Origin of the sequence: Mucilaginibacter sp. UYCu711 (assembly GCF_050433825.1) — a bacterium.
Lineage (GTDB): Bacteria > Bacteroidota > Bacteroidia > Sphingobacteriales > Sphingobacteriaceae > Mucilaginibacter.
In genome coordinates, this window is record NZ_JBNPWM010000008.1 from 288,357 (window position 1) to 339,685 (window position 51,329).

General features: G+C 36.8%; 42 protein-coding genes (1 of these 42 only partly in view). 26 read left to right on the forward strand and 16 right to left on the reverse strand.

The window, feature by feature from the left end:
- From ABIB50_RS18335 to ABIB50_RS18365, 7 genes are all read left to right on the forward strand, one after another.
- On the forward strand, nucleotides 1-1,790 hold the 3' portion of the coding sequence (locus ABIB50_RS18335; protein WP_429382046.1) for a SusC/RagA family TonB-linked outer membrane protein. Its footprint begins 1,360 nt before the window's first position; only the last 1,790 of its 3,150 coding nucleotides appear in the window; its start codon lies off the left edge, out of view; it ends in the stop codon at nucleotides 1,788-1,790.
- An 11-nt stretch (nucleotides 1,791-1,801) separates the two neighbouring features.
- Nucleotides 1,802-3,334: a RagB/SusD family nutrient uptake outer membrane protein gene (locus ABIB50_RS18340; RefSeq protein WP_429382048.1), complete on the forward strand. Its 1,533-nt coding sequence runs from the start codon at nucleotides 1,802-1,804 to the stop codon at nucleotides 3,332-3,334.
- A 102-nt stretch (nucleotides 3,335-3,436) separates the two neighbouring features.
- Nucleotides 3,437-4,678, forward strand: coding sequence for a hypothetical protein (locus ABIB50_RS18345; RefSeq protein ID WP_429382050.1), 1,242 nt, complete (start codon nucleotides 3,437-3,439; stop codon nucleotides 4,676-4,678).
- 28 nt (nucleotides 4,679-4,706) lie between these two features.
- Nucleotides 4,707-6,170 (forward strand): glycoside hydrolase family 30 protein, encoded by a 1,464-nt coding sequence (locus ABIB50_RS18350; protein ID WP_429382052.1) that lies wholly within the window; start codon nucleotides 4,707-4,709, stop codon nucleotides 6,168-6,170.
- Nucleotides 6,171-6,193: 23 nt separating this feature from the next.
- A complete protein-coding gene (locus tag ABIB50_RS18355; protein ID WP_429382054.1) occupies nucleotides 6,194-8,440 on the forward strand; it encodes a glycoside hydrolase family 3 N-terminal domain-containing protein in 2,247 nt (748 codons plus the stop codon).
- 10 nt (nucleotides 8,441-8,450) lie between these two features.
- Nucleotides 8,451-9,536, forward strand: coding sequence for an alginate lyase family protein (locus tag ABIB50_RS18360; protein ID WP_429382056.1), 1,086 nt, complete (start codon nucleotides 8,451-8,453; stop codon nucleotides 9,534-9,536).
- Nucleotides 9,533-10,735, forward strand: a complete 1,203-nt coding sequence (locus ABIB50_RS18365; protein ID WP_429382058.1) for a glycoside hydrolase family 88 protein — start codon at nucleotides 9,533-9,535, stop codon at nucleotides 10,733-10,735. Before ABIB50_RS18360 ends, ABIB50_RS18365 begins: the two co-directional genes overlap by 4 nt.
- On the opposite strand, the gene ABIB50_RS18370 is transcribed toward ABIB50_RS18365, so the two are convergent.
- Both ABIB50_RS18370 and ABIB50_RS18375 read right to left on the reverse strand, forming a co-directional pair.
- The gene (locus ABIB50_RS18370; RefSeq protein WP_429382060.1) at nucleotides 10,736-12,646 is read right to left on the reverse strand and encodes a 7TM diverse intracellular signaling domain-containing protein; all 1,911 of its coding nucleotides are present in this window, start codon (nucleotides 12,644-12,646) and stop codon (nucleotides 10,736-10,738) included. It abuts the gene before it with no gap.
- 198 nt (nucleotides 12,647-12,844) lie between these two features.
- Nucleotides 12,845-12,967 carry a DUF4842 domain-containing protein gene (locus ABIB50_RS18375; RefSeq protein ID WP_429382131.1) on the reverse strand — a complete coding sequence of 41 codons (123 nt, stop codon included), beginning with the start codon at nucleotides 12,965-12,967 and terminating at the stop codon, nucleotides 12,845-12,847.
- Nucleotides 12,968-14,217: 1,250 nt separating this feature from the next.
- Between ABIB50_RS18375 and ABIB50_RS18380 the strand changes: the two genes are divergently transcribed.
- From ABIB50_RS18380 to ABIB50_RS18435, 12 genes are all read left to right on the forward strand, one after another.
- A complete protein-coding gene (locus ABIB50_RS18380) occupies nucleotides 14,218-15,729 on the forward strand; it encodes a hypothetical protein (protein WP_429382063.1) in 1,512 nt (503 codons plus the stop codon).
- A gap of 93 nt (nucleotides 15,730-15,822) precedes the next feature.
- Entirely contained in the window at nucleotides 15,823-16,869 is a 1,047-nt protein-coding gene (locus ABIB50_RS18385; RefSeq protein WP_429382065.1) for an acyltransferase family protein, read from the forward strand.
- A gap of 299 nt (nucleotides 16,870-17,168) precedes the next feature.
- Entirely contained in the window at nucleotides 17,169-18,425 is a 1,257-nt protein-coding gene (locus tag ABIB50_RS18390; RefSeq protein ID WP_429382066.1) for a 6-bladed beta-propeller, read from the forward strand.
- Between the two features lie 137 nt (nucleotides 18,426-18,562).
- Nucleotides 18,563-19,834, forward strand: a complete 1,272-nt coding sequence (locus tag ABIB50_RS18395; RefSeq protein ID WP_429382068.1) for a 6-bladed beta-propeller — start codon at nucleotides 18,563-18,565, stop codon at nucleotides 19,832-19,834.
- Nucleotides 19,835-20,035: 201 nt separating this feature from the next.
- Complete coding sequence (locus ABIB50_RS18400) at nucleotides 20,036-20,446, forward strand: hypothetical protein (protein WP_429382070.1); 411 nt, start codon at nucleotides 20,036-20,038, stop codon at nucleotides 20,444-20,446.
- 89 nt (nucleotides 20,447-20,535) lie between these two features.
- Nucleotides 20,536-20,958 carry a hypothetical protein gene (locus ABIB50_RS18405; RefSeq protein ID WP_429382072.1) on the forward strand — a complete coding sequence of 141 codons (423 nt, stop codon included), beginning with the start codon at nucleotides 20,536-20,538 and terminating at the stop codon, nucleotides 20,956-20,958.
- A 57-nt stretch (nucleotides 20,959-21,015) separates the two neighbouring features.
- Nucleotides 21,016-21,426 (forward strand): hypothetical protein, encoded by a 411-nt coding sequence (locus ABIB50_RS18410; RefSeq protein WP_429382074.1) that lies wholly within the window; start codon nucleotides 21,016-21,018, stop codon nucleotides 21,424-21,426.
- Between the two features lie 43 nt (nucleotides 21,427-21,469).
- Nucleotides 21,470-21,904, forward strand: coding sequence for a hypothetical protein (locus tag ABIB50_RS18415; protein ID WP_429382077.1), 435 nt, complete (start codon nucleotides 21,470-21,472; stop codon nucleotides 21,902-21,904).
- Between the two features lie 388 nt (nucleotides 21,905-22,292).
- Nucleotides 22,293-23,228 (forward strand): hypothetical protein, encoded by a 936-nt coding sequence (locus ABIB50_RS18420; RefSeq protein WP_429382079.1) that lies wholly within the window; start codon nucleotides 22,293-22,295, stop codon nucleotides 23,226-23,228.
- Nucleotides 23,229-23,233: 5 nt separating this feature from the next.
- Nucleotides 23,234-23,815: a TlpA family protein disulfide reductase gene (locus tag ABIB50_RS18425; protein WP_429382081.1), complete on the forward strand. Its 582-nt coding sequence runs from the start codon at nucleotides 23,234-23,236 to the stop codon at nucleotides 23,813-23,815.
- Nucleotides 23,816-24,361: 546 nt separating this feature from the next.
- Nucleotides 24,362-26,662 carry a hypothetical protein gene (locus ABIB50_RS18430; protein ID WP_429382084.1) on the forward strand — a complete coding sequence of 767 codons (2,301 nt, stop codon included), beginning with the start codon at nucleotides 24,362-24,364 and terminating at the stop codon, nucleotides 26,660-26,662.
- A complete protein-coding gene (locus ABIB50_RS18435; RefSeq protein WP_429382086.1) occupies nucleotides 26,659-27,924 on the forward strand; it encodes a hypothetical protein in 1,266 nt (421 codons plus the stop codon). Before ABIB50_RS18430 ends, ABIB50_RS18435 begins: the two co-directional genes overlap by 4 nt.
- A 39-nt stretch (nucleotides 27,925-27,963) precedes the next feature.
- On the opposite strand, the gene ABIB50_RS18440 is transcribed toward ABIB50_RS18435, so the two are convergent.
- The 8 genes from ABIB50_RS18440 to ABIB50_RS18475 all read right to left on the reverse strand — a co-directional run bounded on the left by ABIB50_RS18440 (nucleotide 27,964) and on the right by ABIB50_RS18475 (nucleotide 34,795).
- The gene (locus tag ABIB50_RS18440) at nucleotides 27,964-29,637 is read right to left on the reverse strand and encodes a hypothetical protein (protein WP_429382088.1); all 1,674 of its coding nucleotides are present in this window, start codon (nucleotides 29,635-29,637) and stop codon (nucleotides 27,964-27,966) included.
- 105 nt (nucleotides 29,638-29,742) lie between these two features.
- Nucleotides 29,743-30,549: a hypothetical protein gene (locus tag ABIB50_RS18445; protein ID WP_429382090.1), complete on the reverse strand. Its 807-nt coding sequence runs from the start codon at nucleotides 30,547-30,549 to the stop codon at nucleotides 29,743-29,745.
- A gap of 292 nt (nucleotides 30,550-30,841) precedes the next feature.
- On the reverse strand, nucleotides 30,842-31,006 hold the full coding sequence (locus ABIB50_RS18450; RefSeq protein ID WP_429382092.1) for an adenylyl-sulfate kinase: 165 nt from the start codon (nucleotides 31,004-31,006) through the stop codon (nucleotides 30,842-30,844).
- Between the two features lie 42 nt (nucleotides 31,007-31,048).
- The gene (locus ABIB50_RS18455) at nucleotides 31,049-32,173 is read right to left on the reverse strand and encodes a hypothetical protein (RefSeq protein WP_429382094.1); all 1,125 of its coding nucleotides are present in this window, start codon (nucleotides 32,171-32,173) and stop codon (nucleotides 31,049-31,051) included.
- 170 nt (nucleotides 32,174-32,343) lie between these two features.
- Nucleotides 32,344-33,336, reverse strand: coding sequence for a grasp-with-spasm system SPASM domain peptide maturase (gwsS, locus tag ABIB50_RS18460; protein ID WP_429382095.1), 993 nt, complete (start codon nucleotides 33,334-33,336; stop codon nucleotides 32,344-32,346).
- A gap of 1 nt (nucleotide 33,337) precedes the next feature.
- Nucleotides 33,338-33,544 carry a hypothetical protein gene (locus ABIB50_RS18465; protein WP_429382097.1) on the reverse strand — a complete coding sequence of 69 codons (207 nt, stop codon included), beginning with the start codon at nucleotides 33,542-33,544 and terminating at the stop codon, nucleotides 33,338-33,340.
- The gene (gwsG, locus tag ABIB50_RS18470; protein WP_429382099.1) at nucleotides 33,534-34,526 is read right to left on the reverse strand and encodes a grasp-with-spasm system ATP-grasp peptide maturase; all 993 of its coding nucleotides are present in this window, start codon (nucleotides 34,524-34,526) and stop codon (nucleotides 33,534-33,536) included. The genes ABIB50_RS18465 and gwsG overlap by 11 nt, the downstream gene beginning before the upstream one ends.
- Before the next feature lie 41 nt (nucleotides 34,527-34,567).
- On the reverse strand, nucleotides 34,568-34,795 hold the full coding sequence (locus tag ABIB50_RS18475) for a hypothetical protein (protein ID WP_429382101.1): 228 nt from the start codon (nucleotides 34,793-34,795) through the stop codon (nucleotides 34,568-34,570).
- A 486-nt stretch (nucleotides 34,796-35,281) separates the two neighbouring features.
- Here ABIB50_RS18475 and ABIB50_RS18480 point away from each other — a divergent pair, with 486 nt between their 5' ends.
- The gene (locus ABIB50_RS18480; RefSeq protein WP_429382103.1) at nucleotides 35,282-35,644 is read left to right on the forward strand and encodes a hypothetical protein; all 363 of its coding nucleotides are present in this window, start codon (nucleotides 35,282-35,284) and stop codon (nucleotides 35,642-35,644) included.
- A gap of 305 nt (nucleotides 35,645-35,949) precedes the next feature.
- Here ABIB50_RS18480 and ABIB50_RS18485 read toward each other — a convergent pair whose 3' ends face one another.
- The 6 genes from ABIB50_RS18485 to ABIB50_RS18510 all read right to left on the reverse strand — a co-directional run bounded on the left by ABIB50_RS18485 (nucleotide 35,950) and on the right by ABIB50_RS18510 (nucleotide 44,236).
- Nucleotides 35,950-37,269 (reverse strand): HlyD family secretion protein, encoded by a 1,320-nt coding sequence (locus ABIB50_RS18485; RefSeq protein WP_429382105.1) that lies wholly within the window; start codon nucleotides 37,267-37,269, stop codon nucleotides 35,950-35,952.
- A 12-nt stretch (nucleotides 37,270-37,281) separates the two neighbouring features.
- Nucleotides 37,282-39,507, reverse strand: a complete 2,226-nt coding sequence (locus tag ABIB50_RS18490; protein WP_429382107.1) for a peptidase domain-containing ABC transporter — start codon at nucleotides 39,505-39,507, stop codon at nucleotides 37,282-37,284.
- A gap of 175 nt (nucleotides 39,508-39,682) precedes the next feature.
- Nucleotides 39,683-41,254 (reverse strand): DUF6734 family protein, encoded by a 1,572-nt coding sequence (locus tag ABIB50_RS18495; protein WP_429382109.1) that lies wholly within the window; start codon nucleotides 41,252-41,254, stop codon nucleotides 39,683-39,685.
- A gap of 84 nt (nucleotides 41,255-41,338) precedes the next feature.
- Complete coding sequence (locus tag ABIB50_RS18500) at nucleotides 41,339-43,054, reverse strand: glycosyltransferase family 32 protein (protein WP_429382111.1); 1,716 nt, start codon at nucleotides 43,052-43,054, stop codon at nucleotides 41,339-41,341.
- 53 nt (nucleotides 43,055-43,107) lie between these two features.
- Nucleotides 43,108-43,788: a glycosyltransferase family 32 protein gene (locus tag ABIB50_RS18505; protein WP_429382113.1), complete on the reverse strand. Its 681-nt coding sequence runs from the start codon at nucleotides 43,786-43,788 to the stop codon at nucleotides 43,108-43,110.
- Nucleotides 43,789-44,116: 328 nt separating this feature from the next.
- Nucleotides 44,117-44,236 (reverse strand): helix-turn-helix domain-containing protein, encoded by a 120-nt coding sequence (locus ABIB50_RS18510; RefSeq protein ID WP_429382116.1) that lies wholly within the window; start codon nucleotides 44,234-44,236, stop codon nucleotides 44,117-44,119.
- A 935-nt stretch (nucleotides 44,237-45,171) separates the two neighbouring features.
- Here ABIB50_RS18510 and ABIB50_RS18515 point away from each other — a divergent pair.
- From ABIB50_RS18515 to ABIB50_RS18540, 6 genes are all read left to right on the forward strand, one after another.
- Nucleotides 45,172-45,396, forward strand: coding sequence for an Eco57I restriction-modification methylase domain-containing protein (locus ABIB50_RS18515; protein ID WP_429382133.1), 225 nt, complete (start codon nucleotides 45,172-45,174; stop codon nucleotides 45,394-45,396).
- Nucleotides 45,397-46,060: 664 nt separating this feature from the next.
- Nucleotides 46,061-46,867, forward strand: coding sequence for a type IV toxin-antitoxin system AbiEi family antitoxin domain-containing protein (locus ABIB50_RS18520; protein WP_429382118.1), 807 nt, complete (start codon nucleotides 46,061-46,063; stop codon nucleotides 46,865-46,867).
- Nucleotides 46,864-47,646, forward strand: a complete 783-nt coding sequence (locus ABIB50_RS18525; protein ID WP_429382120.1) for a nucleotidyl transferase AbiEii/AbiGii toxin family protein — start codon at nucleotides 46,864-46,866, stop codon at nucleotides 47,644-47,646. Before ABIB50_RS18520 ends, ABIB50_RS18525 begins: the two co-directional genes overlap by 4 nt.
- Before the next feature lie 8 nt (nucleotides 47,647-47,654).
- On the forward strand, nucleotides 47,655-49,259 hold the full coding sequence (locus ABIB50_RS18530; protein WP_429382122.1) for a type I restriction-modification system subunit M: 1,605 nt from the start codon (nucleotides 47,655-47,657) through the stop codon (nucleotides 49,257-49,259).
- Nucleotides 49,259-50,620, forward strand: coding sequence for a restriction endonuclease subunit S (locus ABIB50_RS18535; protein ID WP_429382124.1), 1,362 nt, complete (start codon nucleotides 49,259-49,261; stop codon nucleotides 50,618-50,620). The genes ABIB50_RS18530 and ABIB50_RS18535 overlap by 1 nt, the downstream gene beginning before the upstream one ends.
- Complete coding sequence (locus ABIB50_RS18540; RefSeq protein WP_429382127.1) at nucleotides 50,620-51,255, forward strand: hypothetical protein; 636 nt, start codon at nucleotides 50,620-50,622, stop codon at nucleotides 51,253-51,255. Before ABIB50_RS18535 ends, ABIB50_RS18540 begins: the two co-directional genes overlap by 1 nt.
- The last annotated feature ends 74 nt before the right edge of the window (nucleotides 51,256-51,329 follow it).

Consider the following 51,329-nt stretch of genomic DNA (forward strand, 5'->3'; position numbering starts at 1 on the left):
TTGTAGGTAATGCATTTGCCGACCTGGAACCAATTAAAGGTTTACGTATCCATTCATCACTGGGTACAAAACTGGCATTTTATGGCGGCGATACTTTTACACCAATCGCATTTTATAATACTGCAACAACCATTAACAAATCATCGTTATCCCGTAACGAAAACTATGTAATAAACTGGAATATCGAAAATACGATCTCATATAACAAGATCTTCGGCAGACATAACGTTACACTATTAGTTGGCGAGGGTGAGTATAAGGATAATAACGCCAGGGGTGTAACTGTGACCTACCAAAACATCCCCGCAACCACTTTTGATGAGGCATCATTCCGTTTTAACGCGCTTGCTGCCGACAGGACTTCAAGTGGTAATGACGGTACCGACCACCGTATCAATTCATTATTCTCGCGTTTACAATATAACTTCGACGAGAAGTATTTGTTAACCGCATTGATAAGACGTGATGGTTCATCAAGATTTGGTGCTAACAACAAGTATGGCACGTTCCCATCAGCATCAGTTGGCTGGGTACCAACACTGGAGTCTTTCTTCCCTAAAAACAACGTAATTAATTACCTGAAACTTCGTGCCAGCTACGGTATAACAGGTAATGATGTTATCGGCGATTTCTCTTACGTGCCACTTATCGGCGCAGGCGGTCAGCGTAACTATATATTTGGCACAACCGAGGTTGTTAATATTGGTTACAGCCCCGGCGCACCGGCCAATCCCGATCTCAAATGGGAGCAAACCAGTCAGCTTGACTTTGGTATAGATGCAACATTCTTACAAAACTTTACTTTCACCGCTGACGTTTACAACAAAAAAACTTCAGGTATTCTACAAAACCCACCTATCCCGGGTTATGCAGGTTACGGTAGCTTTGCACAAAACGTTGCCGATATTGAAAACAGGGGTTTAGAGTTAGAATTAGGCTACAAAAACAGGTTCGGCGATTTTACTTTTGGCATGAATGGTAATATTTCATTCTATCAAAATAAGGTTACCAAATTGCTTCCGGGAGTAGCTTTTATAGAAGATAACAGCGCTACTTTCCAAAACTTTGGCAACGTTACCCGTACAGGTTTAGGCCTCCCTTACCAACAATATTTTGGGTACAAATACGTGGGCATTTTCCAAAACCAGGCCGAAGTTGATGGTTACGTAGGTAAAGATGGTACTACTAAGTTGCAGCCTAACGCAAAACCTGGCGACCTGAAATTTGCTAACTTAAATGGCGATAATATCATTGACGGTAACGACCGCGACTACATAGGCAATCCAAACCCTACTGTTAGTTATGGTTTAACTCTTAACCTGGGTTATAAAAACTTCGACTTTACTGCGTTCGGAAGCGGATCTGGCGGTAACCAAGTGTTCCAGGGTTTAAGAAGGCTGGATATCTCTGCAGCCAATTATCAATCAAAATATCTTAACGCATGGACACCATCTAACACTTCAGCTACGTTACCAAGGATAGTTGATGGTGACCCTAACGGAAGCTATTCTAAATTCACTAATTTATATTTAGAAAGCGGAAACTTTTTCAAACTAAGAACTGTACAATTAGGCTATACATTCCCTAAAACTATGACCAGTAAATGGGGTATGAAAAACTTACGTGTGTATGTACTAAGCGAAAACTTATTTACACTGACCAAGTATACTGGCTATGACCCTGAGTTGGGTGTAAGCCCTGACAGTGGCGGTGGTGCTCAATATGGTATTGACCGTGGTGCTTACCCGCAGGCGCGTTCTTTCCTGATGGGTGTTAATGTTGGATTTTAATTAAAAATATCATGAAAAAGAAGCTTTTAATGTTAACAGCACTGGCCGTCGGCGTACAGTTGCTGGGCTCTTGCAAAAAGGAATTGGATGTAAATTCACAAGAGCGTGTTACCCTTGACAATTATTACAAAACACCAGCAGACGCATTTGCCGGCCTGGTAGCTGTTTATGACAGGTTTGGATTTCAAGCAGGTGGTTTATATGACAAGTCGGCCATAATGGATGTTGCAGGTGATGACCAGTTAGCTGGTGGTGGAGGCCCGACAGATATTAATGATTTACAGGTAACAGAAAAATTTACCTTAAATGCCGCAACCGGCCCGCAAAGTTATTTGTGGAACAAGGGGTATTCAGGCATTTACAGGGCAAATCAATTGCTGGATAAAATTGGCACCATACCAATGGACGCCAGTTTAAAAAACCGTTACATAGCCGAGTGTAAAGCACTACGTGCAAGCTTTTATTTTGACCTGGTTTGGTTCTTTAAAAACGTACCTATTATTTCGGGCACCGTAGCGCCAAGCGAATTGTATAACGTGACGCAGTCGCCTCCGGCAGATGTTTATGCATTGGTTGAAAAAGACCTTAACGAAGCAATTGCCGTATTGCCGGCCACAGTACCTGCAGCTACCGAAGGTGGCCGCTTTACAAAAGGTGCTGCACAGGCATTATTGGGTAAAGTTTTATTATACGAGAAAAAATGGCAGGCTGCGGCCGACCAGTTTGCTGCTGTAAACGGACCAACACCCGGCGCTGTTAACCCGACCTACGGTTATAAATTACTAACTAACTATAGTGACCTTTGGAAAGTATCTAACCGCTTTAATACCGAGTCGGTATTAGAGCTGGTACATGGTACTACGTCTAACGGTGGCTGGGGAGATGCAGGCGCCACCGAAGGTAACTTATTGTCTATTACCACGGGCCCGCGCGGTTATTCGCAATTGGCACCATCAGCACCCGATTATTTTTCGGGCTATAGCTTCCTGGTGTTCACTAAAGCGTATTTTGATTTTATTCACTACGATCCAAGAAACGCGGCAACAGTTGCTAACCTGGACAGTATGAAAGCTGCCGGTGTTGCCAACTATGCGCCGGGTTATAACAACACCGGTTTTTTCTTAGGAAAATTTATTGGCCGCGTATCTACAAAAGCTGCTGTAGGTCAAACAGAGTTGAACTTCGGCCAGGATCAGTATGAGATCCGCTTAGCAGATACTTACCTGATGGAAGCTGAAGCATTAATGAATGCCGGCGCGCCTTTAGGTGCAGGTTCAAGAGCATATAATTTGTTTAATGCGGTACGGGCTCGTGTAAATCTTGGCGCCGTAGCTGTTACACAGGATAACATTGAAAAAGAAAGAAGGCTTGAGCTTGGCGGCGAAGGCCAGCGTTTCCCGGATCTGGTACGTTGGGGTAAAGCTGCTTCAGTATTGGCATACAAAGGCTTTGTTGCCGGCAGGAATGAGATATTTCCTATCCCGCAAAGCGAGTTAAACAATACTAAGCTTAAGCAAAGCAAGGAATGGGGTGGTTCCCTTTAATTGGTAAACTAAATTGGTTTATTACTCATCAGAAGGCGGCCGCCCGGCCGCCTTCTATATTTTTAACCCGGGCATTTCGCCATTTGTATAGCTGTATTATTTATGAAGGGAAGAATCCGCTTACTGATCGTTTTATTTTCGGGCATATTGTTTACGGTAACTGTATTTCTTTGTCAATGCAGCGAGGACAATAGCAGGAAACCAGATATAAGAGGCGAAGCTTATGCCAAAGAAACAACCTGTGCAAACTGTCATAAAAACATCAATAATTCATACGTCCACACAGCGCATTTTAATACGTCAAGCCCTGCCATGGGCAATAAACTACCGGCAGAAGCAATTTCCGCTGCACATACCTTTATTTTTAACGATAACTTAAAGGTTAGTATTGATAAACGCACTGATGGTTTATATCAAGTGGCCTATGTTAATAATAAACAGGTAAGGGCCGAACGTTTTGACGTAGCCTTTGGCGCAAATGTAAAGGCACAAACCTACGGCTATTGGAAAGGCAATGCGCTAAACGAATTACCTCTATCCTATTTTAAAATAATAAACGACTGGGCCAACAGCCCTGGTTTTCCCGCCAATGGTGTTTATTATGACAGGCCGATAGTTACCCGTTGTTTTGAATGCCACGGCTCCTATGTCGAAAAGAAATTTGTACAAACCGGCCCTACCTCTGTAGGCGAAGAGTTTAATAAAAAGGCTATGATATATGGTATAGACTGCCAACGATGCCACGGGCCGGCAGCCCGGCACGTAAAGTTTCATTTAGATAATCCAACTACAAAAACCGCTAAATACATTGTTACTTATAGCTCATTAAACAAGCAGCTAAAAGTAAACATGTGCGCGGTTTGCCATAACGGCAACGATATAAAAACACAAAAATCAACCTTTGGGTATAAACCCGGAGATAACCTGGCAAGCTTTTATGACCCGTTTGGCAAAAGCAATACGCCGGATGTACACGGCAACCAGGCATCGTTATTAGCTATGAGCAAGTGTTATATCAACAGCGCAAATCTAACGTGTACAACTTGTCATGACGTGCATCAGCAAGAAAAACATGACCCGGTAATTAGCTCACAAAAATGTTTGGACTGCCATAAAACAGAAACCCACAACTTTTGTAAAATGGCCCCGCAATTAGGTAATGCAATAACCGGTAAGTGTATTGACTGCCACATGCCAGCAATGCCATCAAGGTTGATCTCATTTAAAATGTCGGCACAAAATCAAAATTCGTCCTACTTATTACATACACATCAAATTGCTGTTTACCCTGCGCAAACGCAGCAGATATTATCATTACTAAAAACGGTTAAAAAGAGCAATTAACATCGCCACTAACAATAGGCATCCTCTTATGAAAACAAAACAAACTTATTTTTTTACAGCGTTTTTTATGGTTGTTGTTTCAACAGGCAGCTGCCAAAAAAAACAACCTGCCATAGGTGGCACTAACACTCCGCCAAACCCGGTTATAACCACACCTATTAAAACTGATGTGGAGACGTGGCTAACGCAGCCCGACCAAAGCTCCTTATTTCAAAAACAAAATATTGGCCTGCTCTTTAGTACCGGTACAAATTCAAACCCCACAATTACGGTTGATACTACCAAAGCATATCAAACCATTGATGGCTTTGGCTATACACTTACCGGCGGCAGCGCGACGCTTATTAATAATTTACCTGCCGCGCAAAAAGACGCATTATTAAAAGAGCTGTTTGCAACTGATAGCAACAAAATAGGTGTGAGTTACCTGCGCCTAAGTTTAGGGGCGTCTGACCTGAGCGCCTCAACTTTTACCTATGATGAATTGCCTGCCGGGCAAACTGCTGACAATACGCTGCAATACTTCAGCATCGACCAGGAAAAAATAGACCTGATACCTATTCTTAAAAAAATTATAGCTATCAATCCATCCGTAAAAATATTATCATGCCCGTGGACCTCGCCTACCTGGATGAAAACTAATAATAGTTTTAGGGGTGGCAGCTTAAACCCAACTTATTACGATGCTTACGCACGATATTTTGTAAAATATATCCAGGCAATGAAGGCCGAGGGTATAACCATTGATGCTATTACACCGCAAAATGAACCATTGAATCCTAATAATACGCCAAGCCTGGTAATGCAGGCTACCGAACAGGCAACATTTATAAAAAACAATTTAGGCCCGCAATTTAAAGCAGCCGGGATAACAACTAAGATCATATCATACGATCATAACCTTGATCGCACAGATTACCCATTAACTATTTTAGCTGATGCTGCCGCTAATCAATATGTAGATGGCTCAGCATTCCATTTATATGCCGGTAGTATTACTTCAATGTCGGCAGTACATGATACTTACCCGGCCAAGAACGTTTACTTTACCGAGCAATGGGTTGGTGGCCCGGGTAATTTTCCCGGCGACCTTTCCTGGCATGTCAACAATTTAATTATTGGCGCTACCCGTAACTGGAGCCGTAATGTATTAGAATGGAACCTTGCCGCCGATGCAAGCTATGCGCCGCATACCGTTGGTGGCTGTACCACTTGTTTGGGTGCGTTAACTATCGGGCCTACTACTGTATCGCGCAATGTGGCTTATTATATAATCGCCCACGCATCAAAATTTGTAAGGCCCGGCTCGGTGCGTGTAGATTCCAACACGCCCGATAATTTAAGTAACGTAGCCTTTAAAACTGCCGATGGCAAAAAGGTTTTAATTGTGTTAAACACATCGGCCACGTTGCAAAACTTCAATATCAAATTCAATAATAAAATGGTAACTACGTCGCTTGGCGGCGGTTCGGTAGCAACATTTGTTTGGTAGCCCTTGACATCTAAACCATCATAATGAAAAGACGTACGTTATTTATATTAAGCCTGGTTCATTTAACCCTCATGTTATCGGTACAAAAAAAAACCACTCGAGTTAAAAGTGCCGATGCAATTGACCTTAAAGTTAAAACCCTGTTAGCTAAAATGACACTGGACGAGAAAATTGGCCAGCTTAACCAATACACCAGCGACCGTTTAGCGACCGGCCCGCTTACACCCAATAGCAGTAAATTTAATGAGATAAAAACAGGCAGAGTGGGCGCTATGCTAAACGTAAAAGGCGCAAAAGAAACCCGGATGGTGCAGGAGCTGGCCATGCGATCGCGACTTAAAATACCGTTGCTTTTTGGATTGGATGTGATCCATGGTTACAGGGTAACTTTCCCGGTACCACTGGCCGAGGCGGCAAGCTGGGACCTGGATCTGATAGAAAAATCGGCCAGGATAGCCGGTAAGGAAGCCGCAGCCGCAGGCGTGCACTGGACATTTGCACCAATGGTTGATATTGCCCGCGACCCACGCTGGGGCCGGGTAATGGAGGGTGCCGGCGAAGACCCGTACTTAGGTTCGTTAATTGCCGGCGCCCGGGTAAGAGGGTTCCAAGGCAAAGGCTTAGGTAATTTGGATGCGATAATGGCTTGTGTTAAACACTTTGCCGCTTACGGCGCTGCCATAGGTGGCCGCGATTATAATACAACCGACATGAGCGACCGCACCCTTTGGGAAGTGTACCTGCCACCTTTTAAAGCGGCGCTTGATGCCGGTGCCGCCACCTTCATGAATGGATTTAATGACCTGAATGGTGTGCCCGCAACAGGCAATAGTTATTTGCAGCGCGATATTTTAAAAGGCAAATGGGCTTTCAACGGTTTTGTGGTGAGTGATTGGGGATCAATCGGCGAAATGGTGAACCATGGCTTTGCAACTGACAATAAACAAGCGGGTATGCTGGCCATTAACGCCGGCAACGATATGGATATGGAGAGCCATAGCTATAATGCAAATCTTGCACAGTTGGTAAAAGAAAAAAAGGTATCCGTTGCTACAATAGACGAAGCGGTAAAACGCGTCCTGCGCAAAAAATTTGAAATGGGCCTGTTTGATGCCCCTTATCGCTTTAGCAATGAAGAGCGTGAGAAAAACACATTAAACTCGCCCGAAAACAGGGCTGCCGCCCGCGATATCGCGAAGCATAGCATCGTATTATTAAAAAACGATAACCAGTTATTACCCCTTTCCAAAACACTTAAAACTATTGCTGTAATTGGCCCGCTGGCAAAATCAAATATTGATATGATGGGGTTTTGGTCGGTTAAGTGGGAAAATGACCATCTAATTTCGTTGTATGAGGGGATAGAAAACAAAGTGGGTAAGACAACTAAGCTACTATATGCACAAGGCTGCGACGTAACCGACACCTCAAAAGTAAATTTTAGCGAAGCAATTGCTACCGCTATGCAGGCAGATGTTGTGGTGGTTGCAGTAGGCGAACATTTTGACATGACGGGCGAAGCCAAAAGCAAAGCAAACATACATTTACCCGGCGTGCAGGAGGACCTTATCAGGGCCATTAAAGCCACAGGCAAGCCTGTTGTTGTACTGACGATGTCTGGCCGCCCATTAATATTTAACTGGACTGCAGACCACGCTGATGCCATCCTGCAAACATGGTGGTTGGGCAGCGAAGCAGGTAACGCTATGGCCGATGTACTGTTTGGCGATTATAATCCATCAGGCAAACTTCCAATATCCTTCCCGCGGTCTGAAGGGCAGATCCCGGTTTATTACAATTACAAAAATACCGGCAGGCCGTCGGCCAACGATTATGGCACCGGCTATAAATCCGGATATACCGACCTGCAAAATAGCCCGCGTTATGCGTTTGGCTACGGCTTAAGCTACAGTGAATTTGAATTATCGGGCCTTACGCTGGATAAAACCAGTATTAAGCCTAATGAAACTATCAAAATAACTTGTACGTTAAAAAACACTGGCAAATATGCCGGCGAAGAGACGGTGCAACTATACCTACGCGATGAAACGGGCAGCGTTACCCGCCCGGTAAAAGAGTTAAAAGGATTTAAAAAGGTATATTTAAAGTCTGGCGAGACCAAGATGGTTAACTTTGTTATCAATAAGGAAATGCTATCTTTTTATGATCAGAAAATGAACTGGACCACAGAGCCGGGCACTTTTGATATAATGATAGGTAATTCATCGGATCATATCGTATTGAATAGTAAATTTGAGCTTCTGCAATAAACCCAATTACATGGTAAAGCTTTTTGTTTTTATTTTTTTAATAGTTGCCTGCATACCTGCAAAGGCCCAATTTGTCAGTTTATCTGGTAGTGAGATCAAGACGTTGGCGTCTGCCATAAAAACAGATGATAAGGTAAGAGCTGTATTTGAACCTATAAAAAACACGGCAAAAAAAGCTTTAAATGCGGCGCCAAACCCTATCGAAAAAATAACATCGCAGGGTTTGCTTGCGGGTAACCCGGCTAAGACCGCAAGCTTGAAAGCCGCCGACGATGCGCCTAAGATCTATGCGCTGGCACTGTATTTCAGGCTTTATAACAATGTTAGTTATTTAAATAAAGCTGTTGAGTATTTAACCGCCTGGGCAAAAATAAACAAACCAACCGGCGACCCTATAGATGGTACAAAACTGGAAGACCTTATATCGGGTTATGACTTGGTAAGAGATGGGGTAGATGAGCAGAAAAGGGCAGAAATAGATGCCTGGCTAAATAAATTTGCCGATGAACAGATTCGCAGCGAATCGATAAAAGCCGGCAAATCAACCGCAATTAATAACTGGAACTCGCATCGCTTAAAGGTTATTACGTTTATTGCTTATACGCTCCATAATAAAACCTATGAGCAGTATGTTCTTGATGAAATTGAAAAACAAATAGGTCAAAATTTATTTGCCGACGGGTCGGGTTTCGATTTTAAACAGCGCGACGCGCTGCACTACCACGTGTATACGCTGGAGCCGTTACTAAAAGCAATCATTGTTATAAACAGATCAACCGGTAAAAATTACTATACATTTCAGTCTAAAAGCCAGGCATCTATTCAGCGCTCTGTACAATTCCTGGTGCCATTTGTAACCGGCGAGAAAACCCATGTTGAATTTTTAAACAGCACCGTAAAGTTTGACCGCGACCGTGCCGCCAATCGCGAAAAAGGGTATGAACCGGCTAATTTTGTGCCCAAGTCGGGTGTAGTAGTATTGTGTTTAGCCAGTTATTTTGATCCCTCTTTACAGGACATCATCAAAAAAGTGAACGGTGACGATTATAACGATTGGCAGTTAGTATTAAATAACGTTAGAAAACCTATTAAATGAAAAAGATAGCCACTTTATTATTAACCCTATCCACCGCAATAGTTTACGCGCAACATGATGCGAAAAAGGGTTTTAAATTTGCCGAAAACCAAACGGATGTTTTGTTAAAAGCAACAGCCGAAGCTAAAAGTAAAGCCACAAAACCAAACCTGGTAACGCCGCGAACATTAGATTCGCAAGGCAACCTGGTGCTTATACCATCGAGAGATTGGGTAAGCGGCTTCTTTTCGGGCGAGTTATGGTACTTATACGAATACACCCACAACAAAAAATGGCAGGAAGCAGCAAAGGATTTTACCGCTAAAATAGAACCCGAGCAAAATAACGGCGATAGCCATGACGTAGGCTTTAAAATTTACACCAGCGTAGGTAATGCCTATCGCCTCACAAACGACGCGCATTATAAAGCTATAATTATAACTGCGGCCAAAACCTTGTCTACCCGTTTTAACCCCGCGGTAGGTTGTATAAAATCATGGGATGGCCGTAAGGAGTGGCCGTTCCCGGTTATTATAGATAATATGATGAACCTTGAACTAATGTTTGCCGCAACCCGCCTATCCGGCGATTCAAGTTTTTATAAGATAGCCGTTACCCATGCTAACACCACGCTTAAAAATCATTTCAGGCCCGATTACAGTTCTTATCACGTAATAGACTATGACCCTGCAATGGGCGAAGTGCGCCATCGCCAAACACACCAGGGTTATGCCGATGAATCGGCATGGGCCAGGGGCCAGGCATGGGGGTTGTATGGATTTACCATGTGCTACCGCGAAACACATGATAAGAAATATTTGGTCCAAGCCGAGCACATCGCCCAGTTTATACTAAACAACCCCACCCTACCTGCCGACAAAGTGCCCTACTGGGATTTTAATGCGCCGGGTATCCCTAACGAACCACGCGATGCTTCCGCAGCAGCTATTATGGCATCGGCACTTTACGAGTTATGCACCTACAGCGGCACCAATAGTAAATTATATCGGGCAACTGCTGATAAGATAGTTAACAGCCTAACCAATAACTATACGGCCAAAGCGGGCGAAAGCCAGGGATTTATTTTGCTGCACAGTACTGGCCACAAACCGGCTAAAAGCGAAATTGACGTGCCGATAAGTTATGCCGATTATTACTATTTAGAGGCATTAACCCGCCAGGAAAGATTGGCTAAGGGCGAGCATGTTATAAAACCATAATTACATTACAAGGGCTACCCAACCCTGTTGAGCCCCCTTTTTTCTGGCCCGCTTTTGCTCGCTCAATACTTTTTTTATCCGGATGGCGTAAGACCAGCAGGTACTTTGCCGGATGCCAATTTTTTGCGACAATTGGTAGGATGATATGGTGCCTTTACTGCTATAAACTAAATACACTATATAAAAAGCTTTATTAATAGGGATGCGGTTGTTTTCGAAAATAGTATTGTGCATAGCCGATTCCTCATAGCTGCATTTGGTGCAACGGCGGCTGTAAGGCACCCTGCCTGCCGAGTAGCTATCATGGTTACAACGGATGCACTTATAGCCATTTTGCCATTTTAAATCGGACAGGAATTTGTTGCAGCTTTCCTGATCGGGATATTTGGCGCTAAACTCTTCAAAATTCAGCTCGGTTGACAAGGCCCTGGCATCTGTAACTTTTTCTATATCGCTTTTAAGCTGAACATTGTCTTTTGCCAACAAAATGTTCATCCGGTTAATTTCAACAGCCTGTATCTCCAATTGGCGATTGGTGCTCTCTAATAATTGGTTTTGCTGCTCAATAGTTTGCGACTGCGTTAATATCTCCTCTGATTTTTTTATAACCTCTTTTGTTCTTGCATTTACCTGCAACTCAAGCTCCCGGTTAATGGTATCTTTAAGTTTGTTGTTGATATCCATCTGCTGAATGGTCTCATCAAGCGCCGCGTCTTTTTCACGCCGCATTATCCGCACCTGGTCGCCAATGGCGAATGATAAAAATAACATCTCAACCACAAAACAAAAACCGATGCTGTAGTATGATAAAAACTCAGGTAAAAAATAGGCGTATCCTAATGCTGTAATTGCTTTCACTATAAAACCGGTAAACAATACTGCATACGCCAATACAAAGAACCTTGCCGGTTTAAAGCCCCTGCGGTATATGTTTATACCGGTAATAAAGGCGATAGAAAGCGGGATCACCTCTATAAACTTATAAATAAACAACCCCTTATTAAACAGCAGGCAATACAGAAAATACACTGTCCTTAAAATAAGGATAACATTTATGGCATAGTAAAGCCTGTATGACTTTTGTTTTACTTGTAACAGCTCTTTGGTGAATATTAATGCAAACACGCTTACCAGGTACATGGCGATACCATACATATAATCATTTAAAGCCGGGGTATTTGGCCATAAATATTGGAATGCGATGCCGTCAACGCTCATTTCATATAATGCCACACATATAATATATATCACATAATACAGGTATTGCTTTTTCCGTATGGCTGTAAACATCAACAGGTTATGGAAACAAAAGATCAATACCATACCATAGAACAACCCAAAGCTGAAATACTCTAACAGTGCGTACTGTATAAAGTAATCAACCGTACGGTATACAATTATTACCTTAACAGGATTTTTTGAGCGGACTTTAAAATAATAGGTGTGTTCGCCTTTAGATGGGTCAGTAATTAAAAATTCGAAGTTCTTATGAAAGTAAAGCCGGTCGGTAAAGTTGGCATTAGCGCCTGAACGGGAAATCTTATAACCACCTTTACCGTCAGGAATGTATGCTGTAACGTCATCAATGGTTTGATCAAAAAATTCAAAGAGGCATCTTTTTTTAGTTATTGATTCATTAAAGCGCACCTTAATGCGGTACCAGTAAGCATATTTATCGGTGTTGTTACCCGGATAATAAACATTGTTAGGAAGGAAGTTTGTATGCAGGCGTTTAACCTCCTCAAACGTTAGCTTATCACTTTTATCTTTCAGATAATCAAGCTCGTTGAGTATAAATTTATGCTGCTTAACGGCGGTATCAATAAGCACTACTTTTTGAGCAAAAGCTGTTTTGCTCAAAAAAAATACGCATACAAGAAAAAGCAAGATCTTCAGATCAGCGATACGCATTTGCAGCACTATAAAATGGGCCTAATTGGTTTATAATTGTACTCAAATATAAACTATCTGATCTTAACTTTAACAGCAAAAACAAATAAGTGAGATTGCGTAAACCAACACCCAATATACTCTCAAAATATCTCCTTCTCCAGTAAAAAAACCGCCGCGCCCATTCGGATTCGGCGTTTGACTTTCATATCTTGTCTATTATTTTAGGTATAAATTACCGGTGTTTCTGTAGCCGGCTGCAGTGTTACTATACCAGTCGGTGTAAGTCGTTCCACCAGATAGCGCCCAGTCTGCAAAGTGCGGAACACTGGGGATGGGAATGTTAAGCCGAGCCGTTTTTTAGTGCTTACGATATTTAAGGATAAGGTGTTAAATAAAAAAGCTTCTTTAGAGTACTCTAAGAAGCTTTTAGTTTTTGTAGACCGTAGGGTTCTCCTCAGTTAGAATTCATTTATAAAAACCAGTACAAATTTGTATAAAAGGTATAGGCTTTCTTTATCAATTTTCAGTTGGAGGTGTTATAGGCATAAAAGTATAAAAAATAGATAAAGGAAGATTTGTATGAAAAACTGTATGCGATATTGTTGAATAATACTTTATCCTCGCTTATAACGATTAATTTGCATTCACTAAACTTATTATAATGCAATTACAAGATATCGTTTCGAGAACAGATAGATCTGTAGTAAGAATGGGAAAATAATTGTAATAAATTTGTACCTCTTTTCATAAAAGAGGCCAAAAAAAATTGGACGGACTGGGATAGGATTATTTAACACATTGAGTATTAATATTGTATGTGAAAACAAAAAATCCGCGAACTTTCGGTGAAGTTTCGCGGATTTCGCAGTTTTAATGTAGCCCGTAGGAGAACCTTTTCGAACCCCTTTTTAGTAGATTTAAGACTATTAGCTGCGTCCTAGCTATTTTTAATATCTTGGTATGAAGCCAAGTATGAAGAAATTGAAAAATGTCATCATTGAAATTTACTTAACATAATATTGTTTTAAATATTAGGGTGCCCGAACTTCTTTTCTTGCAAGAGGCAAAAGAACCGGGGAAGGTTTTGGGTTTTTGGAACCCTTGTTTCATAAGTTTCAGTCCTGCTCCCGCCCGATTTAAATCCGAGCCCCAACGGTACTAACCTCAAACCGTTTGATAGAAGATTTGAGATCATTTGCCCAATTCATTTAGTTCGATCCTACTACAGGCTTAATTTGTAACTCAGCCCACACTGGACATTTCTCGAATCTTTTCTTGGATGATTTGCGTAAAATGGCGCTTTAAGCGATTGGTTCGAGCCCAATCTGTGGAGCAGCTCTTAGAGCCTTTAAGTTCAAATTTGAAGACTCTTTTTGTTTTACTGGTTCATTAAAGCAGGTATTGATAGTTCAGGCGTTAGTACAACGGTTAGTCATAGCAAACACACGTTATGGTTATTAAGTTGGTTTCAACCTCTTTTGGTCGTTTGTTCTGCTTGAAAGCCCTTAAATAATGTGTTATTGTAAATTTATACGGAATGTTTTTGGAATAAAAATCTATATATTTGATTTAACCTAAAAATCACATTCATGGATAAGCACAGCCCAGAAAAGTTGTCTTACATCGTAATATCTCAAATAAAAAATTCAGGCTGGTTTCTTGGGTTGGTTATCTTGGTTTATCTGTTAATCGCTTATTTCAGCATAGGTTTTCATCATTATGATGAGCATTATCAGATTTTAGAATTTGCCCATTACAAGCTAGGCTTAACACCCCGTGATCATCTAGCATGGGAGTTTGAAGCCAGAATTAGGCCGACAATTCAGCCTACTATCGCTTTAGGAATATTTAAATTTTTAACATTTTGTGGTATTAGAGACAGATTTATATGGGCACTGGTATTAAGAGTGTTGTCTGCCCTTTTAGCTATAGTAACGTTAAAGAAATTCATCGACTCAATTTTATCCGAAATTTTACCAGAGACAGTTCCCTTGTTTATTTTCCTTTCCTATTTTTTATGGTTTCTGCCTTACATAAATGTGAGATATTCTTCAGAAAACTGGTCAGGATTGTTTTTCATTATGGCAATAACTCTTATCCGGTCGCCACCAAATAAGTCAGCGCTGTTCAAAAACCTTTTAATTGGTTCATTATTAGGCCTTTCTACATTATTTAGATACCAGGCTGCAATCCTTGTTGTAGCGAGCTTGTTTTGGCTTTATTTTATAGCGAAGATGCCAATCAAAAATATAGGTTTGATTCTTGTAGCCCTTTTTAGTGTTTTACTTTTAGGGGTTGGGCTTGATAGTTGGTTTTATGGCGAATGGGTTATTACAATGGTGAACTATTTTAAATCAAATATTGTTCAAAACGTAGCTTCTACATACGGCACTCTTCCCTGGTATCAGTACTCGTTATATATTGTAACAAAACCAATAACCTGCATTGGTTATTTAATTCTGCTGTCACTGGTATATTTAATTTATATTGACAGTAAGCACATTCTGGTATGGGCAATACTACCATTTTTGATAGTGCATTCGGCCATTCCGCACAAAGAACTAAGATTTTTGTTCGAGCTGGCTAATTTTACTCCAGCGATATTATTACTGGCCTGGAACAAAATACCTCATATCAATATTATTAAAAAAACTGCTTCGGTTTGGGCACTTGCTTTTTTACTGGTATTAAATACTACGGCATTATTCGCCGCTTCTTTTAAAGGTGCCGGCGATGCAAAACTCGTCATTGCCGATTATATACAACATAAATACGCAGGCCAGCGCGTTAGCCTTATGTTGTCGCCAAACGCAAACCCCTACGACGAAATCCCGCCGAAAAACGATTTTTATAGAAATCCTGATGTGTTAATTCATCCGATAGAAATTTATGATGATCATGTACATAATAAAGACACCACTTCGGTAAAGCTGCTGGCGATTTGCAATAGCGACACCACCAATGAGGCTATACGCTCATTTTTAGCACATTCAAAACTTGTAACACTAAAAAAAAGTATGCCTATTTTTAGTGAATGTGCTTTAAACTTGTATGATAAAAAATTAGCACGGAAGATCATCACACTTTATAAATTCAAATAACTTTTCAAACAATATGTCACCATCCAGACATGTAATTAAAAGGTTTTCATTAACTTAATTTATCACTATATGTTAAGCGAATCCAAAACAACCATGCAAGAAAAAAAAAGAAATTATGAATTCATTGATGCTATCCGATGCATTACCATGATGTTTATAGTTTGCGAACATTGTATAGCAGCCGGAGGCTACCGGTATCGTTATGACTCAAACCTATACTGGACTTTTTTGGCCAGTATGCAGGTAGCTAAATTTGCTACGATCACTTTTTTTTTGCTGGCTGGTTTCCTTTTGGGTGAAAACTTCTCTACTTATTCTCCTTTTGAATATCTGTGGAGGAGGTTACAAAATACTGTAGGACCTTGGGTGTTCTGGTCACTTTTATTTGTCGTTTTTGATATCATCCGTGTATTTCTTATTCCGCCAATTGGACATAGCGGCGCATTTACCCTGCATAATATCCTCATCAACATTAAAGGGCTATATACTTATAGCGCATACTGGTTCATTATCAACTTTATGATAAGTATCAGTTTATTACTACTATTCCGGAAATATTTGTATTCACTATATTTTGGTGCAATACTTGGCTTGTGCACTATATTTTATTCTGTTAATATTTATTACTTGTGGATATTCCCCAACCACACCACCGCTATTTTAGGATTTGTGTTCTTTTTGTGGTTGGGTGTGCAATTGCGCAAGCATTGGGGAAAAATTAAAAAAATAAGAGAGATGATACCTTTTTATGTGCTCCTCGGATTATTGATAGGTACTTACGCAATAGCTATTTATGAATCTACTATATTGGAGGATGTTGGTGGCGACCCAACCAATACTTTAAGATTCAGCAATATTTTGTATTCGTTAATAGTATTTGCTTTATTACTTAAAATTAACACATTTAATTTTACCCGAAGCTTAAAGCCCAAAGAAACTACCTATGGAATATACTTGATTCATTTTATACTAGTAGTTTTTTTATTACCTAACATTTTTACGAAAATCGAAGTTACGCACCTAAGTGTTTTACAGTTTTTGGGCTATAGACTAACCTGGTTCTTTATAACTTACACGCTTACATTTTTTATTGTTACTGGATTAAATAAAACTCGCGCAAAAGCACTGATAGGTAATTGAGTGTATGAAAATTATTTCCGAATTATTTGCAATAATTAAAACTATTTTTTTAAGTTTACATTAAAGTGTTGATAGATGCTACTCCCTTTAGCGCTTCGACATAATATCTAAATCTAAATTTATCACATTATGAAAAACTTACTAACCTTTTTCGGAGGAGCTTTGGGTATTTGTTTTCTGCTTGTTTCTTTTTTGATTTTTATGCCTGGGATAGTGTTTTATAACCTTAGGAAATCACGGAGTAACCATCCTGACCTGTAAATATTGCAACTTGTTTTGCCTTTTTTAACCGAATAACCATGAAACCTAAACTGTTTACAACTTTACTTTTTTTTGTTCTTTTACAGGGAATAGCAATAGCTCAAGCACCATCTTTACCTTTTAAAGATGTAAAACAAACAGAGATAGAAAAGGCTGGGGCCATTGAAATAAGATTAGATCCGGGCTCGGCAATAACAGACGAACCCATTTCCAGCATAGTTGAGACAGTGACTTATTTGCCATTGCAGACCACGCCTGCTTCTCTTTTTGGAGAAATTTCTCAGCTTGAGGCTACTGATAAATATTATATCATCTGGGACGAAATTTCAAACAGCATCGTGTTCTTTGATAAAAAAGGAGAATATGTAACCAAAATAACCAATACCGACAAAACTGTTGAAACCCCTTATAAAAAAATAGATCATTTTGCTGTTAATGAGTCCAAAAACGAACTCATATTTAATGATCGGTATTCCATGCTGATGTATTATTATACACTAGACGGAAAATTCATTAAATCTATTCAAAAACCCTCATACATAGGAAATTCCTACAGTAGTTTTAAAAATTATAACGCCTACTACCAAAGTTATAATCACGAAAATCTTGCAAACCTGAAAATCCCGGCAAATAATTTACTACTTGTGGATGATAGCGGCAAGGCAAAAACATACCTGCCATACGACACGATCGCTATAAAAAGTCAGTATGGGCTTTATGGAATTGATCGCAATTTCTTTAACAATCAAAATGGTGTAATCTATTTCCTCAACAACTATGATTACAACATTTATACCATAGACTCATTTGGCAGAGTAACCGTTAAGTACCGTTTTGTAATGCCGGCGGTTAATACATTCCCTGACGATTTTATGACGAATAAAAATTATGACGATAAAAGGAAAGCTTATACGGATGCAGATAACCGTGTAATTTACACATTGACTGATTTTTTTCAGCGCGAAAACGTATTGGTATTTAGGTTTTGGGGACACGGGCGAAACCAGTTATCTGTTTTCAACCTACAGACCCAATCCCTGGTATCATTAACAGAAATGTCTGCGGATAAAATGACCTTTGATTTACCATTTATATCTAAGCCTCTTGTTTCAGTTGATCGAAACAACCAGTTCATATTCGCTAACAGTGCCGCATCTTTATTTGCCGCTAAAACAAAATTACTCCAGAAAAATAAGAACTGGCTGGCGTCATTACCTGAAGCGCTATCCACTTTTTTTAAGTCAAATAGTCAACAAAACCCGGTACTCACTTTTATAAAATTTAAACAACAATAACTTATCCTATAAACCTAAACAAACAACAAAATGAAATCTTTAAATACAGACACCGAAAGTACTTAGTTGAATCCATCTTTTACCCAGCAGACTTATCTATTAAATCTAACAATCAACTATTTAACTAATAAATTATTATGCAATTTTCTTTGTTGTCACAAAAAAGGAAAACACCTTTTCTAGCGCTAGCTATATCCGCATTGTTTTTTACGCAATGCAAACAGCCGGCAAAATTAACCTTTGGGCCTGATACCTTTCATGTAGATGAAAGTAAGGTGATAGAAGTTAAAATTGACCCCGCACAAGCTAAAAGCAATGAATTTACTTCCTCTTTTTTGGATTCAGTACATTACGTACCGCTTCAAACCAATGACGAATCTTTATTTAGTGAAATTTCACAATTAGAGGTTACTGCTGATAAATATATTATCTGGGACGAAGCAAGCAATTCAATCTTATTCTTCAATAAAAACGGTGATTACATTACTAAAATTTCTAATAAAGATAAAAGTATAAAACAGCCATTTAAAAAGATTAATCATTTTGCTATCAACGAAAAAAAGAATGAAATAGTGTTTGACGACCGCTATACCGACCAAGCTTATTACTATGATCTTAGAGGTAAGTTTTTAAGGAACGTCAAAAAACCGGTATATATCGAACCAGCATATACCATTGCAGGTAAATACCAAATTTATTACCGCGCTTATAATTCTGAGTACTTGGCTCTTACTAAAATGCCTGCCTGCAACATTGTGATTACTGAGGATGAAAAAAAATTTAAATATTATTTACCCTTCGATACCACTGCAGTCGATTACCAGGATACCAGAGGAACAAATCAATGGTTCTTTAATAACCATCACGGGATCATGAACTTTAGCGCGCCGTATGATTTCAATATTTATACAATAGATACATTAACCCAGTTACGTAAGGCATTTCATATAGTGTTGCCAGACGTTAGTTCTTTGCCAGAAGACTTTATGACAAACGCAAGGTATAATGGTAAGAGGGGAAAATACACTGACGCGAATCGTGATGTTATTTACGGCGTAACGGATTGTTATTGGTTTGGCGATAATCTAACTTTTAGGTTGTACGGACATTCTTATAATCAAATGTTCCTATACAATGTAAAAAGTCAAACTTTACGTTCATTATCAAATTATATTTCTGATAAAAAAACCTATATGTTACCAGTGGCCAAATTTACAATTCATGCTTTGGGCAGTAATGGCGAATTGGTATCATCAATCTCCGCTGCGGATTTGTTTAAATACCGACTAAAACTTAATGGGAACAAAGAATGGGATAATTTATTATCAGCTCCATTGAAAAAATTTTTCGAAGGGGATAACAAGCAAAATCCTGTACTAACTGTGATGACCATGAAACCAAAGATGTAGTACCGCCAATAGTTTAACAGTTTAATTAAGATATCCGATTTAATATTTATAAAAACCCTAAACCTTTAAAGCCCCAGATTCTGGCCCTGCTTAATCTTATTTACAGTCCGGTTTCTGATTTAATACAATAATTTACCAATAACAATAACTCGTTAAATCTTATAGTAAGCCACACACTTAACAAACTTTAATTTAAAAATTATGAAAAAAATCTTAGAAAACAAAAAAAGGCTATTAGCACTCGTACTATTTTTTACATTAATATTGACAATAACGCTGCAAGTTTCATCACAAGCTCAAATTCTTGGGATTCCGTGCAGGGTAGATCCGGTTTCGTACCGAGTCCATTATGAGAAAGATCAGGAACGGGAAGTTACCTGCGCACAATGTACCGTTGATTCTGGTTCAGGCCAACCTATTTATGACGGTACCGGCAAGATTGTAGCCATGGTTTACTCTGTTTCTTTAACAACTGTATCGTTGACGACCCAAACCTGCCGGTTTAGCATTTTTGCTAATCAATCATGCACTGAAACACAAGTATTCGGAGGCGATTCATCATGCCCGGAATCTGTTATAGCTACAGGAACCGGCGGAATGGGAACAAATTAATTAATCTGATAACTGATTGGTAACAGCAACCAGAACTGGCGCTTTTTACTACTATTTAACATTAATCATAAATATTAAAATCAATCAAAATGAAAACAGTAACAAACAACAAAAAAAGATTTCTGGCTTTAATTATAGCCTTCACCCTGGTGTTAACCGTTGCTATGCAAATTATTGTAAAAGCTCAAGATTTGGGTGATCCTTGCGTAGAATATCCATTAGCGGCACAGAACCATTATGAGGCAGATCCTGCCGTAGATGTAACATGTAAAGATTGTTCAGTTAATACTTCAACGCCAATAAAAAACAATCAAGGCGATATAATCGGTTATCATTATACCGTAAAGACCAATAACAACACACTAAAAAAACATACGTGCCATAGTACAACCGCAAATAAAACGTGCGGTGAATCTTCTATAATTGGCGGAGTTCAATCATGCATTTCAGAATTCGACTTTTATATAGATGATACCGGCACAGGTGCCAGCACCGGCACGGGCAGTCACTAATAGCGGCAGTAAATTTCAATTAACGTTCATTCATTTTAACCATTTAACTTAAATCAAATGAAAACAGTAACAAACAACAAAAAACGATTCATGGCTTTAACAATAGCTTTTACAATGGTGCTAACTATTGCGATGCAAGTTATCGTAAGAGCTGAAGATTGCAAAGAAACATCAGCGCCAGCACAGAGCGGTTTTGAAGCAGACCCCAAAGTCGAGGTAACATGTCAAGACTGTAATGTAGAGTCTACGTCAGAAATAAAAAACAGTAATGGCACAGTAATAGGTTATCGTTACACCTTTCAGGCTGTTAGTAGAACCATGCACACACAGACGTGCCATAGTGCAGCAGCAAATAAAAGCTGCAGTATAATTACTGTAACAGGCGGTTATCCATATTGCCCTTCAGTTATTGAGGCATACATTGATGATACCGGCACAGGCGCCAGCACAGGTACTGGTGGGCATTAATAGCGGCACCGATTTTAATTGATGTAATTAACTTAAAATTAACATGAAAGAATTAAAAGACAACAAAAAAAAACTATTTGCTTTGACTTTATTTTTCGCGATGACGCTTACCGTTATAGTACAAGTAAAAACAAAAGCAGATCCCACTTCACCGTTTTTGCCTTGCAAAACAGCACAGTTCGCGATAGAAGTGCACCTGGAAAAGGATCCTGATGAAGAAGTTAGTTGTAAAACCTGTACTATGGGAAGCACGGGCACTGCAATTACTAATGCTAACGGTCAAACAATTGGTTATCGTTATTCTGTCAGTTCAAGTACTTCAACGCTTAAAAAGTACAGCTGTCATTACACAAATAATAACACCAAAAGTTGCGGCCCAACGGTCATAGCGGGTGGTAATGATACCTGCCCTGACCATGTGGACATCCCGAATTCTCCAGACACAGGCACCGCTGGTACTACCGGCACCGGCAGCTAAACCAGTAATAGGTCTCTATTAGTTAAATAAATCTGGCCGCAAGTTTTACAGCTTGCAGCCAGATTGTTAAGAATTTTGCATGAGAAAAAAACTCCCTTTTATACTGATCCTTATAATTGCTTTATTGTTTGTTTACCGCACTATAAATCAGCTTGGTTTTGCCAAGGTCGATGACAAATGGATGTTGTTGGATGAAAGTTTAATACAGGTTAAAACTTTTAATTTCAATTTCCTGGTTGCGGTGTTTTCACGAATAAATTCACTGCAATACTCGCCAGTAAATACGATATATTATTACTTGGTTTATCAGGTAAACGGATATGACCCTTATTATTATCACCTATTTTCCTTATTTATTCATATTTGCAACGTGGGATTAACTTACGTTATGGTCAAAAAAATACTTAAGGCTTTTGCAATTGTAAACTCCGATGTTATTGCCTACGCGTTGGCTTTAACTTGGGCTATCCTACCTTTTAACGTAGAGTCAGTAGTTTGGATATCAGCATCAAAAGTGTTACTGTACGCGTTCTTTGGTCATCTTTCATTTATTCTTTTTATTGATGCTTATTTAAAGCCATCAAAATCAAGGTACATCCTAAGTCTCATCTTTCTTTTGATATCTGGGTTGGCAAAAGAACAGGCAGTGCTTTATCCCTTAATGATGATATTATTTGTTTATCTTCATCAAACCAAGGAAGGACATCCCCGCGATTTCAAAAAATTAACGATAACAATTGCCCCTTTTGTTGGTCTGGTTTTTATAATCGGACTTGTTACAATCTATGTTGCTATCTTTGGAGGAGGCAGTCATCATATAGACCGTTACCCTTTTTACCAACGCTTTATATTATCTTTTTACTGCATATGCTTTTATGCAATAAACTGTTTGGTGCCCTATAATCTTCATTATCACTATCCGTTTCCGGTTAAATCTGGCCTTGGCCTTCCGTTTACTTACTATATTTATCCTATAGTGGTTATTTTTGCCGGCTGGCAAGCATACAGCATTTTAAAACATCAAAAAAACAGGAACGTGTATTATATCGGCCTGGGAATATTTGTCATCCATCTGCTGCTGTGCATCCAAATTACCCCATTGGCCAGAGCAGCAATGATGGCAGACAGGTATATGTATATCCCATCGGTTGGTATTTTATTAATAAGCCTGGTTTTTATTAATGAAAAATTAGACCTCAGTTTTAAAAAGCTTAGCAAGTTTCATATTATTGCTTTAGTCTGTTTTAGTTTATATATAATACTTTTAAGTATCTATAGTCATACTTTAGTGGATCACTGGAAAACGTTACAACTCAAAACCTAACTATCATGAATTTAAAAACTACAAATACCTTTTTGTCAGTATTATCTGTTGTATTAACCTGTGCATTGGCGGTTATACTTTTACATCGCGGCCCGGCCACATCAGCCGGCTCTTCGCAAATTATTGAACAGCCAACCAGGACGCAGGCTGAAAATGAACTAAAAGCATCATTTTGGAACATGTACCCAAGCCTAATTATTCCAAGTGAAGACAGAACTGTTTCAGACACCATAACCTTGACCAGAGACGATGGCAAAAATTTCTCTTTAAAAAGCCTGGTTAATGGAAAAAATAAGTTGATTTTTAGATATTCAGCTTATGATTGTGAGGTGTGCGTAGACTCGGTATTATCCATAGTTGAATTGATAACCCAAAGTAAAAAAGCCGACGATTTTATAATTGTCACAGACTCTAAAACGGATCGTGATTTTTTTATTAAATCAAAGGACAAAAAACATCCCTACCCCATTTATAACATAGCAAGATCAAGCCTGGGTTTACCATTTGAAAACAATGGCCTTCCTTTTTTATTTATACTGACAAAAAATTTCACAACTTCAAAATATTTGTCCCATTCAAAGAAATAGGTTATCAAAGTCACCAATACCTTACATACGCGTTTAATTTTTTAAAGAAGTAACATGTTGCAAAAAAAGTCTACAATTTTAGTATTGATCTTTTTGGGTCTTTCAATTATTAATAGCTTTGGTCAGCAAAATCAGATTAATTTGCGCGGCATTGTAAAAGACGCAGATACAAAAAGCGGAATTGGGGGTGCCACCGCTACCATCTATATCGGGCCAGACAGCTTGATATTGAAATATATGTTCACCAATAATATTGGCAGTTTTAAATTCGATGCATTGCCTTTAGATACAACTTTGCTGATTAATTTATCGCATATGGGTTATCAGGATTTTAAGACAAAGATTAAGCTCACCAGCTCAAACCCAACAATTAATCTGGGAGAGATCAACTTACAAAAAAAATATAATGCGTTAAAAGAAGTAACAATTGTTGGCCAACGACCACCCATGGTAATGCATGGTGACACCTTGGAAATTAATGCCGAAGCCTTTAAAACCAAACCCAATGCAGTGGTAGAGGATATGCTGCGCAGGGTACCCGGGATAGTGGTTTGGGCTGACGGCAAAATTTCTGTAAATGGTAAAAATGTTAGCCAGCTCTTTGTTCAAGGAAAACCTTTTTTTGGCGGTGATCCTGTCATTGCAATGCGGAATCTCCCAAAAGATGCCGTAGACAAGGTAAAGGTATACGATGATAAAACGAATTCTGATGAATTTAATGTGACTAAACAAGTTATAATGGACGTGACCTTAAAAAAAGGCATAAAAGGCGGTGCATTTGGAAAAGCAGGTGGAGGTTTAGGCACCGATCACCGACGCGAGGGAAATATAGCGTTAAATTATTTTTCGCCTAAAGACCAGGTTAGTGTTATGGGTGCAACCAATAACACTAATAAGCAAGTTTTCGATGTACAAAGTATGCTTAGGCAAACTGTTTATAAGCCCGGGGGTAATGATAATACCGGCTATCAATCAAATTTTACCATGGAAGGCCTCAACCAGTTCAAAGCCGGGGGGATTAGCCTGTCAAGAGATTTTACAAAAACTACAAATGCCAAAGCCGAATATTTTGACTATGCCGCCCAAAACACTACAAACAGGATGTTTGATGACATTACCTCATTAACAAATAATGTTCTTAAACAACATACAGAAAACAAGGAGGGCAGCAGCCGTCGGGACCAACAACTAAGGGGTCATTATAGAAATTTGACTACAAAACAGGAAATAACAATTGATCCAACGCTTGAGCAGCAAAACAGTAATATTAACAGTTATAGCCAATACACAACCAAAAATGCTTCAGATCAATTATTAAATAGCAGCACAAACACTTTTGCTACCCAAAAGGATGATCAAAAATTAAACCTGGCAGCAGAGTATATTAGTAAAAATGAAGAATCATTAACACAAATATTTCTTTTGCGATATCGCCTGGGCTCTGATCAGTATACCAATCAAGAACAATTGAAAAACATTTTTGATGTTTCGAGCAATAACAGTTCAAGTACGGTGGATCGTAAAAAATCTGAAGCTAAAAACATGTTTAATCAAACCCTATATGGAGAATTGAATTTAAATAGTGTAAGCGGGTACATAGGCCCATTCACCTCTACCTTAAGCAATACGCTAACGCGCAATCAGGAAAAAAGTGATCAAACTGTAAATAAATTTAACACGAGTGATGGTCAATATGATTTATTGGATTCTTACCTAACCAATCAAAGCACCTATAATTATCTATTGGAAAGTCCTGGTTTAGAAATTACATATGCTAAAAGGATAGTTGGGATACGAAATTTGAAATATTTTTCGATGGGGATAAAATCAGAACTTCAGTTGGTTAACCAACATAACAATTCACAGAAGGCTTTTCAGCAAATAGATCGAAATTATGTTGCGCCTTTGCCTTCATTATATTTTCGATTCAGCCACAATAAAGAGGGATTGTTTAACAAGTTATATACCATTCGCTACAAAACAGAAACTACAATCCCTAACATGGCGCAATTGGCGCCTTTGACTGATAGCGCTTACCAAAATTATTTCCGTTTCGGGAATCCAAACTTAAAACAACAATATAATCATGATCTGGGCCTGTCTTACCAAAATTCACTGCCTAATAACGGCGGAATTTTTAAACTAAATGTTAATGCCGGCCTAACTCTTAATAAATTTTCAGACAGCAGTACTTATGATAATCAAGGGCGAAGAAAAAGTTATACTGTAAATATTAACGGTTATCGATATATTAATATGTCAATGTCGTTTGAAAAATCGGGGAAACTTTTCACTAATCCGTTCGGTATCAAACTTTTTCCAAGAGTTGAATTTTCAAAGAGCCCATATTATTTAGATAATGGGTTAAAAACTTCCAGAAATATAAACGCCAATTTGTTGTGGCTTGCAAATTATGTACAAAATGATTTATTGCTATATGACATAATAGGAACAGTAAATTATTCAAAAAATACACTTACTGGTTCTGGAACCAATAATAGCTTTTATTCGGCCGGGGCTTCAACGGGTGCCAGTATACAGTTATCATGGCCTAAACACATTGTTATTGTAAACACTGTCAGCTATGACATTAGCGCCAACTCTTACGATAAAACAATAAAAAACGTGATTTGGAATGCAAACTTGTATTGCCGTTTGTTAAAAAAAGAACAGCTAGAGCTTAAGTTAACAGCTACAGATCTGCTAAGACAGCGTTCAAACATTATAAGATCAATTAACAACAATACATTGCGGACAGGTACTGTCAACAATCTTCAGCAATTCTTTATGGTCAGCCTGGCTTACTATCCTAGACAATTCGGACCAAGCAAAAAAAGTAAATTATGAGGCAAAGGGTATTGACAATTTATAGTGAATATAAACCTGCAGTAGCAGTAATAGCTCATTTTTTTTCATTAGTTGCAGGGTATTTTTTACTTGATCACTTTAACATTATAACTACACTTCCTAACAACAATAATGTTTTAAATTGGGATGCTTTTTGGTATTCATCCATAAAAGAAGCCGGTTATAAGTTTATACCATTTACCACTTGTAATCTTGCGTTTTTTCCCTTATTTCCCATCATTTGGAAGATAAGTTCGTTGAGTCAAATTGGTGTGTGTATACTCAATACCTGCATTTTTATTTTCGCCTTCATTTTTTTTCAGAAAAAAGCGAACATGCCTTATATTTTTTATCTGCTTATTCTGGCCTCTCCGTCTTTTGTATTTTTTGCTTTACCTTACGCTGAAGCTTTATTTTTCTTGTTCACTATTTTCATCTTGGTGGGATTCGAGAATGACTCGACTTATATGAAAAATTTTGGTTTCTTTTTTGCCGCACTAACCAAACCTGTATCAACGGTTTTTATCCCCGCTATAATTATCGTCTTTTTTTTAGCGCGGGAAAAAACAAGTCAAAAAAGGGTTTCTATTCTTTACAATATTGCCAGCAGCCTTGCTGGTATGTTAATTGCTACGCTTTTGCAATGGCATCAAACAGGTAAATGGTTTTATTTTTTTAACGTACAACGCTTCTGGAAACGCAACTGGCTCATACCAAAATTACCGTTAACCACCTATCAACCACACCGTATGCTGGGTATTGATGGTGTAGCCTTTACAATAGGCGTTTTAGCAGTTTTCTATTGTGTGCGATGGACATATTTATTTTTCAAGAACCTAAGTTCTGAAAAAACGGGGCCTGGTGCTGCTGTCATATTTTCAACTTCAATACTAAGTGCCACTATAATACTTGATACTTTTTTTACATTTAATTTAAACGGCGCAACTAATATTTGGAGTATTAACAGACATTTGCTATGTACACCCTTTGCTATCTTATTTTTGGTTTGGCTTTTTAATCATGTCGAAAAATCACTTATCGAAATGATATCTGTGGGTCTTATAATATTAATATGTTTTTTTATAACAGGTGTTTATCAGTATCAATGGACGCTATTATACTATTGCCTGTTTTTTGCTTCCTTGATTTGTATGAAATTTTTTCCTAAACACCGATATTACTTAATCGTTATTTATTTTGCCTGCGTATTAATCCAACTTCAAACTTTCCATGACTTTTTAAACAACCAATGGGTTGGTTGAGCACGCAAACTATATGAAATAAGTAGTGCCTGCTAAACATCAATTATTAGGTTTTATTATAAATCCGGTACCATTCTTTTTATCAAATGATATTGATATAGAATGATTGCCGAAGCCTGCTGACCGAGGTTTGGCAAATTCATAAAACAAAAGAGGTCCATTTATGAAATAATCATCATTAACTGAACATTTGACTTTAGTAACATTATGAGAAACCAGATAGTTTAACAGAGGTTCTTTGGGCAGAAAATGTGCAGATGTGGCAATCTGATTAGCGCTCCACTTAAACCAGATTGCCTTGACCATTCTATTTTTCGTGCAGAAGATCTCTATCTGGAGCAAATTGACACAAATTATTGCCACGGTAAGCATGCCGAGGAACAGCGTTTGTTTTTTAAGATCAATACTTATTTTATAAGCAAGGTAACATGCTGTAATCAGGTATAAGCCAAGATAGTAACGAAAAGCTGTCCCGGTGGTGTAAAATGTTAATAAACCACAATAACAAATTATATATATAGCTAACAAAGAGTTATTCCGACTGCGCACGTCAAGCCAAATAAACATTAGCAAATAAGCGCAGTAAAATGCAGCAAAAATTAGCATAATCCATTTAGCCCATTCTGGGCAAGTATAGGAATAACCGATTAACAGAATTTTGTAGCCGCTAATTACATTAAAAAAAGCCAATCCGTGTACGTAAAGAAACCAAGCAGCAGAAATAGCCAAAAAAAGTTTTATTACCCAATATGAGATACAAATTTTAAGAGAGGGTGGGATTGCAATTTTGGTTATAATTTGATACACTTTAACTTCCATAAGTAAGATAGTAATCAATGTAATTGACAAGATTATTAAATGATGAAATAGCGCTTGATTGAAGTATCTCATTGATAAAAATACAGCAACTATGTTTAGAGCATTGATTGATAAGAGATAAATTAATTTGGCATAAAATAGTGAGTGGTTGTAAAGGCTCCAAACAACAATGCCTAGCAATGCACTAATAGATATGCACGAGAATACGATGTGATTATAACTACCAATAATGTTAAGAAGAAGAAAAAAAATCACTTTAAGAAAATGAGAGTCGCTCTCTCGCCTGCGGATCTTTTCAAAAAGCATAAAAGTAACTGCAGATAAAATCAAATTATAAGTATTTACTTCCCATGCTACCCGTGGTAAAAAAAGATACATGACAGATTGCGCTATTATCATCAAAAGAACAACTGAAGCAGAACTATTTATTATTTTCTTGATTTGCCAACTCAATACCATCAAGCCAATAAGATTTAAAATAATGCCAACAGATCGTAATTGTACAACCCCCATACCCAATATTTTAAAAGTGCAAAGTGAGCTTAAAGCCTCTAAAACACCTGTATAATTATTCATCCCAGTAATTTGGGTTATTCCATTTCCATCAAAGCGGTAGGCTTTCAGACCAGACCATGCTTCATCACCATGTAAACCTGGCAGTGACCCAAGTTTGTAACTCCACCAAAACAAAAAGTAAGCGAAAAAAAACAACAGTAACCAAAGAGGACTTAGCTTCGTTCGAATAATTTTATGCAGCATGAAAAAATGACTAGGTTTATGATCAAAAATATGTTTTTTTAATTGTAACTGAAAGCCCAATAAGCCGTGTCCATCCAAACCGGAAAGCACTCTCCATCCTTGGACTCCAAATATAGTTGTACTAGGATCAGGCAATTTAATAAACTGATACTAAGGGCTATAAACTATACTTTTTGATGGGGCGATTTCGTGAAATATGTTTGATATTTTAGATGTAAACTAAAAAAACCTGATTGCCTATTAATTGCGCTTATAATAGCCATAATTTTTCATAAGTTCCCAATCTATTTCCATTTCAAGAATGTCAATCATATTGGGCGACAAGTCCTCAAGGTATTTTTCTTTTAAATAGTAATCCTTTGAGAATTTAGCATTTTCATCTTCGGGTGTGGCGGTCTGGTCCCAAATTGTAGGATTAGCGTTGCCCTTTATGTCAGAATACGACGTTAGGCTTGACTTGAGTTGCAACTGTTCCTTAAGATTGTCAAGAAAACTAAAAGGATCTGTCAGGATATCTTCATATTTAACAATTGTCGTCTGATCAGGGAATTTTTTAGCAAGATTTAGATATGAACTATATATCGAATTAAATTCGATGGATTTTAGTTTAATTAACAATTCAGTCCGTGAGCGATCGGAGTGTTCCCCATGTGTTGTCAGCATGTGCCTATAATTTCCATTTATCCAGGACGATGGATCCTTATTGCTATTTATCCAAGCATATGGATTTTTGATAGATACAAGATAATGAATTTGGTTCTTTGAAATGGCGTTAAATATGGCGACAGCGTTATTTTTAATAAATTCTTTTTGCTGTGGATCAAAAGGATGTGTGGTTTCTGCGGGGTAAGCTTGTGTTGACATCGCTACGAAACCAACAGGATCATTTGGATAATCATAAAGAAATTTTTTCAGATCGACAGGATGGTCGTGTTTTCCGCCAAGGGTATGCATTAAAACAATAATATCTGAGAAGTTTCGCTCTAACAATGCTCTCAAATAATTTGTACCGGTTCGTTTGCAACCGTACTGTTTAAAATATCGCATAGAATAATATTATTATAATTTAAATATAAAAAAATAATTTTAACCTGGTTTGGCAAAAAGATTAAATATAGCTCGACAATTAATCAGATAAAACATCAACATAAATTGATTGTCTTCCGCTTGAAATTACAAAAATCACCTACCCACACAGCATCTTGTAAAGGTCGCTTAAATCGCTATTTAACCGCCCGTTTGATTTTCCAAGACGGTTACATTTTAATGTTGTAGTACTACTTGTTAAAAACATTTAAAAAATTTTCAATGCACTTTTGAAGGGATACTTGGGATGTATCTAAATACAAGCTTGCTGATGTTGAAGCTCAAACACCGAATCTATACCCGTAAAGTTTTTTAATAGTTCCTGTTTAATTTTTTCATAAAACCCTTTTGTATCACGCTCGATGCAAACTTCGATTGGAGTAGTTAGGTACTTGAATAGGGCACCTGCCAAGTGCAAAAATCTTACTCCTCTTAACCGATTGGAATATATTACTTTATACTATTTAATGTGTTTTTTTGAAGACTTTATGATTCCATAATTTGCGTCTCTGTAAACTATTAGGTAGTTACCTGGGATTAGATAAAGATCCGTTTGCTTATCTTCGAACATTAAACATTTTTGGTCTGTCGGGACATTAAATTGTGTTATTTCTTCAAGGCTGCGCGCACTATTTTCCTTGTATGCCTGTACCAATTGAAAGGGAGCAATAGCGTTACATTTTAAAACGTGATAGTCGGTATTTAAACGTATCCAGTTCGGTCGCAAATATGTTTCTTTATAAAATGGAAATATGACGTTATAGTCATAAGTTTTATTTTGATAAAAGTCAAAATTATTTTTACGAAGTAGAATGGACGGTATCTCGACTTTTAGCGTACCTGCAATAGAATTATATAGCTTTTTGGTATCAGAGGCATTGGTATATTGATTAAAAGCTATGAGGTTTATCGTCAAGGGATTGATACTGGAAATTTCTTGCAATATAGATGCCATTGTATGGTTGGGGATCCTTTCTTGGATGTGACCATAACCTGCTAAAACGACTATTTTGGTATTGGGATCCTTTTTTAAAACCTTGTATAAATTTTCGGCTTGCAAGGAATCGCGTGCATCCGCTGTATGCTTGTAGGAAAAATAGTCAGGTTCATATTTAATTATTGTAAAGCCTAACTGTTTTGCATACATTATCAAATTAAACATTTGCGGCTCCTTTGTATAGTTACCTAACATATAGGCTTTATCCGAAGCATTAAAATCGCTGTTCAGGGCCTCCAAAGCTAAATATTGATATCCGTATTGCTTTAAATGTGGTAGCAACGAAGCGACAAATGTTCTAGAAATAGGAATATGATGTGCTTCATTAAACATAATAACCCTATTGTTTAATGCTATGTTTTTCAAAACAGCGTAAAAATTAGTTATGGTAAAGGAGTTTGTATCCTTCAAAAGGTACTTTGCCCAGCCATCTTCATTTAAAGAACCTGATTTCTTAAATTCAATAGCGGCCCTGTTTACGTCACCCACAAAAGAAAACAATGTAGCAAGAGTTTCATGATAATCCTGCCGGTCAATATTTTTTAATCTTTCGGGCGAGAGGCTTAACAGGTTTTTAAGTGGTTTCAAATAGTTAAACGAGCCATCGTTTTGTACGACATTGCCCAATACAGAAATAGGGAGAGTGTCTGATGCACTATTCTGCTTGTTATATTTTAAATACTTCGTGTAATCACTTTGATTTTGTGAACACGCAGGGTACGAGATAACGATACAGCATAGTATCCATAAATAGCGCTTCAATTCCATATGTCAAGATAAGGGTCATAAGAACATTTATAAGGTTTTTGATAATTATCACTGACGAAAGCCCTGCAATCTGTACAAATATACCTGAACTGACAATCTTTACAGATCTCAATCTGGTCTTTCGTGATACCCCAGGGTTTTTTAAAAACTTCATTCTCAATGACAGAACCTAAAGGCATACTTTTTATATCACCAAATGACTTAACCATGCTCGGACAATTTTTAATATTTCCATGAACATCGATTCCTATTTTTTTATTTAAACAAGTATTGTAATGTAATCCTTCTAAATATGTTGGTAGGTTTATATTAAAATACTTTTTACTGATTATGCCACAACAGTCGGCTGAAGAAATTATGTGTTTTGAATAGCATATATCAGTCAGTGATACTGTTTCATATTTAGTTTCGTCAGCCGAATGCACAAAAATAATACCTATGTTCCCAAAGGAATTTGCAAAAAAGAACTGCTCGATACCTTTTGCGATATCCGGGTAAAATTTAAGGTACACCGAAATATTCTTAAAACGTTTACCCGTAGTTGATTTCAATATCTTGGCTAAACTATCGAACGTAACAATATCGTAAAATCTTATCTCTAGATTTTTGCAATCAAGATCATCCAATTGATTAAAAATATCGTAAAAATCATGATCTGAATCCCAATTTACGTCGACGATTGCATTGTTGATTCTTTCTGGCAATTCGAACTTCAAATCTATTGAAGGAAAATTCTCCGGCTCTGCAGTGATAAATCCGTATTCTTTATCTATTAAAAATTTAACATACTCATCGATAATATCATCTTCATAACTTATATAGATAGTTTTTAATTCTTCAATAGTTTTATCAGAATAATGTATTAATAACTCATACATTTCCTCGGGAATATAATGATAATTCTGTCGTTGAAGATCGCAGATAATAAACCTTTTTGCTCCCTTGACCGGTACAACGTTTGCATACAGTTTAAAATACGTCATATTACCAGCTAAATATTTTTGAAATAGGTTTGGTAGGCCTTATTGCAGTAGCGTGAATTGTTTGATAAAAATCACTTTCATAAAATTTAGCCCTAAAAGCATCCGCATCTCCAGAATCGATTGATACACCTAACCTGAAATTTACTGGTAATAGCTCCATCAAATCTTCTGGTATGATATTATTAATATTAGGTATTTTATCTTCCATGTATCAAGAATTCAGCAATTTTTTTATCTAAATTATAGTTGCAAGGCCCGGATGTCATTCCGTACTGCCCGATGGGATTTATCTCCAAAAATACCATTCCTTGAGACTTGCTTTTTATTAAATCCACTGAGCCGGAATTCAAATTAAGTTTTTCGAAAACTCTGATGAGTTTTTCTTCTAAATCATGTTCCAGTTTGTAAGGGACCGTTCTGTTCGGAACTTTGCCATTGTAATTTCTAAAATCAACGCGCGTTTGTTCGTCATTTTGAGAAAATATCGCCATGGAATAAAATTTACCCGAAAGATAAAATGAACGTACTTCGTACTCTTTCTCAATTAATTCTTGAAAAAAAGAGGGAACAAATACTCGCGGTAAACGCTCTATTATAGTATCAGTTATTTCCGTGGTGAAAGAAGTAACTCGAAAACCGTCAATGAAAAAAAAGTAAGGATTGGATAAATCCTTGGTTATAATTTGCCTAGGTCCCTTGAATTTTCTTAAGGTCTCTAAATCGGAGCAAATTATAGAATCAGGGATAGATATTTGCTCTTCACCAGCTAATTTTAATACGTTTAACTTGTTTACATTTGCATATCTGGGGTCTGTTAACCAAGATTTGACATTTAGCTGTCTGATAAAAAAAGTTCTTAGATCCCCCATGTCATTCCCTACAACTTGATGTATCATTTGGAAATGTTCGTGGCTCATTAATGAAGGAAAAAACCTATTTAAATGGTCATTATCTGACCAGCGCCTGTACCACGCAGCTGAAAAGTTGATGTCTTTTAAATTGACATATTCGCCCTTTAATTTGTAAAGAGCAGAGACTCCGTTTTTAGAATCACCTTCAATTTTAAGTGTATTTCCGACGTAGATGTCATCACCATTTATTCGCAAAATTGATTGGTTGAAAAAATTCAACCAATCAATAACTGCTTCAGTAGATGGTTCCAGCTTTCTTTTGCTGATGATTAAAATCATAAAGAATTTATACTAAAGAATGCCGGAATGGTAAAAAAATCTTATTTTGGATCTTGAGTCCATGACCAATCCGTTTGATTGTCCTCAGAAACGTCTTGTACAATAGTGTCTTTGGTTACAGAATAGGTGTTAACTTTGGTATTGGCTGATTTTTGTGTTAAGTCGCCACCAGAACCACCAGAACCACCATCGTCTCCTCCATTTATTTCAAGCATGTCTTTTTGAGTAAGTTGAACAAACTGTGCAAGGCCTGTCAGTTTCTTTTTCATAATTATCAAATTTAGGTTACGTCTCATTATTGAGGTTACGTAAAGCTAAAAATAAATTTTCACAATTAAGTTTTTAAAAAAAATTAAAATTTACTAGGTGAAAAAAAGTGAAATTTACCTAATTAAGGCCTTTAAAAATACGTTGCAAAAAATAGAAAATCTTGTCCGCTGACGTTTATGTATGGTTTTGCAGGTACAGAGTCAATTATAAATTAATAGCCAATCAGCAAGCATAATCTTAGGCTTGGTTTTTTTGGTTACTCGTATGTTTGAAAAGGATTAAGTTTCTTTGGAGAAATAGGCAAGAGGAATGGGAGAAATATTTTGGTTAAGGGAGTCTTTATGATATTCCGAAAAAATCAGATTCCCCATTCTAATGCTTCTCCAAGTCTGAACAGTACTTAGGGAGCTTACGGTATCCCGTATAAATGCGAGTAAAGATTTTAGAAGCTTTGCCTTATTAAGTAACATAATCTCTCCAAAACAATGAAGACATTAAAGCAACCATCAAAGATCATGCGTGAGGTCAAGTTCTTAAGCCGGGAGCATCGGAAGGGCAAAGAAAAACTGGTCATTGCCAAGAATCAGCTCCATGCCAGGGAGCACGCTCATGGCTGCCCTGCATCCGTAATAAAAAGACTTAAAAAGCAAATAGCTTTCCTGGAAGCACAATTGCTGGAAACAGAAGCAGAGTTGCGGGTAACGGTTATGTCTGATAGTATATTAACAGAAAGAAAACCGGCAAAGAAAATAGGAATAACGGCAGTTGCAAGAAAATTATTGATACTGACTTATATCCTCTGGAAAAACGACACCGAATTTGAGCCGACGTATTCAGAAAGTAAGTAGGCAGATCTAGGATCTGCCTACACAATATGAACTGCCATAGGCTGTTCTCCTTCGAAGTACAAAAATGATAAATTATTTGCTTTTAACGCAGTAACTTTTTAGAGTCGGAATTTTGCTAGTCGGCCTATTGTTAGGAGTCAGACATTAGCTTTATCTCCTAATTTCTATCGGGCTGTTAAAAAGTTCAGTACAGTGTTATAAAATGAAGTGTTTCACTCAGAAAGAAGAAATGGCTACACGGGCTAGTTCGAAAAACAATCTGCGTCAATTGAAAGAAATAAACATTATTCGCCGTTAGTCAGATGTCATAATTGATGTATACGGGACTTTAGGGGTTGCATGAATCTTTCAAATAAGCTCAATTTATTTGTAACTATTTCAGCTGAGCCGATCATTTCTTCGCTAAACGGTAAAATGTTTTTATAAGTGGTTTTTAATCCATTGGGGAAATCTACTTCTGCGGTATAAAAAGCGCCGTTTGTATTTAACTCAGGCGTCAATGATATATGTTTGATTTTTCCCTCCAGCATGCCAAATTCAATATAAGGGTAGTTGTCGAGGGTTATATGAACATTTTGACCCCGTTTGATCTTACCCGATCCAGCAATTGGAATGCTAATTATGCCAATAACCTTGTTTTGTTCTGTTGGCACAACGGTAAAGACCACGTTGCCGGTTGTCACATTCTGATTTTCCGCCCAAAATTTATTAAAAGATACTTTTCCTTTTATTGGAGACTTAAGTAAATAGGCTTTCTCCCAGTCAATTATGGAAGATTGCAAAAGTTTGCAAGATTGCAATACGGTATTCTGAAGTTGGTTGAGTTTGTCGTCTTTTTCATTTTGTAAATCATTTGTTCTAAAACGTTCCTGGTTAGCTTGCATTTCTGTATTATCAATACTAGCTTTTGTTTTCAAAAAAGTATTTTGAGCTTCCAAATAGTTCTGCTCCGTTTTTTGATATTCAAACGGTGTTATAATTTTAGATTTGAGCAATATAGAATCCCGTTGTAAGTTTTTATACGCAATTTTAAGTATCTCGTTTTGATTAACAGTTTGGCGTTTTAAAGAACGCAGGGAGATGGCGTAATCAAGCACCTGCTTTTGAGATGATACTACCTTATTCTTGTAGGAGTCTATTGCTAAAAAATCTTTTAAATTTTTGTACTGGCTATAAAATGATGAAAATGCCGTTTGAACCGAACCCAGAGTTAATTTATTGAACGATTCGGGTATTGTTAACGTTAAAACGGTAGCCTGTGTTATGTTATTTATTTTGGACTTCAGTAAATTAATGTCTTGAAAATTTGCTGTATTTTCGATTATACCAATAACATCGCCATCTGTAACAAATTGACCGTTATTTATAAGCAGTTTTTTTAATTTGCCGTTTGTATTGGCAATTATAGGTACGGAAGGATTGGTAGATGTGATCACAATGGAAGACTTAATTACATCCGGATATTGGAAGATTAAGGAAAATGAAAATAAAAAAAGGATAAACACAAAAAAAAAGGTCATACCCCAATTTACTATCCATGAGGGTACACTTCCGACAATATCCTGTACCTCGTCATCAAGTAGTTCTATTTTACTTATATTAAGAATTTCTTTTTTTTCTGTCATACCATTATCGGATTAATTACCCAGTTCTAACTGATTTTTGACCAAATTATAATAATGCCCTTTATCTTTTATCAAAGTCAAATGATTTCCTTGTTCTACAATTTCTCCTTTTTCTAAGACAACAATGTTGTCAGCATTTTTGACCGTACTAAGTCGGTGCGCAACAACAAGTACCGTTTTTCCCTGAAAAAAAATATTCAAATTATTCATAATTACTAACTCATTGTTTGAGTCCAGTGCATTTGTCGCTTCATCAAAAAAAAGATATTGGGGGTCTTTGTATACTGCCCGCGCTATTAATAGTCGTTGCTTCTGTCCCTGACTCACTCCATTTCCCGAATTTCCAATTTTCGTATTATATCCTGTTGGCAAAGATTCGATGAATTCCCTAATATTCGCCATTTCCGCTGCATTATAAAGTTTTTCCTTGTCAACAACTTCATCGCTAATGGCGATATTATTGGCAATAGTATCGGAAAATATAAATCCGTCTTGTAAGACCGTACCTGCGTTTTTTCTCCAGGTTTTTGATAATATTGATGTTAACGGAGTTGATCCAATCGTAATTTTTCCCTCTGTCGGATAATAAAACCCTAAAAGTAATTTCAGCAGAGTTGTTTTACCACTACCACTGGTGCCAACAATGGCGGTTACTTTATTGGCTGGAATTGTCAAATTAATATTTTTTAATACTAATTTAGAATGCGGTCCGGAATATTGAAAAGATATTTTTTCTAATGTAATGTTTCTATTATCAGGTAATGAAGAATATTTTTCTTTACCATTAAAGTCTTCTGCATCATCATCCTGTATTTCACTAAGGCGTTCTAGACTGATTTTGGTGTCCTGTAAACTTTTAATAAAGCCAATAAGTGACTCGACGGGTCCGCTTAGTTGCCCTATCATATACTGAACTGAAAGCATCATTCCCAACGTCATATCACCACTGATAACCAACTTTGCTGAAAAATACGTTATGGTAAAATTGGTCAACCCTGTAAGAATAAGTCCGCCGGCACTTTGAAATTGGCCGATAAGCATACCCTTGGTTGTTATTTTAAATACTTGAGCCTGTATCCTCTGCCATTCCCATCTTTTCCTTTGTTCACAATTGTTCATCTTGATTTCCGGCATACCGGTTACAAGTTCTATCAAATTATTCTGATTGTTTGATAGTTGTGTGAACATCCTGTTGTCGATATTCCGTCTATAATTTGCAAATAATGTGATCCATAAGACGTATAAGCCGCTTCCGAGTACATAAAACAAAAGAATTTTTACGTTATAGAGAGCCAGAATAAAAGCGAAGACCATAAAGTTGACTACAGAAAAAACAATACTTATCACTGTTGTCGTTAAAAAATTTTGGATCCTGGTATTATCATTCATCCGCTGTAAAAGGTCTCCGGTTACCTTACTATCAAAGTAGGATATGGGCATTTTCATTAGCCTGCTTAAAAAATCGGATAACAGTGAGATATTTATTCTTGTTGACAGATGCAGCATTATCCAGCTACGAATAAAGTTTACCACCGCCGACCCTATCGTCAGGGCAAATTGAGAAATTAAGACCAAACCCAAAAATGAAATGTCTTTATAATTCACTCCTCGGTCTACCATGGTTTGGGTAAGAAAAGGTGCCAAAAGCGAAAATATGCTGCTAATTAAAAAGCTGAATGTTAGCTGTAGCAAAAGATTTTTGTATATGCTCAAATATCCTAATAAATAGGTAATCGTACCTTTATTTACAATTTCATCATCATCTAAATTGTTAAATTCAGGTTTGGTTTCTAGGAACAGGCAATTCCCCTTTTCTTCGCCATCTTTTTTTGTCGGTATCCAGTATTTCTTAAAATCATCCGAGCTGTATTTAATGAGTCCTTTGGCGGGATCGGCTATATGTATCCATTCAGAGGCTTTGGTCGAAGAACCAATTCTTAAACGTTTCGTGATTTTATAAATTACAACAAAATGTTTTTGCTTCCAGTGAGCTATACAAGGTAAATTAGCTTCATTTACAAGTTGGTCATAGGTAATTCTTGCGCCCAGCGTTCTATATCCGATACTTTCTGCAGCATCACTAATGCCCAACATGGAAACCCCGCTCCGAGAACTATAACTTCTTTCACGAAGAGTCTTTAAGGATACATTTTTCCCATTGTATTTAGCGACCATACGTATACAAGTAGGACCACAATCATTAACATCGTGCTGAATATATATCGGAAATGACTTCATAAAAGGTTATCAGGTTAGCGGTTTATTTTTAAATAAACCATAAGATTCCGGCCATCAAAGTAACAAAGCTAAAAACTTTCGTCAACATCTTAAATAAACCAGTGATTGTATTTGGGGATACAACATTTACCAAGCGTTACTCCAATTGTTGAAATTGAATATCAGATATTTTTAATTAATTAGGTTCGATGTAAATGCATCTATTAAGAAAAAGTTTTTTTAATTTAATAAGCATAATATCATAAATAATGCCCTGGTCATTACTATCTCCTGTATCTTCTAAACAGTCCGTAAATTGTGAAAGAATATCAAAAAGAGTACAAGGCTGTTCTAAAATAGTCAAAATATTATAATCTATCTCGTCAATAATAATTTCCCGAATTCCGGTAAAAAATAGTTGTGGAATATAAGCCAAACCTAAATGTTCGCCAGCTTCATCGACGAGGTTTTTATTTATTTGCTTTTTTATGCTGTTAGTCCACTTAAAAGATGGTTCCACAATTTCCAAATATGGGTGCCGTTTTAAAACGGTTTCAATTTGTTGTTCTTTTGATACAAAAAAAAATGAATACCAATCAGTCGAGTAATTTTCAAGGTCGTGTAATTTCCCGTATTCTATATTCAACCATGATTTATTTATCCGGTCGGAGTTTTCTCTATACCACCCTATTTCTTCTAAACCGGTGAAATGTATAAATCCGGTTTCAGTCATGGTTGTATAATTTTCTTTTTTGGTAATTGGTTGATTGATAAAATGGTCTGAGGATGCGGATCTAAAAAAATTATTTTCGTTGCTTTGACGAGATTCTTTATTGTTTTCGGTGTCTAATAACTGAGACAAACCTATGGAGATTTTTTTTTCGTAATGAGTATGATTGTTTTTGAAAAGTGCGATTATCTTAAAGAAGTAGTCAGGATAATGTTTAAGTAATGTTCCGGCAAGCAATTCACATATTTTTTCTTGCCGTTTTTTATCACCGATCACATGGATATAATCCAAACCAAACGAGGCTGAAGTGAAATCTGCTATTTTACGAGTTGCATAGCCCATATCATCAAATGTTTCAGAAAATAGAGTGGTGACTTTTTTCTTGTCTTTTTTACATAAGGCTGCAAAAAGTATTTGTTCAAATAAGATATTGAAGTTCGCTGATGGCATTTTTTTTGTTTTAATACCGTAATTATTATTTACTAGGTTAATTGCCTGATCACTGAAATTTTTGATAAATGCTAAGTCTGTTCCCCCAAAAATACCGGCATTGTAAGAAGTTATTGACGTTTCATTCAGTGCATGTTCTAGAAAGCCAGGAAGGTAGTTTAAATCTTTCTTTATATCTGTCATCAAACGTGTGTAATACGCCGTGCCACGTTCGGCGTTTTGTGCAATTAAGCTCGCCAATTCCAATTCAGCACAGAATCGTTTCCAGATAAATACATCACCATCAACATGTATAAACGGCTTATCTTGAAATGAATAAGTCAATATTTTGGGTAATGCCCAAAGATTCTCATGGTATCCATTGATGCCATCATAACAAACATTGACTTTTTTATAAGGTAAATCTAAATAGTTTATTAATATATCATAGCCGTTCTTGTCTGTAAAAAGATGTAAATCAGGATAATGTTCTTTTAACTTCAAACAACTAAGTGCCCAAGACATAATATGATATTGGGGAGAAAACCAGCCAAAGCTATTTTCAATCAAGCTTTTCTTACAGGACCAAAATGATTGTACGATTCTCATTGTATCTAACTTACTGATGACAAGTAGTATGGCAGGCGGACGCGGAGCTTCTTATTGATTTTTCAACAATGTATTTGCATTTAATTATTTCTGGGTAAAAAAATTAACGACCTCTAATAACTCCTGTTGCGCGCTTTCAAGTGACCATTTATCTTCAGTCCAAATCGCCCCTTTAAATGCTGTTTTTTTTTGTTTTTCATAATTATCATGAATTGCAATGATGGATGCTTTTAAAACATCCACTTGATCTCTATTGGCTGGCGCAGATTTTTGATTGGTTTTAAGGTCTACCATATTCAAATATCTTTCATTTAGTTGCATTTCATCCGCGAAGTTTTTAGTCGTCAGCGTTGGTATACCCAAGTATAGGCTTTCGTAAGGAACAAGAGGATAACTGGGTTTTGACGCCAAATATAGATTACAGTGAATGTCATTATACCACTCGGAGCGGTCTTTAAAAGTTCCCGATCCCTTATGGATGTCAATAGATTTTTTCTTAAAGTTCGTATGTTCAAAATTACAAGTAAAGGAATTGCTTACATAAATCTTTAAACAGATATTAGGTATTTCTTTCGCTAAAAGTTCCTTACATGCAGCTAATGTAAGATCTAATTGTTCTTTGGTAAATAAGTTTAAAGTGTAACCGATATTAAAACTTTTACAATCGGACTCTTCACTGAAGTTTCTTTTTAGCCTTACAAAGCCTGGGTTAATTGCAAATATAGGGATATTTAATCCTAATGATGTGAATTCATTCTTCAAATGTCCGCTTGTTACAATGCATCCGATATAGTCTTGATTCATTGTCGTGATTAATTTGTCCGACGGTACGATGCTGTCACAAAAAAGTATTTTCTGGTCTGCGGATTTTTTGCCCCCCGGAGAATTATCTCCGTAAGACAGTTTTAAACTTGACTTTGTTTCTATCCCTCTAATTTTTTTGATAAGGCTGAAAATACTTTGACTAGGATCATTTGAAGGCAGAACAAAATGTAATTTATACTTCGGATTTTTTACATTTCCTAACAGAGCGTTGATTGATTCAACGACATTTTGTGACTGCTTTTGTTTTAAGTGGTGATTTTCTTTTCCAGTTGTTTGAGTTAATGCAATACCGCCCCATCTCCAAGTGCCTCGGTGAAGATGTGCGGCATAATTTCCAAAATGACAGGCTATCTGACGGTGGCCGGACGTCAAGCATTGCCGGTCATGATTATTAAGCAGAACTATTTCGGGGAAAATATACTTTAATTTTGAAAATAGATTGCTTAACAGTCCCGGACCCGTAGATTCTAAAATGTCGTTTTCCGTTTTTATAGCTATTGTGGATAACATGGCAGCACTTTGAAGATATTTCAGCCAAAAAGGATGTTTAGGTACGCTCCCAAACATATAATTAGCGACCCTGAGCCGTTCTTTTAACCCCAGTTTTTTACACACACTTTTTGTCAGTGTCTTCTCTTCGGACAAGACTAATGTAAATCGGCGTAAATCGTCTAACGGTTTAATGCACAGCATGTCCATGTCTAAATAGAACCCGCCAAATAAATAAACCAAGATTACCCTAAGTACATCTGCCTTTTGTACCGTGTGGTGGTAATTATCATAAATTGGTTTAAAAAAAGGCATTTCATTGGAAATAATCTTTTCTGCATCATCCTGATTATAAAATCTAATTTCCCATTTTGGATGCAATCTCTTTATTCTAGCAATGCATTTCTGGAATATTTGAGGATACGGTTCATTTTTATTCAAAAAAACCAAATGAATAATCGATGGGATTTTTTTTGTTTTTCTCATTAATAGCTAAAGAATAAATGGCAGGTAAATTCTTCCTGTTTTGCCTTGGCGTATCACCATGTTCCGAAAAAGTAATGTACTGCATAAGCTTTGTCAATTCTCAATTGCATTTCATCCGAAATTGTATTATCTAAGATATATTTGGTTTCAAACATATTAATGGGATATACATCAGATGATTCCAAAATTGTAACCTCTGATTTCTCATTATATTCATTATAGCCATCGGTAAGTATGAATGGCCCCGTCGAATTTAAAACATCTGTTGGTGAGTTAACTTCAATTTTTGAATGAGAGATTATTTTGTTCAAAACAAACTGCATAAACTTATTATTAGGTGTACTGGCCATGAAAGCGTTACATAGAATCATGTTTTTGGAATAACGTTCCGCATGATACTGTGGCTCTTTTCCGATTACACAAGCTTGCTTATTTAAAAGAGGTTCAATATTTTCCAGACATTCAAAATCCAAGTCGACATATAGTCCGCCCATTGTGTTGAGCACACAGTAGCGGAATACATCTACTCTTTGAATATTGGAAGGATATTGGTCATATTTGGCGAGAAAATGAGGGTAGTGATCCTTTATGAATTCCCTATTCATTTCATCTGTCCAAAGTATGTGATCCCAATCAGGGTGAAAATGTTTCCAAGTCTCTGAAAGACTGTCTAAGGGCGAAGGTAAGTTCGCGTTTTTCCATGTTTGATGAATGATAGTAGGAATTGGCGTCATAAGCTTAAATTGACCATGTGGGAGTTATTGTAGACATCCTTGATATAACACCTTCGTGTAAATAATATTAAATTGTTTACCCTATAATAATACAACAGCGTTAAAGTGTAATTCTAAAGCTACTTATTCTCTTATATAAGTTCAAGCCATTTGTCTACCTGATCGGGAACTTAAATTACAATTATTATTTACAGAATCTCCATTGTCATGTAATGTACTTGAAATATTATTATTACAGCCTCCTCGCTAAAATTATTGATTGCTTCAACTGTAACTCTAAATCTTGAGCAATCTTATTTAAGCTGAATCTTCAACATCAGTACTTTGCTCAATTTGAAATCGTCCGTTGACTAACGCCTAATAGGGTGGCCAATGCTTGCTGCTCCATTCCATGGATTTCACGAATCTCGGTTATCGTTCTGCTAATATTTGAGGTTAGTTCTGTCATTGATCAAGCGCTTCGCTACAATGTAAATATAGAAAACTACCGCTTTAATATAAAATACAATTGATTTTAGTTACGCATAAAAAGCATTGCAAATTTGTCAGATTGCCTGGTCTCTGAGGAATTACGTCTGCGATCCGTCGAAACCAACGCAGAGTAACGAAGTTGGTGCGCGAGTTGGGCAACGGTCCGTGCTGGGGGGACGAAGCGACTGCATGGAATGTCCCCACACGAATACCGCGTATCAATGTGCGCTGACGACGTAGATAAGGCTCTAGATATTTAATGTTAAGAGCAATAGGCAGGCTGTAATCTATTTCAGTAATTGCGGTGAGATTAAGATATTCATAAAGATAAAATACTGTCGGGCTGCTATTTATATTTGGATCGTTGAGTCCACATGCTTAAACGTATAGGAGGCAAATTACCTCAATATATATGGTAAGGCAATAGACGATAAGCCGCTATGCTATTTTCGCGATTGCAGTTGGATTTGACACTGTTAAGTCGAAGGCATTATTGAACGACAACAATAAAAAACTAACGATTATATTAAAAGACACCACATCAGAGCGAGTTGCATTTGACATTACAAAATCTTCTGTGGACATCGCTTTTACTTTAAAAAGCTATCCCAATAGTTGAGATCGGGTTGGTTAAAGTAAAGAAGGCAAAGTTGTACACCCACGATAGAAAAAAGTTGCACTGAGAAAAGGATATTTAGTACAGGGAAATAATGTGGTTATTTTAACTATGTAGGGGCGTTTTCAAAAATCATCTACTTAAATGCAGACACTGGTAAGTGGTCGAAATATCACGTACAGACTCAGGTCTTAAAGCAGGTGATCCGAGCCTCTGGTTTTAATCACCTAATTTCAATTGTGTTCAGTGAATATTGGCCCTCTGAAGAAGGTTGTATCCTGTAATCACCAAGGTACATTCCGTTTTTTCAAATCGGCATCAACGCCTTAAATCCTACCGGAAGGTTAGGATATATTACGGTCAATACGTTTATCAAAAGCGTCAACGGCCGAGCATTACGGCAATATTTCCAAGATGAAGCATTAGATCTTACTATTATCAATTTCGGTGGCGAGCAAGTGTTTGCTGAACGAAATACCTACACCCGTATCTGTATCATATGTTACGTTTCTATACGATAGATCGTTACCGTATAATTACGTTATTTCAACAAGTGTTTTTACGATATTTGTTGACGGATGTTACATCTGATGGTTATAACTATACAAATATCGGTACAATGCTTTTATAAGATGGTGACACTGTTTTGTCAGTACCAGGTGATAGATTATCGGCTGTGTCTATTGACATTTATCAAAGGTCGGAGAATTGTTTGAAAGGATTGTGACAGTAGTTTGTCAGTAATGGTTGTCTATTTTGATTATTAATATATTAATATTGGCATATAGGTGGGTGTTCGATTAGTGTCCGATATTTGTCCGAATTAAAACAAAAAACCCCGTAAGCTTCTTACTTACAGGGTTGTTATTTAATTTAATGTAGCCCGTAGGGGAAGAGAACATAGCAATTAATAAACTAATCCTCAGCTACTTATGTTTTAAAAACATGCAAGTGCCACGAATAACGCAACTACATATTTAGTTTTTAAAAAGAACCCTATTTTAGCATTATCGAAAGCCTTTTTGCCTGCATCACAATCTTACATCATGTTCAAGAGCAATTGCATTTCCATATCAATACAAAGGTAACAAAATTTCAGAGAAAATTGTCAATATCGAATAATTGTTTAAGTTTACATCTGCAAAAGGGGTTATAGAATAACCCTTATAACAAACAAGAACTTAAATGCGAGGCCAATACGGTTATCTTGAGGACTTTATTACAGAACTTCGTTCCAATGGAAGATATGCTTTTTCATTGCAAGAGGTGCGCAATAAATTTGAACAATCAGACGAAGCAATAAAGAAAGCATTACAAAGATTAAAGAAGAAGCAGGAAATAGCTTTGGTACGAAATGAGTTCTATGTAATTGTTACTCCGGAATATAGAAGTAAGGGAATGCCTCCACCCTCTTTTTTTATATCAGACTTAATGAAGTTTCTCGACAAGGATTATTACATAGGCCTGTTAAATGCTGCGGCTTATTATGGCGCTGCACACCAGCAGCCGCAATCTTTTTCAGTCATAACTATCAAGCCCAGCTTAAGAGACATTAAAAAAGACAACCTAAAAATCAACTTCTACATTAAAAAGGAATGGGCAAAAGAAGATATAGTGCAACGAAAAGTTGATACTGGATTTATAAATGTTTCATCAGCTGAACTAACAGCTTTAGATCTGGTGTATTATTTTGACCAGTCCGGCGGGCTAAATAGGGTTGCTACCGTGTTGGAAGAACTTAGCGAAGTTATGAATGCAAATAAGCTGCTTGAAACAGCTAAAAGGTATTCACCGATCACTGCCGTTCAGCGTTTAGGATATTTGTTAGAAGACATTTTGAATAGAAAAGATTTGAGTGCTCCTATGAATGAGCATTTAAAAACAGTAAATCATTTTCCTGTACTATTAAGACCACAAAAGGAAAGGTTGGACATGGTTACTGGTAATGATTGGAAGGTGGTACCAAATGTTGAAATAGAAACAGACTTATGATACCACAAGCATACATAACTGCATGGCGAAAAAAGGCTCCCTGGCAAGAAGATTTCCAGGTTGAGCAGGATATTGTGATTGAAAGAGCCTTAATGGCGATATATGAAGATGCATACTTAAAAGAAAAACTGGCTTTCAGAGGCGGCACTGCATTACATAAATTACATTTATCGCCCGCGGCAAGATACTCAGAGGATATAGACTTAGTACAAATTACTACAGAGCCGTTTGGGCCAATTATAGATAAGCTAAGAGAGGTTTTATCTTTTCTAGGCGATAAACCGATACGCAAACAAAAACAGCATAATAACACACTAGTATATCGCTTTGATTCAGAAGGGGGAATTCCGTTGCGGTTAAAAGTTGAGGTAAATTGCAGAGAACACCACACCATTTTTGGCATTCAAGATGTAAAATATGCTATGGAATCTGAGTGGTATACTGGTGAAGTATTAATACCATCATATGAGTTAGCAGAGTTATTGGGAACTAAAATGCGCGCCCTATATCAAAGGCGGAAAGGTAGAGATTTGTTTGACATGTGGTTTGCACTAAAACAAGCTAATGTTGACCCAGGTAAGATTATTGAAGCGTGGAATTTTTATATGAAGGAAGAAGGTAACACCGTAACGCAAAAAGAATTTATAGAAAACATGGAAAAGAAAATTTTAGATCATGATTTCTTGCGGGATATGGAGGGTTTATTAAGGCCGGATCTATCTTATAAGATTACCGAAGCTTACGAATTTGTAAAAAAAGAAATTTTAGAAAAGATATAAGTATATATATGTTATCAGCCGATTTAAAATCAAAAATAAATAAGCTTTGGGATAAGTTCTGGAGTAGAGGGATTACTAATCCAATTACGGCAATTGAACAAATTTCATATTTGTTGTTTTTGCGTAGGATAGATGATGCAGATAAAGAAGCGCTAACTCAGAATAAAAGATATAAAACGCTTTTTGTCAGACAAAAATTAGATAAAAACGGCAAGCCTTTGAATGGGAAAAACGGTAAAGCGCTGATGGAAAGTGCTAACGATTGTCGTTGGTCAAATTTTTCAATACTAGGCAATGCAGATGAAATATTAGAGGTTGTCAGTAAAAAGGCTTTCCCTTTTATAAAAGGCTTAAATGATTCCAATCAGCCTTATACCCGACATATGCAAAACGCTGTTTTTGGAATTAATAATGCAACCTTACTAAAAGAAGCCATTGATGATATAGATAGCATTTTTGAAGATATTAAAAAGCAACAAGAAGGGGGACAACAATTTCAAGATACGCAAGGAGACGTTTACGAATATCTCATTAATGAAATTGGGACTTCGGGTAAAAATGGTCAATTCAGAACACCAAGACATATCATTCAGTTTATGTGTGAACTTATAGACCCGGATGTAAATGATAAGATTTGTGATCCTGCCTGTGGTACGGGAGGATTTTTATTGGGAACATATCAACACATACTCACAAAACATACAAAAGCGGAAAATATCATAGAGGACGAAAACGGATTTAACCGATTTAAAAGAAATGGCGGAGAGGAAATAACGGATCAAAAAATTTGGAGTAAGCTAGACAGTAAGATCTTTTTTGGGTTTGATATCGACCAAAATATGGTGCGTATTGGTTTAATGAACTTAATGCTCCATGGGATAAAAATTCCACAAATTGAAAATTTAGATTCTTTATCAAAAGAATATGAAGAACAGCATAAGGATGGAGAATATTCTATAATTCTTGCAAATCCTCCATTTACAGGTAGAATAAACAAAGATGGCGTTAGCGATAAGCTCAAAAGCCATGGAACTCAAAGTGAATTACTGTTCTTAATTCGTATTTCAAAAATGCTTCGTAAAGGAGGTAAGGCGGCGGTAATTATTCCAGAAGGTGTTTTGTTTAGTGGAAGCAAAAATCAAAAAGCTACAAGAGAAATTTTATTAAAAGATAATAATGTAGAGGCGGTCATTTCTCTGCCAAATGGGGTTTTCAAACCTTATGCAGGCGTTAAAACTTCAATCATAGTATTCTCTAAAGTTAAAGAAGGTAGTACAGATTTTAATACGAAAAGAGTTTGGTTTTATGAACTGAAAAATGACGGCTATAGTTTAGATGATAATAGAAAGAAACTATCCGAAAATCCTTTACCTCCTGCTATTAATGCTTATAAAAATAGATACACAGAAACTCCTACCGAAAGATTAGATTACTTCTTTGTACCATTATCCGAAATCCAGGAGAATGGTTTGGACTTAACATATAACAAGTACAAAAAGCACCAATATGAAATACAAACTTATGAATCACCACAAGACATTCTAAAGTCCTTGTTTCAATTAGAAGACGAATTACGAAAGGATATGGAAGAACTTAAAAACTTGATTGGGTGATGGAGAAAATAATGTTTAAGCATCTATTTGATTTTTTAAAGAAGTCAAATTTAAAGGCAAGTGATGAAGATGAGCAAGGTGAATTTCCTTTTTACACCTCTAGTAGTATTGTAAATAAACGAACGAATAATCCAATATACAACCAACTGTCATTAGTTATTGGGAATGGAGGTTCAGCAAGTATTCACTATGCGGATTTGCCTTTTGCTGCAACATCTCATTGTTATATTGCAATTGCAAAAAATGAAAGTGTAAATACAAAATATGCTTATTACTTTTTATCTGTTAATCTCCATATTTTGGAAAGGGGTTTTAAGGGAGCTGGTCTTAAAAATATTTCTTCAAAATATATTGACGAAATTGAAATTCCTATTCCTAATATAGAAACTCAAAATAAAATTGTAACAATTTTAGATAAGGTCAAATCTATTATTGATAAAAGAGAAAAAACCTTATCGATATGCGATGAATTAATTAGGGCATCTTTTCTTGATATGTTTGGTGATTCAATCCTAAACTCTAAAGGTTGGGAGAGAAAACCCTTAGAATTTCTTTGCAGTAAAATTGTTGACTGTCCTCACGAAACTCCAGAATATATTGATGGTAACAGTAATTTCTATTGTGTTAGATCTGGTGATATTCAGAACAACTATATTGATTTAAAAGAAACAAAGACAGTTTCAGAAGAAACATATTTAAGAAGAATATCACGGCATAAACCAAAATCAGGTGAAGTTATTTATACACGGGAAGGGGGAAGGCTTGGCAACGCAGCAAGAATTCCTGAAAATTATAATATTTGTTTAGGTCAAAGAATGATGCTTTTTATTGCTAATGAAGAGTTGTCAACTAATGAATTTATCTGGGCATTGTTAAACTCTGATTCGATCAAAAATCAAGTAATAAATATGAGTGGTGGTGGAGCAGCCCCTCGTATCAATATAAGTCAATTAAGAAAACTTGAAGTAATAGTACCCACGCTAGAGCTTCAAAAGTTATTTACTAAAAGAGTTAGAAAAATTGATATAATTATAGATAGACACAAACGAAGCTTATCAGAAATTAATAATTTATTAAACAGTATAAGCCAAAAGGCTTTTCAAGGCGAATTAGCTTTTAATACAGCAGTTGACTTAGAAATGTTATTGGAAAATGATTATACATTTTTCAAAGAAAATAGCAGCCAAGAAACAATAAGACTATTACTGAAAAGGCTGGACAAAGATGAGCTAAATGATAATAAGTTCTATGACCAACAGCTTTATGACAAAGCAAAGGAATTTGTATTTGAACTTTTAAAAGAGAATAGAGTAAAACAAATCTTTGACGATAGGTCGAAACGTGTAAAACTGACTATTTGATGAAACTACTCAGGTTAAAAATAGAAAACAAAGATGGATTTCGAAGTCTTCAACAAGGCTTTGAAATAAACTTTCACACTCTGGCTGATACTGAAGCTATGGAATATTTCCGTCCATTTTGTTTTGCAGGTTTAAATGGAAGCGGTAAATCTAATGTATTAGAGGCTATAGTTAATATTTTTTATCATTTAGAGGTCTGTGTGGCAAGATATTTACCCCAGAGTATACAAAACTCTCAGAACTTTAGAAGAGTAGAATGTACACCAGACGCTTTTACTTTAGAATATTTAATTGGTCAACACAATAGAAAATATTATACTCTTTATTATTTTGATAAAGTAACTATTGTTAAGGAAGAAGGGAGAGAGCCTCAAATGTTCATCCAACCCTTTCCCTTTGATGAATCAGTCGAAATAAGAGAAGTTTCGCTAGTTCCTTCAAAAAATAAAGAATCGGCTGCTGAAGGAAAAACATATTTACCTGCTCATATTATTGGATATTCATCGGGAGAAAATGAAATTCTAAGCTTACCATTTATAAAAAGTCGCCTAATTCATTTAGATGAATATCTGCAAGCTGTTAGAGATAAGTATAATGAATACCGAGAAGCCGAGTTGATATTCCGGGGATGTTGACCACCTGATTCCGTGGCAAAGTGACCAGGCGATTAGCTGGCGAACGATAGCAGCGAGAGCTGTAAAAGCGTTTT

Coding starts and splice junctions, on each gene's coding strand:
- ABIB50_RS18340 (WP_429382048.1), top strand. CDS start 1,802: ATGAAAAAGAAGCTTTTAATGTTAACAGCACTGGCCGTCGGCGTACAG.
- ABIB50_RS18345 (WP_429382050.1), top strand. CDS start 3,437: ATGAAGGGAAGAATCCGCTTACTGATCGTTTTATTTTCGGGCATATTG.
- ABIB50_RS18350 (WP_429382052.1), top strand. CDS start 4,707: ATGAAAACAAAACAAACTTATTTTTTTACAGCGTTTTTTATGGTTGTT.
- ABIB50_RS18355 (WP_429382054.1), top strand. CDS start 6,194: ATGAAAAGACGTACGTTATTTATATTAAGCCTGGTTCATTTAACCCTC.
- ABIB50_RS18360 (WP_429382056.1), top strand. CDS start 8,451: ATGGTAAAGCTTTTTGTTTTTATTTTTTTAATAGTTGCCTGCATACCT.
- ABIB50_RS18365 (WP_429382058.1), top strand. CDS start 9,533: ATGAAAAAGATAGCCACTTTATTATTAACCCTATCCACCGCAATAGTT.
- ABIB50_RS18370 (WP_429382060.1), bottom strand. CDS start 12,646: ATGCGTATCGCTGATCTGAAGATCTTGCTTTTTCTTGTATGCGTATTT.
- ABIB50_RS18380 (WP_429382063.1), top strand. CDS start 14,218: ATGGATAAGCACAGCCCAGAAAAGTTGTCTTACATCGTAATATCTCAA.
- ABIB50_RS18385 (WP_429382065.1), top strand. CDS start 15,823: ATGCAAGAAAAAAAAAGAAATTATGAATTCATTGATGCTATCCGATGC.
- ABIB50_RS18390 (WP_429382066.1), top strand. CDS start 17,169: ATGAAACCTAAACTGTTTACAACTTTACTTTTTTTTGTTCTTTTACAG.
- ABIB50_RS18395 (WP_429382068.1), top strand. CDS start 18,563: ATGCAATTTTCTTTGTTGTCACAAAAAAGGAAAACACCTTTTCTAGCG.
- ABIB50_RS18400 (WP_429382070.1), top strand. CDS start 20,036: ATGAAAAAAATCTTAGAAAACAAAAAAAGGCTATTAGCACTCGTACTA.
- ABIB50_RS18405 (WP_429382072.1), top strand. CDS start 20,536: ATGAAAACAGTAACAAACAACAAAAAAAGATTTCTGGCTTTAATTATA.
- ABIB50_RS18410 (WP_429382074.1), top strand. CDS start 21,016: ATGAAAACAGTAACAAACAACAAAAAACGATTCATGGCTTTAACAATA.
- ABIB50_RS18415 (WP_429382077.1), top strand. CDS start 21,470: ATGAAAGAATTAAAAGACAACAAAAAAAAACTATTTGCTTTGACTTTA.
- ABIB50_RS18420 (WP_429382079.1), top strand. CDS start 22,293: ATGGTCAAAAAAATACTTAAGGCTTTTGCAATTGTAAACTCCGATGTT.
- ABIB50_RS18425 (WP_429382081.1), top strand. CDS start 23,234: ATGAATTTAAAAACTACAAATACCTTTTTGTCAGTATTATCTGTTGTA.
- ABIB50_RS18435 (WP_429382086.1), top strand. CDS start 26,659: ATGAGGCAAAGGGTATTGACAATTTATAGTGAATATAAACCTGCAGTA.
- ABIB50_RS18445 (WP_429382090.1), bottom strand. CDS start 30,549: ATGCGATATTTTAAACAGTACGGTTGCAAACGAACCGGTACAAATTAT.
- gwsS (WP_429382095.1), bottom strand. CDS start 33,336: ATGACGTATTTTAAACTGTATGCAAACGTTGTACCGGTCAAGGGAGCA.
- ABIB50_RS18465 (WP_429382097.1), bottom strand. CDS start 33,544: ATGGAAGATAAAATACCTAATATTAATAATATCATACCAGAAGATTTG.
- gwsG (WP_429382099.1), bottom strand. CDS start 34,526: ATGATTTTAATCATCAGCAAAAGAAAGCTGGAACCATCTACTGAAGCA.
- ABIB50_RS18475 (WP_429382101.1), bottom strand. CDS start 34,795: ATGAAAAAGAAACTGACAGGCCTTGCACAGTTTGTTCAACTTACTCAA.
- ABIB50_RS18480 (WP_429382103.1), top strand. CDS start 35,282: ATGAAGACATTAAAGCAACCATCAAAGATCATGCGTGAGGTCAAGTTC.
- ABIB50_RS18485 (WP_429382105.1), bottom strand. CDS start 37,269: ATGACAGAAAAAAAAGAAATTCTTAATATAAGTAAAATAGAACTACTT.
- ABIB50_RS18490 (WP_429382107.1), bottom strand. CDS start 39,507: ATGAAGTCATTTCCGATATATATTCAGCACGATGTTAATGATTGTGGT.
- ABIB50_RS18495 (WP_429382109.1), bottom strand. CDS start 41,254: ATGAGAATCGTACAATCATTTTGGTCCTGTAAGAAAAGCTTGATTGAA.
- ABIB50_RS18500 (WP_429382111.1), bottom strand. CDS start 43,054: ATGAGAAAAACAAAAAAAATCCCATCGATTATTCATTTGGTTTTTTTG.
- ABIB50_RS18505 (WP_429382113.1), bottom strand. CDS start 43,788: ATGACGCCAATTCCTACTATCATTCATCAAACATGGAAAAACGCGAAC.
- ABIB50_RS18510 (WP_429382116.1), bottom strand. CDS start 44,236: ATGACAGAACTAACCTCAAATATTAGCAGAACGATAACCGAGATTCGT.
- ABIB50_RS18520 (WP_429382118.1), top strand. CDS start 46,061: ATGCGAGGCCAATACGGTTATCTTGAGGACTTTATTACAGAACTTCGT.
- ABIB50_RS18525 (WP_429382120.1), top strand. CDS start 46,864: ATGATACCACAAGCATACATAACTGCATGGCGAAAAAAGGCTCCCTGG.
- ABIB50_RS18530 (WP_429382122.1), top strand. CDS start 47,655: ATGTTATCAGCCGATTTAAAATCAAAAATAAATAAGCTTTGGGATAAG.
- ABIB50_RS18535 (WP_429382124.1), top strand. CDS start 49,259: ATGGAGAAAATAATGTTTAAGCATCTATTTGATTTTTTAAAGAAGTCA.
- ABIB50_RS18540 (WP_429382127.1), top strand. CDS start 50,620: ATGAAACTACTCAGGTTAAAAATAGAAAACAAAGATGGATTTCGAAGT.